48 protein-coding genes (1 of these 48 only partly in view) are annotated in these 52,460 nt (G+C 71.1%); 30 read left to right on the forward strand and 18 right to left on the reverse strand.

All coding sequences use genetic code 11. The annotated features are described in order from the left end of the window. The 3 genes in view from V7Z97_RS07185 to V7Z97_RS07195 are tightly spaced (at most 7 nt apart) and all read right to left on the reverse strand, a layout consistent with a single transcriptional unit that may run on beyond the window. Window positions 1-2,703 carry the 5' portion of an efflux RND transporter permease subunit gene (locus V7Z97_RS07185; RefSeq protein WP_334162411.1) on the reverse strand. Its footprint begins 429 nt before the window's first position, so 2,703 of the gene's 3,132 nt are visible here — the first part of the coding sequence; its start codon is at window positions 2,701-2,703; its stop codon lies beyond the left edge, outside the window. Beyond that, entirely contained in the window at window positions 2,700-3,800 is a 1,101-nt protein-coding gene (locus V7Z97_RS07190) for an efflux RND transporter periplasmic adaptor subunit (protein ID WP_334162413.1), read from the reverse strand. Before V7Z97_RS07190 ends, V7Z97_RS07185 begins: the two co-directional genes overlap by 4 nt. A 7-nt stretch (window positions 3,801-3,807) precedes the next feature. Beyond that, a complete protein-coding gene (locus V7Z97_RS07195; RefSeq protein ID WP_334162414.1) occupies window positions 3,808-5,232 on the reverse strand; it encodes a TolC family protein in 1,425 nt (474 codons plus the stop codon). A 191-nt stretch (window positions 5,233-5,423) separates the two neighbouring features. Here V7Z97_RS07195 and V7Z97_RS07200 point away from each other — a divergent pair, with 191 nt between their 5' ends. The 4 genes from V7Z97_RS07200 to V7Z97_RS07215 all read left to right on the forward strand — a co-directional run bounded on the left by V7Z97_RS07200 (window position 5,424) and on the right by V7Z97_RS07215 (window position 9,885). Next, window positions 5,424-6,194: a TetR/AcrR family transcriptional regulator gene (locus tag V7Z97_RS07200; protein ID WP_334162416.1), complete on the forward strand. Its 771-nt coding sequence runs from the start codon at window positions 5,424-5,426 to the stop codon at window positions 6,192-6,194. Window positions 6,195-6,254: 60 nt separating this feature from the next. Beyond that, complete coding sequence (locus V7Z97_RS07205; RefSeq protein WP_334162417.1) at window positions 6,255-7,907, forward strand: M28 family metallopeptidase; 1,653 nt, start codon at window positions 6,255-6,257, stop codon at window positions 7,905-7,907. A gap of 5 nt (window positions 7,908-7,912) precedes the next feature. Beyond that, window positions 7,913-8,734 (forward strand): DUF72 domain-containing protein, encoded by an 822-nt coding sequence (locus V7Z97_RS07210; protein WP_334162418.1) that lies wholly within the window; start codon window positions 7,913-7,915, stop codon window positions 8,732-8,734. Window positions 8,735-9,051: 317 nt separating this feature from the next. Beyond that, window positions 9,052-9,885 (forward strand): flagellin, encoded by an 834-nt coding sequence (locus V7Z97_RS07215; RefSeq protein WP_334162420.1) that lies wholly within the window; start codon window positions 9,052-9,054, stop codon window positions 9,883-9,885. Window positions 9,886-9,919: 34 nt separating this feature from the next. On the opposite strand, the gene V7Z97_RS07220 is transcribed toward V7Z97_RS07215, so the two are convergent. Continuing rightward, on the reverse strand, window positions 9,920-10,318 hold the full coding sequence (locus V7Z97_RS07220) for a DUF6491 family protein (RefSeq protein WP_334162422.1): 399 nt from the start codon (window positions 10,316-10,318) through the stop codon (window positions 9,920-9,922). Window positions 10,319-10,387: 69 nt separating this feature from the next. Further along, complete coding sequence (locus V7Z97_RS07225) at window positions 10,388-10,642, reverse strand: DUF378 domain-containing protein (RefSeq protein ID WP_334162423.1); 255 nt, start codon at window positions 10,640-10,642, stop codon at window positions 10,388-10,390. A gap of 223 nt (window positions 10,643-10,865) precedes the next feature. Here V7Z97_RS07225 and V7Z97_RS07230 point away from each other — a divergent pair, with 223 nt between their 5' ends. From V7Z97_RS07230 to V7Z97_RS07280, 11 genes are all read left to right on the forward strand, one after another. Further along, window positions 10,866-11,774 carry an SDR family oxidoreductase gene (locus V7Z97_RS07230; protein WP_334162424.1) on the forward strand — a complete coding sequence of 303 codons (909 nt, stop codon included), beginning with the start codon at window positions 10,866-10,868 and terminating at the stop codon, window positions 11,772-11,774. Between the two features lie 79 nt (window positions 11,775-11,853). Further along, window positions 11,854-12,477 carry a TetR/AcrR family transcriptional regulator gene (locus V7Z97_RS07235; RefSeq protein WP_334162425.1) on the forward strand — a complete coding sequence of 208 codons (624 nt, stop codon included), beginning with the start codon at window positions 11,854-11,856 and terminating at the stop codon, window positions 12,475-12,477. Next, complete coding sequence (locus V7Z97_RS07240; RefSeq protein WP_334162427.1) at window positions 12,478-13,524, forward strand: alpha/beta hydrolase; 1,047 nt, start codon at window positions 12,478-12,480, stop codon at window positions 13,522-13,524. Then, window positions 13,524-14,504: an NADPH:quinone oxidoreductase family protein gene (locus tag V7Z97_RS07245; protein ID WP_334162428.1), complete on the forward strand. Its 981-nt coding sequence runs from the start codon at window positions 13,524-13,526 to the stop codon at window positions 14,502-14,504. The genes V7Z97_RS07240 and V7Z97_RS07245 overlap by 1 nt, the downstream gene beginning before the upstream one ends. A gap of 54 nt (window positions 14,505-14,558) precedes the next feature. After that, a complete protein-coding gene (gene map / locus V7Z97_RS07250) occupies window positions 14,559-15,308 on the forward strand; it encodes a type I methionyl aminopeptidase (RefSeq protein WP_334162429.1) in 750 nt (249 codons plus the stop codon). A 10-nt stretch (window positions 15,309-15,318) separates the two neighbouring features. After that, the gene (locus V7Z97_RS07255; RefSeq protein WP_334162430.1) at window positions 15,319-17,055 is read left to right on the forward strand and encodes a hypothetical protein; all 1,737 of its coding nucleotides are present in this window, start codon (window positions 15,319-15,321) and stop codon (window positions 17,053-17,055) included. A 73-nt stretch (window positions 17,056-17,128) separates the two neighbouring features. Then, window positions 17,129-17,263, forward strand: a complete 135-nt coding sequence (rpmH, locus tag V7Z97_RS07260; protein WP_068877158.1) for a 50S ribosomal protein L34 — start codon at window positions 17,129-17,131, stop codon at window positions 17,261-17,263. A gap of 26 nt (window positions 17,264-17,289) precedes the next feature. Further along, window positions 17,290-17,697, forward strand: coding sequence for a ribonuclease P protein component (gene rnpA, locus V7Z97_RS07265; protein WP_334162433.1), 408 nt, complete (start codon window positions 17,290-17,292; stop codon window positions 17,695-17,697). Beyond that, the gene (yidC, locus tag V7Z97_RS07270) at window positions 17,698-19,494 is read left to right on the forward strand and encodes a membrane protein insertase YidC (protein ID WP_334162434.1); all 1,797 of its coding nucleotides are present in this window, start codon (window positions 17,698-17,700) and stop codon (window positions 19,492-19,494) included. 71 nt (window positions 19,495-19,565) lie between these two features. Then, window positions 19,566-20,135 (forward strand): ribosome biogenesis GTP-binding protein YihA/YsxC, encoded by a 570-nt coding sequence (yihA, locus tag V7Z97_RS07275; protein ID WP_334162483.1) that lies wholly within the window; start codon window positions 19,566-19,568, stop codon window positions 20,133-20,135. 50 nt (window positions 20,136-20,185) lie between these two features. Beyond that, the gene (locus tag V7Z97_RS07280) at window positions 20,186-21,328 is read left to right on the forward strand and encodes an acyl-CoA dehydrogenase family protein (protein ID WP_334162436.1); all 1,143 of its coding nucleotides are present in this window, start codon (window positions 20,186-20,188) and stop codon (window positions 21,326-21,328) included. A 1-nt stretch (window position 21,329) separates the two neighbouring features. Here the strand turns inward: V7Z97_RS07280 and V7Z97_RS07285 are convergent, their stop codons facing one another. Beyond that, window positions 21,330-22,607, reverse strand: a complete 1,278-nt coding sequence (locus V7Z97_RS07285) for a Xaa-Pro dipeptidase (RefSeq protein WP_442958020.1) — start codon at window positions 22,605-22,607, stop codon at window positions 21,330-21,332. A 115-nt stretch (window positions 22,608-22,722) separates the two neighbouring features. Here V7Z97_RS07285 and argB point away from each other — a divergent pair, with 115 nt between their 5' ends. The 3 genes from argB to dapD are packed head-to-tail and all read left to right on the forward strand — an operon-like array spanning window position 22,723 to window position 25,144. After that, entirely contained in the window at window positions 22,723-23,637 is a 915-nt protein-coding gene (gene argB, locus V7Z97_RS07290; RefSeq protein ID WP_334162438.1) for an acetylglutamate kinase, read from the forward strand. Beyond that, window positions 23,634-24,311 (forward strand): pyrimidine 5'-nucleotidase, encoded by a 678-nt coding sequence (locus V7Z97_RS07295; RefSeq protein WP_334162440.1) that lies wholly within the window; start codon window positions 23,634-23,636, stop codon window positions 24,309-24,311. The genes argB and V7Z97_RS07295 overlap by 4 nt, the downstream gene beginning before the upstream one ends. A 2-nt stretch (window positions 24,312-24,313) precedes the next feature. After that, the gene (gene dapD / locus V7Z97_RS07300; RefSeq protein ID WP_334162442.1) at window positions 24,314-25,144 is read left to right on the forward strand and encodes a 2,3,4,5-tetrahydropyridine-2,6-dicarboxylate N-succinyltransferase; all 831 of its coding nucleotides are present in this window, start codon (window positions 24,314-24,316) and stop codon (window positions 25,142-25,144) included. 16 nt (window positions 25,145-25,160) lie between these two features. Here the strand turns inward: dapD and V7Z97_RS07305 are convergent, their stop codons facing one another. After that, window positions 25,161-26,240, reverse strand: a complete 1,080-nt coding sequence (locus V7Z97_RS07305; RefSeq protein WP_334162444.1) for a hypothetical protein — start codon at window positions 26,238-26,240, stop codon at window positions 25,161-25,163. Window positions 26,241-26,389: 149 nt separating this feature from the next. Here V7Z97_RS07305 and V7Z97_RS07310 point away from each other — a divergent pair, with 149 nt between their 5' ends. From V7Z97_RS07310 to V7Z97_RS07320, 3 genes are read left to right on the forward strand one after another with little or no spacing between them, the layout of a single operon-like run. Next, window positions 26,390-27,688: a cytochrome P450 gene (locus V7Z97_RS07310; RefSeq protein WP_334162446.1), complete on the forward strand. Its 1,299-nt coding sequence runs from the start codon at window positions 26,390-26,392 to the stop codon at window positions 27,686-27,688. A 2-nt stretch (window positions 27,689-27,690) separates the two neighbouring features. Further along, window positions 27,691-28,713 (forward strand): phosphotransferase family protein, encoded by a 1,023-nt coding sequence (locus tag V7Z97_RS07315; protein ID WP_334162448.1) that lies wholly within the window; start codon window positions 27,691-27,693, stop codon window positions 28,711-28,713. Beyond that, window positions 28,710-29,093 (forward strand): hypothetical protein, encoded by a 384-nt coding sequence (locus V7Z97_RS07320; RefSeq protein ID WP_334162450.1) that lies wholly within the window; start codon window positions 28,710-28,712, stop codon window positions 29,091-29,093. The genes V7Z97_RS07315 and V7Z97_RS07320 overlap by 4 nt, the downstream gene beginning before the upstream one ends. On the opposite strand, the gene V7Z97_RS07325 is transcribed toward V7Z97_RS07320, so the two are convergent. Genes V7Z97_RS07325 through V7Z97_RS07335 form a run of 3 tightly spaced genes read right to left on the reverse strand, consistent with a single transcriptional unit; the run spans window position 29,090 to window position 30,213 of the window. After that, on the reverse strand, window positions 29,090-29,512 hold the full coding sequence (locus tag V7Z97_RS07325) for a DUF1810 domain-containing protein (RefSeq protein WP_334162451.1): 423 nt from the start codon (window positions 29,510-29,512) through the stop codon (window positions 29,090-29,092). The two genes, V7Z97_RS07320 and V7Z97_RS07325, sit on opposite strands and share 4 nt — an antisense overlap. A 9-nt stretch (window positions 29,513-29,521) precedes the next feature. Beyond that, entirely contained in the window at window positions 29,522-29,908 is a 387-nt protein-coding gene (locus V7Z97_RS07330; RefSeq protein WP_334162453.1) for a nuclear transport factor 2 family protein, read from the reverse strand. Continuing rightward, window positions 29,905-30,213, reverse strand: a complete 309-nt coding sequence (locus V7Z97_RS07335) for an NIPSNAP family protein (RefSeq protein ID WP_334162455.1) — start codon at window positions 30,211-30,213, stop codon at window positions 29,905-29,907. Before V7Z97_RS07335 ends, V7Z97_RS07330 begins: the two co-directional genes overlap by 4 nt. Before the next feature lie 103 nt (window positions 30,214-30,316). Between V7Z97_RS07335 and V7Z97_RS07340 the strand changes: the two genes are divergently transcribed. The 5 genes from V7Z97_RS07340 (at window position 30,317) to V7Z97_RS07360 (ending at window position 35,034) form a co-directional block, all read left to right on the forward strand. Continuing rightward, window positions 30,317-30,997, forward strand: a complete 681-nt coding sequence (locus tag V7Z97_RS07340; RefSeq protein WP_334162457.1) for an ArsR/SmtB family transcription factor — start codon at window positions 30,317-30,319, stop codon at window positions 30,995-30,997. Window positions 30,998-31,084: 87 nt separating this feature from the next. Continuing rightward, the gene (locus V7Z97_RS07345; protein ID WP_334162458.1) at window positions 31,085-31,495 is read left to right on the forward strand and encodes a Zn-ribbon domain-containing OB-fold protein; all 411 of its coding nucleotides are present in this window, start codon (window positions 31,085-31,087) and stop codon (window positions 31,493-31,495) included. Window positions 31,496-31,499: 4 nt separating this feature from the next. After that, window positions 31,500-32,642, forward strand: coding sequence for a thiolase C-terminal domain-containing protein (locus tag V7Z97_RS07350; RefSeq protein WP_334162459.1), 1,143 nt, complete (start codon window positions 31,500-31,502; stop codon window positions 32,640-32,642). After that, entirely contained in the window at window positions 32,642-34,099 is a 1,458-nt protein-coding gene (locus V7Z97_RS07355; protein WP_334162460.1) for a CehA/McbA family metallohydrolase, read from the forward strand. The genes V7Z97_RS07350 and V7Z97_RS07355 overlap by 1 nt, the downstream gene beginning before the upstream one ends. Window positions 34,100-34,140: 41 nt before the next feature. Beyond that, window positions 34,141-35,034 carry an NAD(P)/FAD-dependent oxidoreductase gene (locus V7Z97_RS07360; RefSeq protein WP_334162462.1) on the forward strand — a complete coding sequence of 298 codons (894 nt, stop codon included), beginning with the start codon at window positions 34,141-34,143 and terminating at the stop codon, window positions 35,032-35,034. Window positions 35,035-35,038: 4 nt separating this feature from the next. On the opposite strand, the gene V7Z97_RS07365 is transcribed toward V7Z97_RS07360, so the two are convergent. Then, complete coding sequence (locus tag V7Z97_RS07365) at window positions 35,039-35,464, reverse strand: Lrp/AsnC family transcriptional regulator (protein ID WP_334162463.1); 426 nt, start codon at window positions 35,462-35,464, stop codon at window positions 35,039-35,041. 123 nt (window positions 35,465-35,587) lie between these two features. On the opposite strand from V7Z97_RS07365, the gene V7Z97_RS07370 reads away from it, so the two are divergent. After that, the gene (locus V7Z97_RS07370; protein ID WP_334162464.1) at window positions 35,588-36,697 is read left to right on the forward strand and encodes a saccharopine dehydrogenase family protein; all 1,110 of its coding nucleotides are present in this window, start codon (window positions 35,588-35,590) and stop codon (window positions 36,695-36,697) included. Between the two features lie 6 nt (window positions 36,698-36,703). After that, on the forward strand, window positions 36,704-38,236 hold the full coding sequence (gene amaB, locus V7Z97_RS07375) for an L-piperidine-6-carboxylate dehydrogenase (RefSeq protein WP_334162466.1): 1,533 nt from the start codon (window positions 36,704-36,706) through the stop codon (window positions 38,234-38,236). A 19-nt stretch (window positions 38,237-38,255) separates the two neighbouring features. Here the strand turns inward: amaB and V7Z97_RS07380 are convergent, their stop codons facing one another. Next, window positions 38,256-39,908, reverse strand: a complete 1,653-nt coding sequence (locus tag V7Z97_RS07380; RefSeq protein ID WP_334162467.1) for a putative bifunctional diguanylate cyclase/phosphodiesterase — start codon at window positions 39,906-39,908, stop codon at window positions 38,256-38,258. Between the two features lie 175 nt (window positions 39,909-40,083). On the opposite strand from V7Z97_RS07380, the gene V7Z97_RS07385 reads away from it, so the two are divergent. Continuing rightward, a complete protein-coding gene (locus V7Z97_RS07385) occupies window positions 40,084-41,031 on the forward strand; it encodes an AAA family ATPase (RefSeq protein ID WP_334162468.1) in 948 nt (315 codons plus the stop codon). A gap of 144 nt (window positions 41,032-41,175) precedes the next feature. Then, entirely contained in the window at window positions 41,176-42,531 is a 1,356-nt protein-coding gene (locus V7Z97_RS07390) for a vWA domain-containing protein (protein ID WP_334162470.1), read from the forward strand. Here V7Z97_RS07390 and V7Z97_RS07395 read toward each other — a convergent pair. The 6 genes from V7Z97_RS07395 to V7Z97_RS07420 all read right to left on the reverse strand — a co-directional run. Beyond that, complete coding sequence (locus V7Z97_RS07395) at window positions 42,528-44,003, reverse strand: MFS transporter (protein ID WP_334162472.1); 1,476 nt, start codon at window positions 44,001-44,003, stop codon at window positions 42,528-42,530. The genes V7Z97_RS07390 and V7Z97_RS07395 overlap by 4 nt on opposite strands. A 95-nt stretch (window positions 44,004-44,098) precedes the next feature. Continuing rightward, on the reverse strand, window positions 44,099-47,377 hold the full coding sequence (locus V7Z97_RS07400) for a carboxyl transferase domain-containing protein (protein ID WP_334162473.1): 3,279 nt from the start codon (window positions 47,375-47,377) through the stop codon (window positions 44,099-44,101). A gap of 105 nt (window positions 47,378-47,482) precedes the next feature. Beyond that, window positions 47,483-49,660, reverse strand: a complete 2,178-nt coding sequence (locus V7Z97_RS07405; RefSeq protein WP_334162475.1) for a xanthine dehydrogenase family protein molybdopterin-binding subunit — start codon at window positions 49,658-49,660, stop codon at window positions 47,483-47,485. 2 nt (window positions 49,661-49,662) lie between these two features. Beyond that, window positions 49,663-50,124, reverse strand: coding sequence for a (2Fe-2S)-binding protein (locus V7Z97_RS07410; protein WP_334162477.1), 462 nt, complete (start codon window positions 50,122-50,124; stop codon window positions 49,663-49,665). Between the two features lie 63 nt (window positions 50,125-50,187). Next, complete coding sequence (locus tag V7Z97_RS07415) at window positions 50,188-51,567, reverse strand: sensor histidine kinase (RefSeq protein ID WP_334162479.1); 1,380 nt, start codon at window positions 51,565-51,567, stop codon at window positions 50,188-50,190. 95 nt (window positions 51,568-51,662) lie between these two features. Further along, window positions 51,663-52,460, reverse strand: a 798-nt coding sequence (locus tag V7Z97_RS07420; protein ID WP_334162482.1) for a TPM domain-containing protein, incomplete at its 5' end; no start/stop codon positions are given.

The following is a 52,460-nucleotide window of genomic DNA, read 5'->3' on the forward strand; positions in this document are numbered from 1 at the left end:
CAGGCCGATGAAGGCCCCGCCCACCGCCAGCGGCAGGGCCGCCAGGATGACGATCGGCTTGAAGAAGCTCTGGAACAGCAGCACCAGCACCGCGAACATCAGGAAGACGGCGGTGGCGAAGGCCACCACGAAGCCGCCGAACATCTCGGCCATGGCTTCGGCGTCGCCGATGGCGCCCGGCTCCACGCCCTTGGGCAGGTTCTTCATGATCGGCAGGTCGTGGACGGCCTTGGTGGCCTCGCCCAGTTCGACGCCGTCGGCCAGCTCGGCCTGGATGGTCACCTGCCGCTGGCGGTTCAGCCGGTCGATCCGGGCGGGGCCCGCCTGGAAGGCCACGTCGGCCACCGCGCCCAGAGTGGTGGTCCCGCCCATGGCGGTGGGCAGGCGCAGCTGCTTAATCTGCTCGATGTCGGCGCGGGCGCCTTCGGGCAGACGGATGCGGATCGGGATCCGCCGCTCGCCCTCGTTGAGCTTCGGCACATTGGCCTCGATATCGCCGACCGTGGCCACGCGGGCCGCCTGGGCGATGGTCGCCACCGAGACGCCGAGGCGGGCGGCCTCGTCGGGCTTGGGCCGGATCACCACCTCTGGTCCGACCGGCGGGTTTGCGGGACGCGGGTCGACGACCTCGTCCACGCCGCGCATCTGCCGCTCGAGTTCCAGGGCGGCCCTGTCCAGGGCGTCCGGGTCCTGGCCGGTGAGCACCTGCTGGAAGCCGGCGGAGCCCTGGAAGTCGAGGAAGTTCAGCCGCACGTCGGGGATCGCCGCGATCTGGGCGCGCACCCGGTCCTTGAGTTCGTTGCCGCTGACGCTCCGCTTGGGCGTCAGGAGCACGGTGATGGTGCCCGAGCGCAGGTCGCTCGCGCCGGGGCCTCCGCCGGGACCGAAGTTCGCCACGGTGGAGCCGACCTGGGTGAACACCGCGGTGACCTCGGGCTGCGCCCGCATCACCCGGGTGACCGCCTGGGTCGCCGCCTCCATGTCCGCCAATGTCGCGCCCGGCGGGCCCTGGACGTTGACGTAGACGTAGTCGGGGTCGCCCGGCGGCTGGAAGCCCTGGGGCAGCAGGCCGATCAGCATCACCGAGCCGATGAACATGACCAGGCCGGCGATGGCAGCGACGATCCGGTGCGCCAGCGCCCATTCCAGCGCATTGCGGTAGAAGCCCTCGAACGGCTTGCGTTCGTGCGGCTTGGTCGACGGCTTGAGGAAATAGGCGGCCATCAGCGGCGTCACCAGGCGCGCGACCAGCAGCGAGAACAGCACCGCCACCGAGACGGTGAGGCCGAACTCCTTGAAGAACTGGCCGGGGATGCCCGGCATGAAGCTCACCGGCGTGAACACCACCACGATGGCCATGGTGGTCGCCACCACGGCCAGGCCGATGGCGTCGGCGCCCTGCAGGGCGGCCTGGAACGGCCGGATGCCGCGGGCGACCCGCTTCTCGATGTTCTCGATCTCGACGATGGCGTCGTCGACCAGGATGCCGATGACCAGGGTGAGCGCCAGCAGGGTCACGAGGTTCAGCGAGAACCCGGCCAGCTTCATCACGAAGAAGGTGGGGATCAGCGACACCGGCATGGCCAGCACGGTGATCAGCGTCGCCCGCCAGTCGCGCAGGAAGAACAGCACCACCAGCGCGGCCAGGAACATGCCCTCGAGCAGCACGTGCTGGGTCGCCCGGAAGTTGGCCCGGGTCTCGTCCACCGAGGCGTAGATCTTGGTGAAGGTCACGCCCGGATAGGTCTTCTCCATCTGGGCGAGCTTGGCGTTGACCGCGTCCTCGGTCTGGACGTCCGAGGCCTCCTTGGTCTTGGCCACCTGGAAGCCCACCACCGGCCGCCCGTCGAGGCGCGCGAAGCCGCGTGGCTCGGACGCGCCGTCGCCGATCTCGGCCACGTCGGTCAGGCGGACATAGGTCCCGGTCCCCGTGGGGATGGTCATGTCGCGCAGCTGCTGGACGGTCTCCACGGAACCCAGCACGCGCAGCGTCTGCTCGCGGCCCCCGACCTCGAGCCGGCCGCCCGGCGCGTCCAGCTGGAAGCTCGACAGGGCGTTGTTGACCTGCGCCGCCGTCAGCCCGCGCGCGGCCAGCCGCATGGGATCGATGACGACGTTGATCTCGCGCGCGACGCCCCCGACACGGGTCACCTGGGCCACGCCGCGGGCGGTCTGCAGCTCGCGGCTGATGGTGTCGTCCACGAACCAGGACAGCTCCTCGTCCGACATGGCCGGGGCCGCCACAGCGTAGGTGATGATCGGGAAGGCGCTGTCGATCTCCACCTGGGTGATCGTCGGCTCGTCGATGTCGCGCGGCAGCACCTGGCGCGCCTGGTCGATCTTGGCCCGGACCTCGTCGGTCTTCTTCTGGAGGTCCTCGCCCATCTCGAACTGGATCGAGGTGGTGGAGACGCCCTGGGTGACCACCGACTGGACGTTGTCGACGCCGGTGATGCCGGCGATGGCGTCCTCCACGGGACGGGTGATCTGGGTCTCCATCTCGCCCGGCGCGGCGCCGGACTGGGTGACGGTCACCGCCACCACCGGGAACTGGATGTTCGGGTACTGCTTCACCGGCAGGCCCGAGTAGGCGATCAGCCCGGCGATCACGAGCCCGAGGAACAGCAGGGCGACCGGGACCGGGTTCTTGATCGCCCAGGCCGAGATCGGGAAATTGGACGGGTTGCCGTGGCGCTCGCTCATCGCTTGGCCCCTGCGGCAGGCGCCGCGCCGGCGGTGCGGGCGGGAGCCGCGGCGGCGCCGGCGGGGGCTTCCGTCGGACGCACGAGGTCGCCGTCGAGCAGGAAGGAGGCGGCGTTCTGCACCACGCGGGCGCCCTGCGGCGGACCGCGGACGATCTCCACCAGGCCGCCGCCGCGCTGGCCGGTCTGCACCGCCACGCGCCGCACCCGGTTGTCGTCGCCGACCACCATCACGCTGGCGCCGTTGGCGTCGTAGCGGATCGCCGCTTCCGGCACGGCCGGCACGGCCAGGCCGACCTGGTCGAACACGGCGCGGGCGAAGCCCCCGGCGCGGATGTCGCTGCGCACCGGCAGGGTGACGCGGACCACGCCGAGCTTGGTCTGCGGATCGATCTGCGGGCTGACGATGCGCACCGTGCCGGGCGCGGTGGCGCCGTTCGGCAGGGTCACCATGGCGCGCTGGCCGGGACGGATCCGGGCGAGGTCGTCCTGCGACACCTGGGCGGCGAGCTCCACCTGCCCCTCGCGGGCCAGGCGGAACCACGGCGTGGCGCCGCCGGCCGAGAGGTCGCCGGGACGCACGGTCCGCTCGAGCACCAGGCCGGAGACCGGCGCGGTGACGCTCATCTTGCGCATTCGGGTCTGGAGGTCCCGCAGGTTGGCGCGCGCCACCTGAGCCTGCAGCCGGCGCTGCACGATCTGCTCCTGCGAGAGCACGCCCTGGTCCTCGAGCCCCTGCACCCGGCGGGCCTGGTCCTCGGCCTGGGCCGCCTGGGCCTCGGCCTGGGCGAGCTGCGCCTGCAGCAGGGCCGGGTCGAGCTGGACGAGGGTCTGGCCCGCGCGGACGTAGTCGCCCACGTCGGCCAGCACCCGGGCGACGCGGAAGCCGGTAACCTCGGGCATGACCGCGGCCTCCTCGCGGGGCTGCAGGTCGCCGGACGCGGTGAGCGCGCCGGTCATGGCTCGCGGCTCCAGTCGCACAACGGTGACCGCGCGAGCCGCCTGCGAGGGGGCTGCCTTGGCCGGCTCCGGCTTGTGGCATCCCGCAAGCGCCACGGCGGCGGCCAGCGGGATGAAGGCGAGAAGGGATCGTCTCATGCGGGGCTCAGCGGGCTTTGGCGAGGGGAGAAGGACGGTCGGGGTTCCAGCCGCCGCCGAGGGCCCGGTAGGCCTGGACGGTGCGGCGGAGCGCCTGCACCTGGGCGGAGGTGAACTGGGTGCGGGTGGCGCGCCAGGCCTGTTCGGCGGAGAGCGCGGTCTGCAGGTCGGTGAGTCCGCGGGAATAGCCCAGGCGGGCCGCCTCGTAGGCGCGGGCGGCGCGCACCTCGCCGTCGCGGAGCAGGGCCACCCGGCGGCGGTCGGCGTCCAGGCGGACCAGGGCGCCCTCGGCCTCGCCGAAGGCGGTCTGCACGGTGCGCTCGTAGTTGATCACCGCCTGCTCGGCGCGCGCGTTCTCCGCCTTCAGGTCGGCGAGCAGGCGCGGGATCGACAGGATCGGCTGGGTCACCGTCCCGCCGATCGACCAGTTCCAGCTCTCGCTCTCGAAGCCTGGCTGCTCCTGACGGCTCCAGCCGATGCCGGGGGTCAGGTCGAAGGTGGGCAGGAAGGCGCGCTCGGCGATGTCCTGACGGCCGGCGGCCGAGCGCACGCGCGCCTGGGCCTCGCGGATGTCGGGGCGGCGGGCGAGGAGTTCGCTGGGAATGGTCGACGGCACGGGCGGCAGCGTCCCGACGCTCGCCCGGGCGTCGATGTTGGCGGTCGGCTCGGCCGCGCGGCCGGTGAGGATAAGCAGAGCGCGGCGCTGGGCCTGCAGCTCGGCTTCCATGGCCGCCACCTGGGCGTCGGCCTGGGCGAGGTCGCCGGCGATGCGGTCCGGTTCGGAGGAGGCCGAGAGGCCGGCCGCCGCCCGCTTCCCGGCGAGGTCGTAGAGCTCCCGCTGGATGCGCGCGGTCTCGCGGGCGTCGGCGAGCTGGATGGCCAGCCCGCGGGCCTGGAACCAGGAGTCGGCCACCTGGGCGGCGATCGCCGCGCGCGTGCCTTCGTAGGCGAAGCGCTGGGCCGCCACGTCGGCGTTGGCCGCGCGGGCGGCGGCGAAGGTGCGACCGAAGAGGTCGAGTTCCCAGCTCACGTTGAAGTTCGCCTGGTAGGCCTCCGACGTGCCGCTGGTGGAGAAGCCGGGGATGCTCACCTGGGCCCCGGAGAGCTGCTCGGTTTCGGTCCGCCGGGCCGAGCCGGCGGCGTCGCCCTGCGGAAGCAGGCTGAGGATGGCGCTGCTGCGCTGTGCGCGCACCTCCTGCAGCCGGGCCGCGGCGGTGCGCACGTCGGTGTTGGCGGCGAGCGCCTGCTCCACGAGCCCGCTCAGTTCGGGCTCCGCGAAGGCGGTCCACCACCGGTCGAGATCGACCGCCTGCCCGGCGCCCCCGGGCTGGGCCTCGAAGGCGCCGGGCAGGCTGAGGTCGGGCGTGCGCGGGCTGGCGCAGGCGGCCAGGGCGAGCGCGGCGGCGACGGCCAGGGTGGAAGGATGACGCATCGGCGGACTTCGCTAGGAGGAGCCTTGAGGGCGCGTTTGTTGAACACAGATAGGCGACGGCGCAATGTCCGCGCCGCAACACTCCCACCCGATCGCTTCGCTCCTGCCGGCGCCTCTGACGGGCCCTGGCCAGCGCGGCTGTGCCCCAAACTCCGTATCATGTAAAGTGTTTTTGGTGTAATGTTCGGGTCATGTCCGCCGAACCTCCCCACCGTAGCGATCCCCGGCGCAGCATCGAGCTCCTCTGGGGCCGGCAGGAGCCCGGCCGGCGCGGACCCAAGCCCCGCCGTCGCCTGGACGAGGTGGTGGGCGCGGCCATCGCGCTCGCCGATAAGGAAGGCCTGAAGTCGCTGTCCATGCGCCGCGTGGCCGAGGCCGTGGGGCTCTCGCCCATGGCGCTCTACACCTACGCCCCGTCGAAGGCCGAGCTCGTCGACCTGATGATCGACACCGTGCTGGGCGAGGCGGCCGGACCGGACGGCGCCCAGCGCGACTGGCGCTCGGGCCTGGAGTTCATGGCCCGGCAGTACTGGGCGCTCGGCCACCGCCATCCCTGGATGCTGCAGATCGCCAGCCAGCGGCCGCCGCTGGGGCCCAACTTCCTGCACCGCCTGGAAGCCGCCTTCCGCGCCCTCGACGGCATCGGCCTGGACGAGGTGGAGATGGAGCTCGCCGAGGGGCTGGTCAGCGACTACGTCCTGGGCGCCGTGCGCTCGGCGCTCGAGGCCCGCGAGCTGGAGCGCCAGACGGGCCTTACCGACGAGCAGTGGCTGGCCATCGCCGAGCCGGCCCTGCAGGAGATCCTCGAGGACGGCGACTTCCCGGTGCTCCGCCGGGTGGGCGAGGCCTGCCGCGCGGCGTACGGCGGCGTCTGGGACCGCAGCCGCGGCTTCGAATTCGGGCTGCAGCGGGTGCTGGACGGCATCGAGGTGTTCATCGCCCGCAAGCGCGCTGCGGCCTAGCCGGACGCCTCGGGAGGCAATAGGGTCGCCGCACTTTCCGACCCCTCACCGAGTGAATTGATGAAAAAGCTTCTCCTCGGCGCGGCCGCGCTCAGCGTGCTGGCCGCCCTTCCCGCCTACGCCGCCGATCCGGTGGACGCCCGGCGGATGGCCCAGGACATCAAGATCCTGTCCTCCGACGCGTTCGAGGGCCGCGGCCCCGCCACGGAGGGCGAGAAGAAGACCGTCGCCTACATCGCCGAGCAGATGAAGGCCGCCGGACTGCAGCCCGGGGGCGATCTGCAGGGCGGGACCCGGGCCTGGACCCAGGACGTGCCGCTCGCCCGCTTCACCACCAAGGGACCCGTGAACGTCAGCGTGAGGGCCGGCGGCGAGACCCAGGCCTGGACCCAGGGCGAAGAGGTCGCCATCCGCGCCGCCCAGACGGGCATCGACCGGCTGACGGTCAGGGACGCGCCGGTGGTCTTCGTGGGCTACGGCGTCACCGCGCCGGAGAAGCAGTGGGACGACTTCAAGGGCTACGACCTGAAGGGCAAGGTGGCCCTGGTCCTGGTCAACGACCCCGACTTCGAGACCGGCGAAGGCGACTTCGGCGGCAAGGCCATGACCTACTACGGCCGCTGGACCTACAAGTACGAGGAAGCCGCCCGCCAGGGGGCGGTGGGCTTCCTGGTGATCCACGAGCGCGAGCCGGCCAGCTACGGCTGGGCCACGGTGAAGAACTCCAACACCAACGAGATCTTCGACGTCATCCGCAAGAACCCGTCCGAGGCGCACGCGCCCCTGGAGGGCTGGGTCCAGCGCGACAACGCCGTCGACCTGTTCCGCAAGGCCGGCCTCGACTTCGAGGCCCTGAAGAAGCAGGCCCAGACCCGCGACTTCCGTCCCGTGGAGCTGCGCGGCGTCACCTTCTCCACCGACTACGCCGTCGACGCTCAGAAGGTGGTGTCCAAGAACGTGGTCGGCGTCCTGCCCGGCAAGACCCGGCCGGAGGAACGCGTCTTCTACACCGCCCACTGGGACCACCTGGGCGTGGGCCTGCCCGATGCGAAGGGCGACAGGATCTACAACGGCGCGGTGGACAACGCCTCGGGCACCGCAGCCCTCATCGAACTCGGCCGCGCCTTCGCCAAGGGCCCGCGTCCCGACCGCTCCATCGTCTTCCTGGCGGTGACCGCCGAGGAGAAGGGCCTGCTGGGCACCGAGTACTACGCCGACAACCCGCTCTATCCGCTGGGGACCACGGTCGCAGACCTCAACATGGACGGCATGAACCTGATCGGCCCGGCGAAGGACGTGACCATGTCGGGCGACGCCCCGCTCACCCTGCAGGACGACCTGATCAAGCTCGCCGCCGAGCGCGGCCTGACCTTCAGCCCCGATCCAAACCCGCAGGCGGGCAGCTTCTACCGCTCGGACCACTTCCCGTTCGCCAAGCGCGGCGTGCCGGCGATCTCCTTCGGCGCGGGCGAGAACCTGGCCAAGGGCGGCGCGGAGGCCGGCAAGGCGGCCGCCGAGGCCTACATCAAGGACCGGTACCACCAGCCGGCCGACGAGTACGATCCCAACTGGGACCTCACGGGCCTCAGCCAGGAAGTCGGCCTGTTCTACGAAATGGGCCGCCGGCTCGCGAATTCGAACGTCTGGCCCGAGTGGAAGGAAGGCGCCGAGTTCAAGGCCGAGCGCGACAAGACCAGGTCCATGCGGAGGTAAGCGCGATGGCGGGGCGGATCCGGACGGGCATCGGGGGCTGGACCTTCGAGCCCTGGCGCGGCGTCTTCTATCCGAAGGGACTGAAGCACGCCGACGAACTGCACTTCGCGTCCAGGCGCCTCGCCACCATCGAGATCAACGGCACCTACTATTCCAGCTTCAAGCCCGACAGCTGGGCCAAGTGGCGGGAAGCCACGCCGGAAGGCTTCCGCTTCTCGGTGAAGGCCTCGCGGTTCTGCACGAACCGCAAGGTCCTCTCCGACGGCAAGGGCTCCATGGACATCTTCCTGAACCAGGGGCTCGTGGAGCTGGGCGACCGGCTGGGCCCGATCCTCTGGCAGTTCATGCCGACCAAGAAGTTCGACTACGACGAGTTCGCGGGCTTCCTGGACCTGCTGCCCGCGAAGCTGGAGGGACTGCCGCTGCGCCATGTGGTGGAGGTGCGCAACGCCACCTTCGCCGATCCGAAGTTCGTTGGCTTGTGCCGCGAGCGGGGCGTGGCGATCTGCAACTCCGAGAACGAGAACTATCCCTACATCCCGGACATCACCGCCGACTTCGTCTACATGCGGCTCCTGTCGGCGAACGACGCCATCGAGACCGGCTACACGCCCGACGAGCTCGACCTGTGGGCCGGCCGCTTCAAGGAGTATGCGCAGGGCCGGGTGCCCGGCGACTTCCGTCCCCTGGACCCCACGGGACCGCCCGAGGCGCCCCGCGACGTCTACGCCTACGTCATCCACGAGGGAAAGGTGCGCGCGCCCCGCGCGGCCATGGAGCTGCAGGCCCGCTGCGGCGGCCTCGAGCCGGCGGCCGAAGCCGTCTGAGCCGGCTGCCCCAACCCGCGCAGAATGGGAAGCGTGACGGGTCGCCGCAAGTCCAGCTTGACTGTTATGATTATCGTGATTAGTATATATCGGCAGCTATTGCCTATAGATGGGCAATTCTTGTCGGCCGATAGGCAATAACTGCCGCTGATACAGAATTGCTCGGCAGCATTGACTGCCTTCCCCTCCTTTGCCGGGGTTGTTTTGCCGGGCCAGCGTCGGTTGGCGCCCCTTTTGCCTTGTGAAGCGCGGGCAAAACGCCCTCGTCCGCCAAAACGGCGGGCGGCCATAACCCTAAAAGAAAGGGCCCGCTCTTCATGCCTATGAACAGCGTCAACACCAACACGGGGGCGATGCTCGCCCTCCAGAACCTCAACGCCACCAATACCGACCTGCAGGTCACCCAAGGCCGGATCAACACCGGCAAGCGGGTGGGCAGCGTGAAGGACAACGGCGCCATCTGGGCCATCGCCCAGAACCAGCGTGCGACGTCCAACTCGCTCAACGCCGTCAGGGAGTCCCTGCAGCGGGGTCAGTCCACCGTGGACGTGGCCATCTCGGCCGGCGAGACCATTTCCGACCTCCTCATCACGATGAAGGAAAAGGCGCTGGCCGCGGCCGACTCGTCCCTCGACGCCAACAGCCGGACGGCGCTGAACGACGACTTCATCTCCCTGCGCGACCAGATCACCAAGGCCGTGGACAACGCCGTGTTCAACGGCGCCAACATGATCAAGTCGGGCGGCACCACCGTGGAGGCCCTGGCCAACGCGGACGCCTCCTCTGTGATCACCGTGGCCGCCCAGGACCTGTCGCTCGGGGGCGCAGCTCTCGGGACCCTCGACAGCACCTCGGAGATCAACTCGCAGGCGACGGCCTCGGCCATGATCGCGACGCTCAACAGCGCGATCACCAACGTCTCGAGCGCGCTCTCCAAGCTGGGGACGGGCTCCACGTCGCTGGCGTCTCACCTGAAGTTCGTCGGCAAGCTCCAGGACACCCTGGACGCCGGGGTGGGCAACCTCGTCGATGCGGACCTGGCCAAGGAAAGCGCCAAGCTCCAGTCGCTGCAGACCAAGCAGCAGCTGGGCATCCAGGCGCTGTCCATCGCCAACCAGGCGTCGTCGACCCTGCTCAGCCTGTTCAGGTAAGACGATCCGTCCCTCCGGGCGTCCGTGGGGCTCTCTAGGGTCTTGCGGCGTCCGGCAGGGCGGCGACTTCCTCAGGCGTCAGCCGTCGGACGGTGCGCACGTGGCATCTCTGGGGACCAATGGACGTCGGTGCGATCAGCACCGCGTCCAGCCCCGTGCAGATGCTGGATCCGCCGCGCGACTGGATGGCGATCCGGCTGGCCCAGTCCACGTCGGGACAGGGGCCGATCAGGTCGAGCCGGTAGACTTCCCTCACGCCGATCCGGAGGTTCACGGCGCGGTCGTCCACCGCCCGGAAACCGGTGACGCTGTTGGCCCAGAAGCATTGCCGCCCCCCGGCGGGGCCGGCCTCCGCGTTCAGCCGCGCACCCGCGGCGCACCCCGCCAGCGCCAGCGAAGCGAGCGCCGCCAGCGGCGCGATCAGGATCCTCACCCCCGGTCCCTCCCGGCTGGAATGCCCTGGCCCCGCGGCGACCGCGGAGCCAGGACCACTCTATAACGCCTAGCGCGTGGTGTGCATGTCGCGATGCGCCGCCTCGGCATGGGTCTCGCCCATGCTCAGCGACTTCACCCACGGCATGATCTGCCAGAGCGCCGACAGGCCCACGAGGCCGTAGACCACCTTGGCCATCGCCGCGTCGTCGCCGCCGAACAGGTTCGCCACCAGATCCATTTCGTGGCCGCCGAGGGCCACGAGGCCCCAGTTCACGCCCCCGACGATCAAGAGGAGAAGGGTTAGGATGTTGAGCCACTTCATGATTGGCCTCCAGTTTTTGCGCCTTGGATACCGCGCTTAATCCGTCCGAACCCTGCACGTTCCCGGATGGGTACTGGCCACGTCATTTGACACACAATATCTACTCACCTGCTGCGAAGTTTTCGCGAGGCGGGAGACTTTCCGAGGTCGGGCCGACCGACGCGCTTGACCGCCCCCACGTCAGGGGCGTGTGCTTCGCGCCAACGACAAGCCGGAGGAGCCGATGACCGAATTCACCATGGACGACCTGATGTTCCGCCCGGGGCTGATGAAGGGCCAGCGGATCCTCATCACCGGCGGCGGCACGGGCCTGGGCAAGGTAATGGCCGAGGCCTGCCTGATGCTGGGCGCCGACGTCTACATCTGGGGCCGCCGGGGCAATGTCATCGAGGACGCCGCCAAGGAGCTGATGGACGCCCACGGCGGCAAGTGCGTGGGCATGGCCTGCGACATTCGCGTGCCCGAGGCGATCCACGACGCCATGGACGAGATCTGGTCCGGCGGAGCCCTGACCGGCCTGGTCAACAACGCCGCGGGCAACTTCATCAGCCGCACCGAGGACCTGTCGCCGCGCGGCTTCGACGCCATCGCAAACATCGTCTTCCGCGGCTCGTTCTTCGTCACCCTCGACGCCGGCAAGCGCTGGCTGGCGGAGGGCAAGCCCGCCTCGGTGGTCTCGATCCTCACCACCTGGGTCTGGCACGGCGGCCCCTTCACCGTTCCCTCGGCCATGTCCAAGGCGGGCCTGAACGTGATGACCCAGTCGCTGGCGGTGGAGTGGGGCAACCGCGGCGTACGCTTCAACGCCATCGCGCCCGGCCCCTTCCCCACCGAAGGCATGAGCGCGCGCCTCAATCCCGGCGGGTCCGGCCGGCCGGAAGGCCCCGCCGACCCGATGATCCCGCTGGGCCGCAACGGCGAGATGCGCGAGCTGGCCAACCTCGCTGTCTACCTGCTGCATCCCCTGTCCGCCTACGTGAACGGCCAGACGATCGCCATCGACGGCGGTTCGCACCTGGCCGGCGGCGGCGGCTTCGCCCGCCTCGCTTCGTGGGGCGACAAGGAGTGGGAGGAGGCCCGCAACGCCATCAGGGCGACCAACGAGAAGGACCGCGCCCAGCGGACGGTATGACCCGCCGCGGTGCGATTGGCTTTCTCCGGAGCGCGGCTCTAGAATGACTCGCGTCATTTTCGAGTCAGCGTCAGGTCGCATGTCCCAGGTCGCCTATCTTCCGCTCGGCAAGCGCGAGCAGACAAAGGTCCAGAATCGCCTAGCGATCCTGGACGCCGCGCGGGAGGTGTTCGGCGAGCTGGGCTACGACACGGCCACGGTGCGCGACATCATCCGCCGCACCGGCCTCGCGGCGGGCACCTTCTACAACTACTACCGCTCCAAGGAGGAGGTCTTCGCGGCCCTGGCCGACGACGGGGCCCGGCGGTTCTCGCCGGTGCTGAAGAAGCTGCGCGCCGAGTCCGCCGGCTTCGAGGACTTCGTCCGCTCGGCCATCCGCGCCTACTTCGGCTTCCTGGCGGACGAGCACCAGAACTGGCTGGCCCGTCGTCCGCCGGGCGAGACCCACCCCCACATCCACGGCGAGACCCCGGAGATGGCCGCGGTGTTCGCCGAGGTGCGCGACGCCATGCAGGCGGCCATCGCCCGCCACGAGGGCCCGGCCGCGGACCCCGACTACATGGCGGCCGCCTGCATCGCCGTGGCCCGCGAGGTCGGCGACAAGATGCTCGCCCGCCGGCCCATCGACGTGGCCGGGGCGGCGGACTTCGCCACCGACATGATCCTGCACGGGCTCAAGGGCCTCCGCCGGACGACGGCCTAGATGCCCGCCGTCCGGACCCAGCGGCTGATCCTGCGCAAGCTGCTCTCGCTGCCCGCGCCGGTCCTGCGGCTGATGTCCGGCGGCGGCGTGGTCTATCAGGGCGGCCGCACCCTCGATCCGGCCTTCCAGTTCCTCGCCGCCCAGGTCCGCGGCCAGCCGTCCATGACCACCATGAGCCCGCAGGAGGCGCGCCGCGCCAACCGCGCGGCCCTGGCCGCCCTCACCACCGACCGGGATCCCGGCGTGCGGGTGGAGCCGCTGACCCTCGACGGGCCGGAGGGGCCGATCCCGGCCCGGGCCTACCGCCCCGACAACCAGGACCGCCACGCGCCGCTGATGGTCTTCGCCCACTTCGGCGGCGGCGTGATCGGCGACCTCGACACCTGCGAGGCCTTCTGCTCGATCCTGGCCAGGATCGCCCGCTGCCCGGTGCTGTCGGTGGACTACCGCCTGGCCCCCGAGCACCGCTTCCCGGCGGGCCTGGACGACGTGCTCTTCGCCTACCGCTGGGGCCGCGACAACGCGCGCCGCTTCGGCGCGCCGGAGGGGATCGCGGCAGTCGGCGGCGATTCCATGGGCGGCAACTTCGCCGCCGTGGTCTGCCAGGAGCTGAAGGCCGCGGGCGAGCCGCAGCCCTCCCTGCAGCTCCTCGTCTACCCGTGCGTCGACGTGGCCTGCCAGAGTGCGTCCATGACCACCTACGCCGAGGCCTTCCCGCTTAGCCGGGCGACGATGGACTGGTTCATGGGCCACTATCTGGGTCCCAGCGACAGCCCGGACGACCCTCGGCTCTCGCCGCTGCGCGCCAGGGACCTGCGGGGCCTCGCGCCGGCGGTGGTGGTCACCGCCGGCTTCGACCCCCTGCTCGACCAGGGGGAGGCCTATGCGCGGTGCCTCCGCGAGGCCGGGGTCCCGGTGGCCTACCGCTGCTACGACAGCCTGGCCCACGGCTTCACCGCCTTCACGGGCGCGGTGCGATGCGCCGACGTCGCCTGCCGGGAGATCGCCGGCCTGGTCCGCGAGGGCCTGGAAGGACGCATCGCCTGATGCGCGCCCTCGTCGTCGAGCGCCTGGCGCCGGAGTACGCCGGCTGCGGGGTGAGGGAGATCCCCACGCCCGAAGCCGGCCCCGGCGAGGTCCGGATCCGGGTGCGGGCCGCCGCCGTGAACTTCCCGGACCTGATGCAGACCCGGGGCGAGCACCAGCACAAGCCCGCCCTCCCCTTCGTCCCCGGCATGGAGCTGGCGGGGGAAGTGGAGGCGGTGGGCGAGGGCGTGACCGCCTGGCGGCCCGGCGACGCCGTCGCCGGCGGCGGCCGTGGTGGCATGGCGGAGTACGCGGTCATGCCCGCCGCCGGCCTGCACCGCGTGCCGGCGGGCATGAGCTTCAGCCAGGCCGCCGGCTATCCTGTCGCCTACCTGACGGCCTACGTTGCGCTGGAGCGCTGCGCCCGGCTGCAGCCCGGCGAATGGCTGCTGGTGCATGGCGCCGCGGGCGGGGTCGGTCTGGCCGCGGTCGACCTGGGCCAGGTGATGGGCGCCAAGGTGATCGCCGCCTCGGCCTCCGACGACAAGCTGGCCGTGATCGCCCGCGAGTACGCCCCCGAGGCCACCGTCAACGTCACCGGCGGTTTCCGCGAGCGGGTGAAGGAACTGACCGGCGGCCGCGGCGCCGACGTGATCTACGACCCCGTGGGCGGCGACGTCTTCGACGAGTCGATCCGCTGCGTCGCCTTCGGCGGCCGCATCCTGTCCATCGGCTTCACGTCCGGCCGCCTGCCGGTGCTTCCGGTGAACATCGCCCTCATCAAGGGCTTCTCGGTGATCGGCGTGCGCGCCGGCGAGTACGGCCGGCAGTTCCCCGAGAAGGGCCGCGAGAACATCGCGGCCATCTGGAAGCTGGCGGAGGAAGGCAAGGTGAAGCCCCGGGTCGACAGGGAGTACGCCCTGGCCGACTGGCGCGCGGCCTTCGACTCGCTCGCCGACCGGAAGGTGATCGGCAAGACCATCGTCCGGCCGGACCTCTAGGGCTGGCCCCGGCGCGGGAAGCGCGCCAACATTGGCTGCGAAGGAGCCTGCACCATGACCATCGGCAGCGAGGAAGAGCTGGAGAAGCTGAAGATCGCCGGACGGGTCGTCGCCCGCACCCTCGCGGCCATGGGCAAGGCGCTCGAGCCCGGCATCACCACGCGGGAGTTGGACCAGCTCGGCCGCCGGATGCTCGAGGAGGCGGGCGCCCGTTCGGCGCCGGAGCTGACCTACGACTTCCCCGGCGCCACCTGCATCTCCATCGGCCCCGACGTCGCCCACGGCATCCCCGACGACCGCAAAGTGGCCGCCGGCGACCTGATCAACATCGACGTCTCCGCCGAGGTGGACGGCTTCTTCGCCGACACCGGGGCGAGCTTCGCGGTGCCCCCCGCGAAGCCGAAGGTGGAGCGCCTCTGCCGCGACGGGCGCCGCGCCCTGTGGAGCGGCATCCGCGCCGTCCGCGCCGGCGGCGAGCTCGCCGCCGTCGGCCGCTCCATCCAGCAGTTCGCCGACCGCAACGGCTACACCCTGGTCCGCAACCTCGCGAGTCACGGCGTGGGCGGGGCCCTGCACGAGGAGCCCACCGAGATCGCCACCTGGCACGACAAGTCGGAGCGGCGGCGCATCCACGACGGCCTGGTGTTCACCATCGAGCCCTTCCTGTCCCTGGGCGCCGACTGGGTGGAGGAGACCGGCGACGGCTGGACCCTGCGCCCCACCGGCGGCCAGCCCACCGTGCAGTACGAGCACACCCTGGTGGCCACGCCGCGTGGCCCCGTCGTGGTCACGCTCGCCGACTGACCCCCCGCCGATGATCGAGCTCGCGCCGCTGGAGCGCGCCGCGGCCGGACGCACGCCGGAGCGCGCGGCGCTCGCCTTCGCCGCCCTGCGGGCCCTGGAGCGCGGGGAGCTGTTCGCCGCGGGCGTCCAGCCGCAGGACGGCTTCGCCCGGCTGGCCCGGGCGGTGGTCGAGGTGTTCGGCGATCCCGGCCTCACTCTATCCGACGGCGAGCGCTGGACGCTGGCCTTCTACGGATCCCTGCTCAACAGCCTGTTCGCCGCCGCCGGCCTCTGGCCGGAGGCCCCGGCGCTCTTCACCCTGGACTCGCCGCACGGCGGTCCCGCCGCTCCGGACCTCGCCCGGGCGCTGGGCCTGATCGCCACCTCCCCGGTGCTGACCGCGCGCGGCGCGGAGCGGCGCGAGCGGCTGCTGGCCGGCGCCGGCGCCCTGGAGGACCAGGCCCTGCCGGGCAGCCTGGCGGCCATCACCCTGGCCTCCGCCGCCTGGATGAGCTGCAGCTATGCGGCCGGCCCGGCGAAACACGCCCTCAAGCCCGTCCTGAACCGCGCCTTCCGCCGCCTGCTGGACGAGCTCGGCCTGCACGACCGGCCGCCGCCCGAGACGCGCGCCCTGCCCGACCGCCCGACCCTGCTCGTGATGGCCGAGGTGATCCAAGAGGCCCACGTCCAGTACCGCTACTTCGGCCAATACCTGCGTCAGCTCCGCACGCGCTTCCGACTGGTGCTGGTCGCGCCCAGGAAGGAGCTGGGGCCAGCCGTCGCCGCCCTCTTCGACGAGGTCTTCACCTTCGAGCCGGCGGCCGCGGACTTCGCCCCGGAGATCCTGGGGTTCGTCGCCCGCCTGGCCCCCGACCTCGTCTTCTGGCCCAGCGTCGGCATGGCCCGCTGGGGTCCGCTGCTGGCGAACCTGCGCCTGGCGCCCCTCCAGATGACGGCGCTCGGCCATTCGGCGTCCACCTTCATCCCGGCCATCGACTACTACCTGACCGAGGAGGGCTATGTGGCGGACGCCACCCTGTTCTCCGAGCGCCTGCTGCTGCTGCCGGACGCCAGCCTGCGGTTCGAGCGCCCGCCGGGCTACGTCCCCGTCGCCCCGCAGGTTCGCGAAACGGCCGACCCGGTTCGTGTCGCCGTCCCGAGCAACGTCCTGAAGCTCAATCCCGCCTTCCTGGAGATGCTCGGCCGGGTCCGGCGCGAGGCCGCCCGGCCGGTCCAGCTGCATCTCTTCCCCAACGCCTCCCTGCTCACCGTCTCGGCGCTGCGCGCGGCCGCCGGGCCGCTGCTGGAGGGCGCCGTCGTCTATCCCAGGCTCGCGCCCCGGGCCTATCTGGAGGCGCTGAACGCCTGCGACATGGTGCTGAGCCCCTGGCCGTTCGGCGGCCTGCACAGCGTCGTGGACGCGCTCCGCCAGGGCCTGCCCGTGGTCGCCATGGAGCGCCCGGAGCCGCACGGCCGCACCGACGCCATGATCCTGCGCCGGCTGGGCATGCCGGACTGGCTGGTGGCCCGGACGGAGGACGCCTACCTCGCCGCCGCCCTGCGCCTGATCGGCGACGACGCGGTCCGGCTGGAGACGAGCCGCGCGGCGCTCGCCTGCGACGTGGATCGGGTGATGTTCGGCGACGCCGCCACGCCCCCGGGCTCCGACGTCGTCGACCTCGTATGGGCCGCATTCCGCCGCCATGAGGCGATCCAGGCCGATCCTCGCCGCGTCTGGCGCCTGGCGGACCTCGCGGCGCTGGGCTGACGCCGGCGCCGTTGACATCCCCCGGCGGTTCCACTATCCACCGCCGCTCGATTTTGGACCCGGAGCTTTTCTCGTGAAGCGCACCTTCCAGCCCTCCCGCCTCGTGCGTGCGCGTCGTCACGGCTTCCGTCTGCGCATGTCCACGAAGAACGGCCAGAAGATTCTCGCCCGCCGTCGCGCCAAGGGCCGCAAGCGCCTGAGCGCCTAAGCCGCGCGCTGGGCTATGGTGTCCGCGTGCCGGACGCCGCCTTTCCGATCGAACGTCTGAAGAAGCGCAGCGAGTTCCTCGCCTGCGCCAAGGCCCCCTCGTGCGCGAAGGGGGCCGTTCTCGTTCAGGCCCTGTCCCGCGGGGACGACCGCCCCCTCGTCCGCGCCGGCTTCACGGCCACCAAGCGCATTGGCGGCGCCGTCGAGCGGAACCGCGCCAAGCGCCGGATGCGCGAGGCCGCCAGGCTGCTGCTGCCCGACTTCGCCCGCCCCGGCGTCGACTATGTCTTCATCGCCCGCGGCGGCGTGACCACCCGCGAGTGGCCGCGTTTGCTTGACGATGTGAAAAGCGCGCTGATAAGGCTCGCCGCCGACCGCGAGCGCCCCGACGTGAAGGGCCCGCGCCCTGCTGCCCCGACGGACCGCACCCCCTAAATGCAAAGCGACGACAACAGCCGCAACACGATCATCTTCATCGTCGCCGCGGTCATCCTCTTCATCGCCTACCAGTTCTTCGTGCTGGAGCCCGCCCAGAAGCGGCGGCAGGCGGAGCTCGCGCGCCAGGCGCCGGCCGCAGTCCAGACCCAGCCGGGGGTTTCGACGGCCGCGGTCCCGCAGGTTCCGCAGGCCATGACCCGCCAGGCGGCCGTGGCCGCCACGCCGCGCGTCCCGATCGCCACGCCCTCGGTGCGCGGCTCCCTGTCGCTGCGCGGCGCGCGCATCGACGACCTCTTCCTCACCGAGTACCGCGAGACGGTGAAGAGGAACTCGCCGCCGGTGGAGCTGCTGCGGCCGGAGGGGACCCAGTTCGCCTGGTTCGCCGACATCGGCTGGACCGGCGCCAACGTGCCCGGCCTGCCGACCGCCGACACCGTCTGGACGCTGGTCCAGGGCTCGACCCTGGCGCCCGGCCAGCCTCTGGTTCTGCAGACCACCAACGGCGCGGGCCTGACCTTCACCCGCAGGATCGAGGTGGACGACAAGTTCCTGTTCACCGTCACCGACACGGTCGCCAATACGACCGGCCAGGCGATCACCATCGCCCCTTACGCCTCCGTGCAGCGCCAGGGCGTTCCGAAGGACCTCGGCACCAACCAGATCGTCCACGAGGGCGCGGTGGGCTGGCTCGACGGCAAGCTCCGGCAGGTGAAGTACAAGAAGTGGCAGAAGGACGGCGGCGGCCCCGCCTACACCTCCACCGGCGGCTGGGTCGGCATCACCGACAAGTACTGGCTGACGGCCCTGATCCCGGGCGGCAATGAGCGCGTCACCGGCCAGTTCCGGGAGACCGACGCCGCGGGCCTGGCGATCTTCGACGCCAACTTCGTGGGCGAACCCCGGACCATCCCGGCCGGGCGCCAGATCACCGAGACCACCCACTTCATCGCCGGCGCCAAGCGCGTGCCGCTGCTCCGCCAGTACCAGCAGCAGCTGGGCGTCGAGCGCCTGGACTGGGCCGTCGACTGGGGGAACTTCTGGTTCCTGACCCGGCCGATCTTCTCCTTCCTGGCCTTCATCTCGGGCCATGTGCTGAACTTCGGCGTGGCGATCCTGCTGCTGACCGTCGTGGTGCGGCTGATCTTCTTCCCGCTCGCCAACAAGCAGTACGAGTCCCTGACCAAGATGAAGAAGGTGCAGCCCCAGATGGAGGAGCTGCGCAAGAAATATAAGGACGACCCGGCCAAGCAGCAGCAGGAGCTGCTCGCCCTCTACCAGCGCGAAAAGGTCAATCCGCTCGCCGGCTGCCTGCCGCTGCTTCTGCAGATTCCGGTGTTCTACGCCCTCTACAAGGTGCTGACCGTCACCATCGAGATGCGCCACGCGCCGTTCGTGGGCTGGATCCAGGACCTCTCGGCGCGCGATCCCACCACCATCTGGACCCTCTTCGGCCTGATCCCCTGGGATCCGGCCTCGGCGCCGCTGATCGGCGGCTTCCTGGACGGGGCCCTGCACCTGGGCGTGCTGCCGCTGCTCTACGGCGTGACCATGTGGCTCACCACCTCCATGAGCCCGCCCGCGCCCGATCCCATCCAGCAGCGGATCTTCCAGCTGATGCCGATCATGTTCACCTTCATCATGGCGCCGTTCGCCGCCGGCCTGCTGCTCTACTGGACCTGGTCGAACGTGCTCACGATCCTGCAGCAGTACGTGATCATGCGCCGGTTCAAGGTCGACAACCCGATCGACAAGCTGATCCGCAAGCTCACCGGCAAGCCGGATCCCGTCACATGACCGACGCCGCCTTCGACGCCGAGGCGCTGGAGGCGGCGCGTGTCCTGTTCGCGGGCGAGGCGAACTTCCTGATGGGCGCCGTCGCCATGGACGGCCTGCCCGACACGGACCTGCCGGAGGTGGCCTTCGCCGGCCGTTCCAACGTCGGCAAGAGCTCGCTGATCAACGCGGTCACCGGCCGCCTGCGCCTGGCCCGGTTCTCCAACGAGCCCGGCCGCACGCGCGAGGTGAACTTCTTTGTCATCGGCGACAACCAGCTCAGGCTGGTCGACCTTCCCGGCTACGGCTTCGCCCGGGCCTCCAAGGGCGTGGTGAAGAAGTTCCAGAACCTGGGCCGCGACTACCTGCGCGGCCGGCCCAACCTCAAGCGCGCCTTCCTGCTGATCGACTCCCGCCACGGCCTGAAGGAGGTGGACGAGGAGGCCATGGCCGCCTTCGACACCGCCGCCGTCAGCTACCAGATCATCCTGACCAAGGCCGACAAGCTGAAGCCGTCCGAGGTCGCCGACGTGGTCGCCCGGACCCAGGCGAAGATCGCCAAGCGCCCCGCCGCCTTCCCGCGCGTCCTGGCCACGTCCTCGGAGAAGGGGACCGGCATCCCCGAGCTCCGGGCCGAGATCGTCCAGGCCTGCGCCGTCTAGGCGGACCCTGCGTCAGCGGGCTAAGTCGCGGGTGACCGGGAGGATATCCGATGCTCACCACCGACGGCCGCGCCACCTGCGACGAAGACATGAACCTGTTCCGCGACCAGGTGCGGAAGTTCTTCGACCGCGCGCTGATCCCCAACCTCGACCGCTGGGAGGAGGAGGGCGTCGTCGACCGCGGCTTCTGGCGCGCCTGCGGCGAGGCCGGCCTGCTCTGCCCCACCGTGCCGCCGGAGTACGGCGGCCTGGGCCTCGACTTCCGCTACAACGCGGTGATCGACGAGGAGCTGGCCTATGCGGGCTCTTCGGCCGGCATCACCCTGCAGTCCGACATCGTCGCCGACTACATCGTCAACTACGGCTCGGAAGAGCAGAAGCAGAAGTGGCTGCCGAAGATGGTCTCGGGCGAGGCCATCACCGCCATCGCCATGACCGAGCCGGGCACGGGCTCCGACCTGCAGGGCGTGCGCACCACCGCCCGCAAGGACGGCAACCACTACGTGGTCTCGGGCTCCAAGACCTACATCACCAACGGCCAGAACGCCGACCTGATCATCGTCGTGGCCAAGACCGACCCCAACGCCGGGTCGAAGGGCATCTCCCTGATCCTGGTCGAGGCCGAGCGCGAGGGCTTCAAGCGCGGCCGCAACCTCGACAAGGTCGGCCAGAACTCCGCCGACACCTCGGAGCTGTTCTTCGAGGACGTGCGCGTGCCGATCACCAACTGCCTGGGCGAGGAGGGCCGCGGCTTCGCCTATCTGATGAGCCAGCTGCCGCAGGAGCGGCTGGGCATCGCCGTCTCCGCCCAGGCTGGCGCCCAGCGCGCCTTCGACGAGGCGGTGAAGTTCACCAAGGAGCGCAAGGCCTTCGGCCAGTCGATCTTCGACTTCCAGAACACCCGTTTCACCCTGGGCGCGCTGAAGGCCAAGCTGCAGGCCGGCTGGGCCCACCTGGACTGGGCGATCCAGCGCCATCTCGAGGGCAAGCTCACGGCGGCGGAAGGCTCCGCCGCCAAGCTCTTCCACACCGAGCTGCAGTGGGAGGCCTGCGACACCGCCCTGCAGCTGCACGGCGGCGCCGGCTACATGAACGAGTACCCGATCGCCCGCCTCTGGCGCGACGCCCGCGTCCAGCGGATCTACGGCGGCACCAGCGAGATCATGAAGGAGGTCGTGGCGCGGTCGATCTGACCTATTCGGACCGCACCACCTCGCCGCCCTTCATCACGAACACCGGCGTTTCCAGCACGGTGACGTCGGCCAGCGGGTCGCCCTTGACGCCCACGAGGTCGCCGTAGCGGCCGGTCGCCACCTGGCCCACATCCTTCTCCCAGCCCAGCGCCTGGGCGGCGTTGAGCGTCGCCATCCGGATCGCCTGCAGCGGGGTCGCCCCGTAGCGCACCACGACCGCGAACTGCTTGGCGTTCTCCCCGTGCGGATAGATGCCTGCGTCGGTGGCGAAGACCTGCTTCACCCCGCCCTTCAGGCTCTTGCGGAAGTTCTCCCGCTGCAGCTCGCCGATCTCGCGGTCCTTGCGCAGGTTGTCCTCGAGCACGCCGTTCTTCTTGCCTTCGGCCTGGGTGTAGTCGGTGTTGTAGATGTCCATGCCGAACCACGTGCCCTTCTGGGCCGCCAGCCGGACGCCCTCGTCGTCCACCAGGCTGACGTGTTCGATGGTGTCGACGCCGGCGCGGATGGCGTCCTTGATCCCCGCCGGCCCGTGGGCGTGGGCGGCGACCTTCAGGCCGGCCATGTGGGCCTCCTCGACGATGGCGGTCATCTCGGCGAGGCTGAGCTGCTGGGCGCCGACCGAGGGTCCGCGCGAGAACACACCGCCCGTGGCGCAGATCTTGATCACCTGGGCGCCGTACTTCTTGGCGAGCCGCACCTTGGCCCGGCCCTCCTCCGGGCTGTCCACGGTGTAGGGACTCTTCTCCGCCATGGACGGGGGGAAGAAGGTCGAGTCGCAATGGCCGCCCGTGGCGCCCAGCGCATAGGTGGCCGTGACGATCCGCGGGCCGGGGATGTAGCCGCCATCGATCGCCTCGCGCAGGCCCACGTCGGCGTAGAACTCCGAGCCCACGTTGCGCACCGTGGTGAAGCCGGCCTCCAGGGTGTCCTTCGCGTGCCGGGTGGCCACCGCCGTCCAGAAGGCGTCGGAGTACTCCAGGTAGTTGTAGCCGCCGATCTTGGCCACGCTGGTCAGGTGGACGTGCATGTCGATCAGGCCGGGCAGCAGGGTCACGCCCGGCAGGTCCACGCGGGTCGCGCCCGCGGGGACGGCGTCACCCTGGCGTCCGACAGTCGTGATCCGCCCGTCGGTGATCACCACCAGCGGCCGCTCCACATAGCGGCCGGCGCCGACGTCCAGCAGCCGGTCGGCGCTCACCGCCACCGTCTCCGCCTGCGCCGCGCCCGCCAGCAGCGCCGCCGCCGCGGCCAGGGCCGCCGTCCCGAGATCCTTACGCACCGTCACATTCCCCCGAATTGCTGGTCCGTTTCCCGCTTAGCACGCCGGGGGCCGCGTGACAGGGGAGGCGGCGTCCGCTATCGGACCCGCGACCGAAGGCGACGGAGCAGGACGGGTGAGCGAGACGAGCGAAGGCCAGGGCTGGGCGACGGCCAAGACGCTCGCGGAGGCCCTGCCCTACATCCAGATCTACGACCGCGAGACCGTGGTCATCAAATACGGCGGCCACGCCATGGGCGAGGAGCAGGTGGCCAAGCTGTTCGCCGCCGACGCCGTGCTCCTGAAGATGCTGGGCGTCCATCCCGTGGTGGTCCACGGCGGCGGGCCGCAGATCTCCGCCTGGCTCGCCAAGGCCGGCGTGAAGTCCACCTTCGTGGACGGCCTGCGCGTCACCGACGAGGCGACCATGGAGGTGGCCGAGATGGTCCTCTCCGGGGCGATCAACAAGGAGATCGCCAACTGGATCACCCAGGCCGGGGCCGAGGCCGACGTGCGCGGCGTGGGCCTGTCGGGCAAGGACGCCCGCATGCTGACCGTCGAGAAGGTCACCCGCACCAAGAAGGACCCCGACAGCGAGGTCGAGCGGATGGTCGACCTCGGGTTCGTGGGCGAGCCCAAGCGGGTCGACCCGAAGATCATCGAGGCCCTGCTCTACGCCGAGGAGGACTACGTGCCCGTCGTGGCGCCGATCGGCGTCTCGGAGAGCGGCGAGACCTACAACATCAACGCCGACACCGTGGCCGGCGCCCTGGCCGGCGCGCTGAACGCCAAGCGCATGCTGCTGCTCACCGACGTGGCCGGCGTGCTGGGCAAGGACGGCGAGCTGATCCGCCAGATGACGGTCGCGGAAGCCCGCAAGGCGATCGCCGACGGCGTCGCCACCGGCGGCATGATCCCCAAGCTGGAGACCGCCATCGCCGCGGTGGAGGCCGGGGTCGAGGCCGTGGTCATCCTCGACGGCCGCCGGCCCCACGCCATGCTGGTCGAGCTGTTCACCGAGCACGGCGCAGGCACCCTGATCCGAGAATGAGCGCCGATCTCGCCCCCGCGGACCTCAGGCACGTCGACACCTGGCTGTTCGACCTCGACAACACCCTCTACCCGGCCGAGTGCGGCTTCATGGGCGAGATCGAGCGGCGGATGACGGCCTATGTCATGCGGGTGACGGGGCTGGACCGCGACGAAGCCTACCGGCTCCAGAAGCAGTACCTGGCCGACCACGGCCTGACGCTCATCGGCATGATGCGCCACCACGGCGTGGACCCGCTGGAGTTCCACGCCCTGTTCCACGACCTCTCGCTGGAGGCCCTGGCGCACGACCCGGAGATGATCGCCGCCATCGCCCGCCTGCCCGGCCGGCGGCTGATCTTCACCAACGCCGACGACGTCCACGCCGAGCGCGTGCTGGCCCGGCTCGGCCTCTCCGACCTGTTCGAGGACGTCTTCCACATCGGCAGCTCCGGCTACACGCCGAAGCCCGATCCGGGCGCCTTCGCGGCCATGAACGCCGCCCACGGGATCGCCCCCGGCCTGGCGGCCTTCTTCGAGGATTCCGAGCGCAACCTGGCGCCCGCCGCCGAGCTCGGCATGACCACCGTGCTGGTGGGCCCGCACGCGCCCGCCTGCACCGCCCCCTTCGTCCACCACCGCACCGCGCGCCTCGCCGACTTCCTGGCCGGCGCCCAGGTCAGGGAAGCCGCCTGAGAATGATCGAAGAGCTGAAGCGCGTCATCGAAGCCGCCTGGGAAGCCCGCGACGGGATCAACACCTCCACCCAGGGCGAGGTCCGCGACGCCGTGCGCGAGACCATCGAACTCCTGGACACCGGCGCCCTGCGCGTCGCCGAACGCCAGGCGGACGGGACCTGGGTCACCCACCAGTGGGCCAAGCAGGCGATCCTGCTGCTGTTCCGCCTGACGCCCAATGCGGTGATCGAGGCGGACGCGCCCGGCCCCTACTGGGACAAGGTCCCGCTGAAGTTCTCCGGCTGGGACGCCGCCCGCTTCGAGCAGGCCGGCTTCCGCGCCGTGCCGGGCGCCATCGTCCGCAAGGGCGCCTTCATCGGCAGGGGCGTGGTCATGACGCCCTCCTTCGTGAACATCGGCGCCTATGTCGACGAGGGGACCATGGTCGACACCTGGGCGACCGTAGGATCCTGCGCCCAGATCGGCAGGAACGTGCACCTCTCCGGCGGCGCGGGCATCGGCGGCGTGCTGGAGCCCCTGCAGGCCAATCCGACGATCATCGAGGACAACTGCTTCATCGGCGCCCGCTCGGAAGTGGCGGAGGGCGTCATCGTCCGCGAGGGCTCGGTGCTCTCCATGGGGGTCTACCTGACCTCCACCACCCCGATCGTGAACCGTCGCACCGGCGAGGTGACCACCGGCGAGGTGCCGCCCTACTCCGTGGTGATGTCGGGCTCGCGGCCCAACCCGCACGACCCCAACCTGCCGTCCACCTACTGCGCGGTGATCATGAAGACGGTGGACGAGCGCACGCGCTCCAAGACCAGCATCAACGAGCTGCTCCGGGACTGACCCGGGGCGGCCGCGCTCAGCCCACGGCGTACGGCCGGTAGGGCCCGAGGATCAGCTGCTCGAAGACGCCGACGCCTTCCTGCCGCGCCTCGCCCGGCGCCTCGAAGGTCGCGCGGCTGACCGCCTGGATGTGGAAGTTCTCCATGGCGCCCATGTCGACGCTGGCGAGGTCGATGTCCTCGCGGGCCACCGCCAGCTCGCCCTTCAGCGCCCCGTGCCGCCAGTCGCCGCCATAGCCGATGCCGCGCATCAGAAAGGTGGTGACCGGCTCCAGCTTCACCGTCGCCTCGCCCTGGGCGAGCGGGATCTTCAGCGTTCCGGCGCGCGCATGGCGGGTCCCCGGGATCAGGTCCACCTCCTCCATCCGCGGCGCCTCGGCGTGCCAGCCGCCGCCCTCGCCCGCGCCGTCCGGCAGGATCACCGCGCGGGTGTTCCAGGCCTGGCCGTCCGGGTCGGCGTTGATGTGGAAGAAGACGCTGCGGTCCTGGAAATTGACCGGCGTCCACTGCCAGAAGAAGCCCGTCAGCCCCGCGCCGGGCGTCGGCTGCGGATCGGGGGCGCCCACCGGACGGATGCCCCAGGAGCGGTCGCGCGACCCGGTCCAGCCCGCGACCTCCCGGCGCTCGCCGTCCACCTCCAGCCAGCCGGAGACGCGGACGTTCTGGGTCAGTCGGGTGTAGTCCATGAACAGGCGCGGACCGATCCGCTTGACGAACCTGGGCTCCTCGATCGGGAAGGACCGACCCTCGAAGGTCAGGTCCGCGGCCATACCCTCGGCGCCCTCCACGGCCACGCGCAGCTTCCGCAGCGGCTCGAGGATCTCGATGCGGATCGGTCCGACCGTGAGGTCCATCCGCTCCATGCCGAGGACCCGCGAGGCGTGCAGGCAGTACTGCTTGCCGTCGCGGATCACCGACAGGTGCGCGTCCGCCACGTTCAGCGCCGGATAGACCCCGAAGGCCACCGCGAAGAAGTCGCGTCCGTCGGGCGAGTAGCCGTTGAAGAAGTAGCGGTCGTAGAAATTCCGGTCCGAGCCCGCATAGGCGATCGGCTCCGGCGTCTGGTGGATCGGGTAGTCGTCGCCCTTGGTCAGCATTGGTCCCCTCCCGTGGAGCGCTTCCGCCCCTGAGCTCTGGCCGACCTTACGTCCGGTCAGTCTTGCGGCTTTTCGGTGTGGCGTATCATGGTTGGGCGACAACAAGGCAAGGGAGGCGCGCTCCCGGCTCCGGGAGGCGCGAGGGCGACATGAGCGTGATGAGCGCCGCGGACCACCGCATTCCCCAGGACGTGGCCCAGCAGCTGGTGGATCCGGTGGCCTACGCCGACGGCCGCATCCACGAGGCCTACCGGTGGCTGCGGAAGAACGAGCCCTTCGGCGTCGCCGAGGTGCAGGGTGTCGACCCGTTCTGGGTGGCCGTGCGGCACGCCGACATCCTGGAGATCAGCCGCCAGAACGACCTGTTCCTGAACGGCGCGCGCAATCCGGTCATCACCTCCCAGGTCGCCGACCGCAAGGTGCGCGAGATGATGGGCGGCAGTCCGCACCTGCTGCGCACCCTCATCCACATGGATGAGCCCGACCACATGAAGTACCGGGTGCTGACCCAGGCCTGGTTCCTGCCGCAGAACCTGCGGGCCATGGAGGACCGCATCCGCACGATCGCCCGCGCGGCCGTGGACCGGATGCTGGCCACCGGCGGGCGCTGCGACTTCGTCCGCGACGTCGCCCTGCACTACCCGCTGCACGTGATCATGAGCATCATGGGCGTTCCGGAGGAGGACGAGCCCCGGATGCTGAAGCTCACCCAGGAGATCTTCGGCGCCGCCGACCCGGAGCTCGGCCGCTCCGCCCAGAAGGAGAAGGACGTCCCCCTGGAGGAGCGCCAGCTCGACATCGGGGTGATCACCGACTTCTTCGACTACTACCGGCGGTTCTCCGAGGAGAAGCGCAAGAACCCGTCGGACGACCTCGGCAGCCTGATCGCCAACAGCACCATCGACGGCCAGCCGCTCTCCGACCTGGAGGCGATGAGCTACTACATCATCGTCGCCACCGCGGGGCACGACACCACCTCCTCGTCCACCGGCGGCGCCCTGTGGGCCCTGGCCCAGAACCCGGGCGAGTTCGCAAAGGTGAAGGCCGATCCCTCGCTGATCCCCTCGCTGGTGGACGAGAGCATCCGCTGGACCACGCCGGTGAAGACCTTCATGCGCACCGCCGCGCGCGACACCGAGGTCGCCGGCCGGGCGGTGAAGGCCGACGACTGGATCATGCTCTGCTACGCCTCGGGCAACCGGGACGAGGCGGTGTTCGAGGACCCCTTCCTGTTCCGCGTCGACCGCAGGCCGAACAAGCACCTGGCGTTCGGCTACGGCGCCCACGTCTGCCTCGGCCAGCACCTGGCCAAGATGGAGATGCGGATCCTCTGGGAGGAGCTGCTGCCGAAGCTGAAGTCCGTCGAGCTGGACGGTGAGCCGGCGATGAGCGAGGCGGTCTTCGTCAACGGTCCCAAGCGCCTGCCCATCCGCTTCGAGCTCGCCTGAGCGTGTCGCATCCTCTGGCGCCGCGGGTCGCGGCCTATATCTCCGGCAAGCTCGGCTGCGACGTGGCCGTGGAGGCGATGGAGCGCATCTCCGGCGGCGCGAGCCGCGAGACCTACCGCTTCGTCGCCCACTGGACCGAGGCCGGCGCGCCGCGGGAGCGGAAGATGATCCTCAGGCGCGACCCGCCCGCCAGCCTGATCGACACCGAGCGCCGGATCGAGTTCGCCGCCTACCGCGCCTTCCACGGCTCGGCGGTGCCGGTGCCGGAGATGCTGTGGCTGGAGGAGGAGAAGGGGCCCCTCGACCATCCCTTCTTCATCGCCGAGGAACTGGCCGGCTACCAGGCCGCGCCGCAGATGCTGCTCTCCGGGGTGTACGACGCCGTCCTGCCAAAGGTCGCGCAGCGCAAGTGGACGATCCTCGGCGAGATCGCCCGCGCCGACCCGCAGGCGCTGGGCCTCACCGAGGTCATGGAAGCGCCCGCCGCGGACGCCTGCTGGCGCCGCGAGCTGGCCTACTGGGAGGCGGCGCTCGACCGCGACGAGGCGGAGCCCCTGCCGATCACCCGGGCCGCCATCCGCTGGCTGAAGGCCAATCCGCCGCCGCCCGCCCAGAAGGTCTCCGTCGTCCACGGCGACTACCGGACCGGCAACTTCCTGTTCGACGAGGCCGGCGAGATCCACGGCGTCCTGGACTGGGAGATGTGCCACCTGGGCGATCCGCTGGAGGACCTCGCCTGGGGCTTCAACCCGGTGTGGGGCTTCGGCCAGCCGGACAAGGCCGGCGGGCTCCTGCCGCAGGCCGAGGCCATCGCCATCTGGGAGAAGGCCAGCGGGCTGAAGGCCGATCCCGCGGCGCTCCACTGGTGGGTGCTGTTCAACTGCGTGAAGGGCCAGGCCATCTGGGTGGGCTCGGCGCGCGCCTTCCTCGACGGCGGCAACCGGGAGCCGATCATGATCTATCCCGCCTGGTGGCTGATCAACGCCCAGGACCGGGCGATCCTGAAGGTGATGGGCCGGCTATGAACCCTCCCGTCCCCGCGGTCCTCGCCGAGCTCGCCAACCTGGCGCTCCGCTACACCATGCCCGACGCACCTCCGGCCGAGCGGGCCAGCAACCTCGGACTCTCGGCCATGCTGCTCACCCTCGCCGCCGAGGTCTGGGACGGCGCCGCCGCCAACCTGGTCGAGGAGAACCGCGCCGTCCGCGCCCTGCTGGGCGAGGCGGGCGAGGACGCCGACCTGCGCCTGTCGGCGCTCAAGGCCGAGAACGACCGCCTGCGCGCCGCCCTCATCGAAGCCCACGCCGCCGCCGAGCAGGCGGGCGACACGGCCCGGGTCGAGGCGATCTGGGTGGAGCTCAGGGCCTCCACCGAGCGGCGCAAGCTCTCTATCTCGCTGGTCTAGGCGAGCCGCGCCAGGGTCCGCTCGTCCGCAGCGCCGCCGCAGTACCGCTCCAGCGCCCGGCCGAAGCAGGGCTCCTCCGGCGCGGCCGCCCGGAAGAGGGTCATGGACGAGCGGAACTTCATGTCGTCGGGGCTGCCGAAGATCTGGTGCGCCGTGCGCCCCTCCACCGCCAGCACCGCGTCGGTGCAGGCCAGGAGCCGCGGCCCCAGCACCGGATGGGCCAGGTAGGCCCGCGCCTCGCCCAGGCCCGAGATCGCATAGCGCTGGGCCATGGCGCTGGAGCCCAGCCCGGCCAGCTGCGGAAAGACGAACCACATCCAGTGGCTGCGCTTGTCGCCAGCCCGCAGCTCCGCCAGCGCCCGGTCGTAGGTCTGCGCCTGGGCGTCCACGAAGCGCTGCAGGTCGAAGGGGTCGCTCATGGGCGGAGGCTAGACCTCTCCCACCAGCCCGTCGATCAGCGCCTGATCGGCGTCCAGCACCCAGCACTCGGCCAGCAGGCCGTCCTCGACCCGGTAGACGAGCACCCTCAGGGCCTCCGTCCTGCCGAACGCCTCGCGGACGACGATCGCCCCGCGCTCGGCGCCCGCCAGCACGTCGATGATCTCCACCAGCCGCCGGCCGGTGCGGGCGGAGAACGCCGCCAGGGTCCGCAGCGCCTGCGCCTTCCCCACGTGATCGCCGGAGAGCGCGTGGCGTCCGCCGTAATGTAGGGTGAAGCCGTCCGCGTAGCAGGCGGCGAAGGCGGCCAGGTCGCCGGACCGCCAGGCCTCGGCGTAGCGCTCCACCGCGGCCCGGATTTCCGGCCCGCGGTTCATGGCGCCACCGGCTCCAGGAAGGTCCGCGCCTCGGAGAGGATGAACCGCTGTTCCTGCGCCATCCGGAAGTTGGCCGCGCCGGCCGGGTCGGTCTTCAGCCGCGCGCGGTAGGCCTCGTAGGCCGCCAGGCTGTCGAAGGAGATCAGCGCGAGCGCGACGTCGTTGGTCCCCTCGTGCGGCAGCCAGTAGCCCAAGAGGTCGCCCCCGCAGGCCGGGATGATGGTCAGCCAGTTGCGCGCATAGGCCTCGAAGGCGTCGCGCTGGAACGGGTCGATGACGTAGCGGATGCAGCAGGTGACGGTCATGGAGTCCTCCGGTTGCGGTGGGCGGAGGCTTAGCCGCCCGCACACGCGCCACGTTTCGTTCCGGACCGAAGCATGGCCGCCCTTTCCCGGCTAAGGTGCGTCCATGAGGCTCGGGCCCGACATCACGCGCATCGCCGCCCTGCTGGGCGAGCCGGCCCGCGCGAACATGCTCTCGGCGCTGATGGGCGGCCAGGCGCTGACCGCCGGCGAGCTCGCCCGCGAGGCCGGGATCACGCCCCAGACCGCCAGCGCCCACCTGGCCCGGCTGGAGGCGGGCGGCCTGCTCACCCGCCGCCGCCAGGGCCGCCACAGCTACTTCACGCTCGCGGGCCCCGACGTGGCCGAGGCCATGGAGCAGCTGATCGTGCTGGCCGGACGCGCCGGCCACCTGCGCACCCGCCCCGGCCCCCGCGACCCGGCGCTGCGCCGGGCGCGGGTCTGCTACGACCACCTGGCGGGCGACGCCGGCGTGGCCATGCTCGACGCCCTGGTCGCCCAGGGCCGCATCGCGGACCACGACGGCGCGCTGGCCCTCACCGAGAAGGGCCGCGTCTTCGCCAGCGACTTCGACCTCGATCTGGACGCTCCCGGACGGCGGCCGCTCTGCAGGGCCTGCCTCGACTGGAGCGTGCGCCGCAGCCACCTGGCCGGGGTCATGGGCGCGGCCCTGCTGTCGCGCATCTACGCGCTCGGCTGGGCGCGGCGGATCGAGGGCACGCGGGTGGTCCAGTTCAGCGCCCCTGGCGAGGCGGCTTTCCGGGCGACCTTCAAGGTTCCGCTCTGATCCGCTGAGGCGGACGGGTGACAAGCCGCCCAACCTCGGCTTTGCTGCCGGCCTTTCCAGACCGAACCATTTCATAGGGACGATTTCATGCCACCACGGATGCTGCCCGATCCCACGCCGGAGACCCGGCATTTCTGGGACGGGTGCAGGGAGGGCGAGCTTCGCCTTCAGCGCTGCACCGCCTGCGACGGCCAGGCCTACTTCCCGCCGAGGCCCTTCTGCCCGAACTGCGGCAGCCGGGCGGTGGAGGTCTTCCCCGCCAGCGGCAAGGCGGTCCTCTGGTCCTACGTCATCAACCAGCGCCCGCGCCCGGATATGGGGCCGGACCCCTACGCCATCGCGGTGGTGAAGCTCGAGGAGGGGCCGCAGATGATGACCAACATCGTGGGCTGCCCGCAGACGCCCGAGGCGCTGCAGCTCGACATGCCGCTGAAGGTGACCTTCGAGAAGCAGACCGACGACATCACCCTGCCCTTCTTCACCCCGGCGGAGGGCTGATCCCATGAAGCCGAAATCAGTCGCCGTGGTCGGCGCCGCCGAGACCACCAAGATGGGCAAGATCCCGGACGTCTCCGTGATCGGCCTACACGCCGACGCCGCCCTCAACGCCATGGCCGACGCCGGCCTGAAGCCGTCCGACATCGACGGCGTGGCCACCGCCGGGATCAGCCCGGTGGAGCTGGCCCACTACCTCGGCATCCGGCCGACCTACGCCGACGGCACCAGCGTCGGCGGCTGCTCCTTCATGCTGCACGTCCGCCACGCGGCGGCGGCGATCAACGCGGGGCTGGCCACCACCATCCTGATCACCCACGGCGAGAGCGGCCGCTCGCGCGTCGGCGCCGGCGGCTTCGGCCGTTCGCCCTCGAGCCTGATGGGCCAGTTCGAGATGCCCTACGGACCGGTGGGGCCGCCGACCATGTTCACCGTCCCGGTGCTGCGGTACCTGAAGACCTACGGCCTGACGCCGGAGGACATGGCGCCTGTCGCCGTGATCCAGCGGGAGTGGGCGGCCAAGAACCCGCGCGCCAGCTATCGGGACCCGATCACCGTCGACGACGTGATGAACGCCGACATGATCGCCTGGCCCTTCACCAAGCTGATGTGCTGCCTGGTCACCGACGGCGGCGGCGCCCTGATCCTGACCTCGGCGGAGCGGGCCAAGGACTTTCCGCAGAAGCCGGTCTACGTCCTGGGCACGGGCGAGAGCGTCGAGACCCCGATGGTGTCGCAGATGTACGACTTCACCTCGTCCACCGCCTTCCGGATCTCGGGGAAGAAGGCGTTCGAGACCGCCGGCGTCAGCCACGACGACGTCGACCACCTGATGATCTACGACGCCTTCGCCCACCTGCCCCTCTACGGCCTGGAGGACCTCGGCTTCGTGAAGCCCGGCGAGGCGGCGGCCTTCATCCGTGAGCGGAACACAGCGCCCGGCGGGAAGCTGCCGCTCAACACCAACGGCGGCGGGCTCTCGTACATGCACTCGGGGATGTACGGCATGTACGCCCTGCAGGAGAGCGTGCGGCAGATGCGCGGGATCGCCCCCGCCCAGGTGCCGGGCGCGAAGATCAGCGTCGCCCACGGCGTCGGCGGCATGTTCGCCGCCTCGGGCACGATCATCTTCTCCAACGAGGCGCCCTGATGAGGCGCCGGGCGTGGCTGGCGGCGGCGCTCGCCCTGCTGGCCGCGCCCGCCGCCGCCCAGGACCTCACCCTGACCGGCGTCATGACCGGGGCGGACCACCAGACCTACCGGGAGGTCCCGTTCCGGGTGCCGGCCGGGGTCACGGCGGTGACGGTGGAGTTCGCCTACACCGGGCGCGAGCAGAAGAGCGTCATCGACCTGGGCCTGCGCGATCCCGAACGGTTCCGCGGCTGGAGCGGCGGGAACAAGGCGCGCTTCACGGTCTCGGAGACCTGGGCTACGCCCTCCTACCTGCCGGGGCCGCTTCCAGCCGGGACCTGGCGGCTGATCCTCGGCGTCCCGAACCTGCGCAAGGACGCCCGCGCCGAATACACGGCGAAGGTCACCTTCGAGCGGCACGGCCGCTTCCAGGGCTTCGCCGAGGCGCCGCTGAAGACCGGGCCGGCCTGGTACCGCGGCGACCTGCACCTGCACACCGGCCACTCCGACGGATCCTGCGCCGCCCAGAGCGGCCGGCGCGTCCCCTGCCCCGTCTACCGCACCCTCGAGGCCGCTGCGGCGCGCGGCCTCGATTTCGTGGCGGTGACCGAGCACAACACCTCGTCGCACCACCAGGCGCTGGCCGAGCTGCAGCCGGCCTTCGACCGGCTGCTGCTGATCCCCGGTCGCGAGATCACCACCTTCCAGGGCCACGCCAACGTCTTCGGGACCACCGCCCCGCTCGACTTCCAGCTCGGCGGCCCTCGCGCGCCGACCCTGGACAGGATCCTCGACCAGGCGGAGGCGGCCGGCGCCTTTGTCTCCATCAACCACCCGGGCCTGCCCTCGGGAGAGGCCTGCATGGGCTGCGGCTGGACGGCGCCCGCGGACGACCCGCGGCTCGCCGCGGTCGAGGTCGTCAACGGGCCCTACCCCGCGGGCCTGGCCTTCTGGGAGGCGCGGCTGAACGAGGGCCGGCGCGTCACCGCCGTGGGCGGCTCGGACAACCACGACGCCGGCCTCGACCCGGCCCGGGCGCCGGCGGTGGGGGCGCCCACCACCGTGATCTTCGCGGAGAACCTCTCCCAGGCCGCGATCCTGGCGGGCCTGCGGGCCGGCCACGCCTTCGTCGACGTCACGGGCTCGCGCGACCGGCTGCTGGACGTCACCGCCCTGGCCGGCGGCGCCGTGGCCCGCATGGGCGACGTCCTGCAGGTTCCGCCTGGGGCGCGCGTCAGCCTCGAGGTCCGGCTGGAGGGCGTGGAGACCGGCCGCCTGGCCTACGCCGGCCCCCTGGCCGCGCGCATCCGCGAGGCGGGCGTGGGGCCCCTTTCGGCGAACGAGACCCGCAACCTCACCCTGGCCGGCGATGAGCCGGTCTCCGGGTGGCTCCGCATCGACGTCCGCGGCCCGGACGGGCGGCTCTGGCTGCTCGGCAATCCCGTCTATCTGGAGCCGGCGCCGCCCGCGCCCTGAACGAAGGTCCGCCTTGCGGGTTGAGACCGGGGAGGATGCGGATGCTGGACTGCCTGGTGATCGGCGCGGGCCCCGCGGGCCTCACCGCGGCCATCTACCTGGCCCGTTTCCGTCGGGACTTCCGGGTGATCGAATCCGGCTCCAGCCGCGCGGCCTGGATCCCGCGCAGCCACAACCACCCGGGCTTCCCCGACGGCGTGCGCGGGAGGACCCTGCTGGCGCGGATGCGCCGGCAGGCGGAGACCTACGGCGCGCGCATCGACTCCGGCCGGGTCGAACAGCTCACCCGGATCGAGGACGGCTTCGAGATCGCCACGGGGGCCGAAACCCTGCGGGCCCGCGCCGTGATCCTGGCGACCGGGGTGATCGACAACGCCCCCGACATCCCGGGGCTGGAGGACGGGGTCGCCAAGGGGCTGGTGCGCATCTGCCCGATCTGCGACGGCTACGAGGTGATCGGCCAGAAGGTGGGCGTGATCGGCCGCGACGACCACTGCGCCCGCGAGGCGATCTTCATCCGCGCCACCTATTCCGACGACGTCACCTTCATCCACGTGGGCCTCGAGCCACCCGATCCCGCCCTGCGCCGGGACCTGACGGCGGCCGGCGTGGAGGTCATCGACAGCGCCATCCAGGGCGTGGTCATCGAGAAGCGCAAGATCACCGCCTTCGACTTCGGTGCGGGCGAGCCCCGGAAGTTCGACGTGGTCTATTCCGCGCTCGGCGTGACGCCGCGCGTGCAGCTGGCGGTCGAGGCGGGCGCGAAGCTGGACGACAGCGGCAGGCTGATCGTGAACGACCACCAGGAGACCTCGGTCCCCGGCCTCTATGCGGCGGGCGACGTGGTGCGCGGGCTCAACCAGATCTCCACGGCTCAGGGCGAGGCGGCCACCGCCGCCACCGACATCCACAACCGCCTGCGCGAGCGCCGCTGAGGAGTCAGCGGTCGAACTTCGTCGAGAGCACGATCGAGGAGTTGGTCCGCTCCACGCCGGGCAGCCCGCCGATCTCGTCGATCAGGGCGTCCATCTCCGCGACGCTGGGGGCGTCCACCGTGGCGACCATGTCGAAGGGGCCGCTCACCGACTGCAGGCGCCGCACGCCCGGCATCTTCCTGAGGGCCGCGGTGACCGACGAGGCCTGCTTCGGCTCGACGGTGAGCATGATGAAGGCGTGCACCCGCGCTGCTTCGTGGCGCTCGGAGAGGCGCACCGCGTAGCCGGCGATCACCCCGGACCGCTCCAGCCTGGCCAGCCGGCTCTGCACCGTGGTCCGCGACAGGCCCAGCGCCCGGGCCAGCTCGGCGACCGGCGCGCGGGCGTTCTCACGCAGCCGGGCCAGGAGGTGCTCGTCCAGATCGTCCATCGTCACTCCGCCGCCGGGGTTCGTCGACTCGCCCAGAATACCTAAACAAAGCGCCGAAGCGTCAATTGATACCGGCTGCGCCGTGACGGACCCTGGAGGCTGGATTTCTCCGGGAGGCATGCGATGCGCAAGGTGGCTGTGGTCGGGGCGGGCAAGATCGGCTCGACGGTCGTCGACCTGCTGGTGGGCTCCGGCGCCTACGAGGTGCTGGTGATCGACCAGTCGGCCGAGGCGCTGAAGGCGCTGCAGCCGCGGAGCGGCGTCGAGACCGCCGCCATGGCCATCGACGACGTGGACGCCCTCGCCCAGGCGCTGAAGGGCCGCTTCGCCGTGGTCAACTGCGCGCCGTACCACCTGACCGTGACCGTGGCCCGCGCCGCCGCCGCGGCCGGCGCCCACTATCTGGACCTGACCGAGGACGTGGCCTCGTCCCGCGTCACCCGCGAGCTGGCCCAGACCTCCGGCACCGCCTTCATCCCGCAGTGCGGCCTCGCGCCCGGCTTCATCACCATCGCCGCGTGGGACCTCTGCAAGCACTTCGACGAGCTGCACGACGTCCGTCTGCGGGTCGGCGCCCTGCCGCGCTATCCGTCCAACGCGCTGAACTACAACCTCACCTGGTCCACCGACGGGGTGATCAACGAGTACTGCGAGCCCTGCGAGGCCGTGGTGAACGGCAAGCTGCGCGAAGTGCCGGCCATGGAGGAGTGCGAGGAATTCGCCCTCGACGGCGTCACCTACGAGGCGTTCAACACTTCCGGCGGCCTGGGCACCCTGTGCGCCACCCTCGACGGCCGCGTCCGCAACCTCAACTACAAGACCATCCGCTATCCCGGTCACGCGGCCATCATGAAGGCCCTGCTCAACGACCTGAACCTGCGCAACCGCCGCGACGTGCTCAAGGACATCCTGGAGAACTCCGTCCCGGCCACCCTGCAGGACGTGGTCATCGTCTTCGTCACCGTCTCGGGGATGAAGGACGGCCGACTGATGCAGGAAACCTACGTCAACCGGATCTATGCCCAGATGGTCGGCGGCCACCTGAAGAGCGCCATCCAGATCACCACCGCGGGCGCCATCTGCGCCGTGCTGGACATGCTGGCCGACGGCAAGCTGCCGCAGCAGGGCTTCATCCGGCAGGAGGACATCCCGCTGGACGACTTCCTGGCCAACCGCTTCGGGCGGTTCTATGCCCCCGAAGACCAGATCACCTTTCGCGCCGCCGCCGAGTAAGTCCGCATGACCGTCCAGTCCAAGATCACGTCCGCCGCCGCCGACGCCGCCCAGGTGCTCGAACGCCTCGGCGTCCCCGCCGCGAAGTGGACCGGCGGCGACCGCCCGGTCCGCTCCCCCGTCACCGGCGAGGTCATCGCCCAGGTGCACGACAACACGCCCGCCCAGGTGGACGCCGCCGTCGAGGCCGCCCACCAGGCCTTCCTCGCCTGGCGCGTGGTCCCGGCCCCGCGCCGCGGCGAGCTCGTCCGCCTGCTCGGCGAGGAGCTGCGCGCCGCCAAGGCCGACCTCGCCCGCCTCGTCACCCTGGAAGCCGGCAAGGTCGTCTCCGAGGCGAACGGCGAGGTGCAGGAGATGATCGACATCTGCGACTACGCCGTCGGCCTCTCCCGCCAGCTGTTCGGCCTGGCCATCGCCACCGAGCGTCCGGACCACCGGATGATGGAAACCTGGCATCCGCTGGGCGTGGTGGGGATCATCTCGGCCTTCAACTTCCCCGTGGCCGTGTGGTCGTGGAACTCGGCGCTGGCGCTGGTCTGCGGCGACGCCTGCGTCTGGAAGCCGTCCGAGAAGACCCCGCTCACCGCGCTCGCCGTGCAGGCCCTGTTCGAGCGCGCCGTGGCGAAGTTCGGCGACGCGCCGGCCAACCTGTCGGCCGTGGTGATCGGCGGCCGGGACGTGGGCGAGCGGCTGGTGGACCACCGCAAGGTCCCGCTGGTCTCCGCCACGGGCTCCACCGCCATGGGCCGCGCCGTCGGCCCGCGCCTCGCCCACCGCTTCGCCCGCGCCCTACTCGAGCTCGGAGGCAACAATGCCGCCATCGTGGCCCCGAGCGCCGATCTGGACCTGGCGCTGCGCGGCATCGCCTTCGCCGCCATGGGCACCGCCGGCCAGCGCTGCACCACCCTGCGGCGCCTGTTCATCCACGAGAGCCACTACGACGCCTTCCTGCCGCGGCTGAAGGCGGCCTACGCCTCCGTGCCGGTGGGCGACCCCCGAGACGAGGGGACCCTGGTGGGCCCGCTGATCGACCAGGGCTCGCGCTCGCAGATGGTGCAGGCGATCAACGACGCCATCGCCGCCGGCGGTCGGGTCCATGGCGGCGAGGCCGTCGAGGTCCCGGGCTGCCCGGACGCGGCCTACGTGCGCCCCGCGCTCGTGGAGATGCCCGAGCAGGCCGACGTGGTCCGCCGCGAGACCTTCGCGCCGATCCTCTACGTCATGAAGTACAGGGACCTGGCGGAGGCTATTCGCCTGCAGAACGACGTGCCCCAGGGCCTGTCGTCCTCGATCTTCACCAACGACATGCGCGAGGCCGAGCTGTTCATCTCCGCGGCCGGCTCGGACTGCGGTATCGCCAACGTCAACATCGGCCCCTCGGGCGCCGAGATCGGCGGGGCGTTCGGCGGCGAGAAGGAGACCGGCGGCGGCCGCGAGGCGGGCTCCGATTCCTGGAAGGCCTACATGCGCCGGGCCACCAACACGCTGAACTACGGCCGCACCCTGCCGCTGGCCCAGGGCGTGAAGTTCGACGTCTGACCGGAGGGCGCCGCGCGCGTCAGGCGCGGCGCCTGTCCTCGCCGAGCGGCGCCTCGAGGAAGGTCAGCAGATCGCCGAGCGGCATGGGTCGGCCGAGCAGGTTGCCCTGCGCCTGGTCGCAGCCCATGGCCGACAACCGGGCGAAGCAGGCTTCGGTCTCCACGCCCTGAGCGGTCACCTTCATGCCCAGGCCATGCGCCAGGTCGATGGCGGAACGCACGATCAGGGCGTCGCGCTGCCGCTCGGCAAGGCCGCGCACGACCGACCTGTCGATCTTCAGCTCGTGGGCCCGGATCGCCTTCAGGTGGCCGAGCGACGACAGGCCCGCGCCGAAGTCGTCGAGCGCGAGGCCGAGGCCGGCTGCGGTGAAGCGGTCGAACGCGGCCAGCGCCAGGTCGGGGTTCTCGATGACCGCCGCCTCGGTCACCTCGAAGGTCAGCCGCCCCCGCGCCGCACTGGCCTCGGCCAGCGCGAAGTCGGCGAAGTCCCGTTCCGCCAGGGTGCGGGCGGAGATGTTGAGCGCCATCTCCACCGGGTGGCCGGCGGCGGCCAGGGTCCTCTGGTCTGCGATCGCCCGGCGCAGCGCCCAGGCGGTGAGGCTGCGGATATGGCCGGTCTCCTCGGCCATGGGCACGAAGCGGTCGGCGTGGAGCAGCCCGCGCACCGGATGGCGCCAGCGCGCCAGCGCCTCCACCCCTGTCACCCGCCGCTGCCGCAGGTCGAACTTGGGCTGGTAGTGCAGCTCCACGCCGCCGTCCTCCAGCGCCTTCGCCAGCGCCGACATCAGCGACAGGTTGGCCGCCGGGTCGCCGTAGGCCTCGGCGTCGAAGAACGCCACCGCGCGGCGGAGCCCGCGGGCCTGATCCAGTGCGATGCCGGCCTGCGCGATGTTGGCGTCGGCGTCCACGGTGGGATCCAGGGGCGCCAGCCCCAGGTGCAACGGCAGCTCCACGGCGTCGCGCCCGCCGAGGCCCAGCGGCTGCTCCAGCTCCGTCAGCAGCCGGCGTGCGTCGTCCAGCGCCGCGTCAGGACCTTGCGCCACCAGGGTGAAGCCCAGGACGTCGGGAGCGAGCCGGGAGACGCCCGAGGCCGATGTCAGCCCCGCCAGCCGCCGTCCCAGCGCCCGCACCGCGCGCGCGGCCTGGCCGTAGCCGATCGCGCCCCGCAGCTGGTCGAACCGATGGACGCCCAAGGCCGCCACATAGACCTGCCCGTGCGGCCGGTCGGCGAGACCGTGCACCACCCGCTCCAGCGCCAGCCGGTTGGGCAGGCCGCTCTCGTCGTCGTGCAGGGCCAGGTGCGTGATCCGCCGCTCGCGCTCCGCCACTGCCGCGGCCATGGCGTTGAAGCTGTCCACCAGGCCGTCCAGGGCGTCGTGGCGGACGGGCGCCAGCGAGGCGAGTTCGCCGCGCTCCAGCCGCCGCACGGCCTCTTCCAGGTCGGCAGCACGTCGGGCGACCCCGCCCAGGGTCGCCCAGCAACCGAAGCCGACCGCGGCGGCGCCCGCCAGTCCCAGGAGCGCTCCCGCCACCACCAGCGGCGCGCCGCCGACCGCCTCCGGGACCATGGTCAGGTGAACGGAAAACAGGCCCAGGGCGGCGAGAAAAAGGCCCGCGCCGAACAGGACGGCGTAGAGCGCCGCCAGCCGCCGGCTCAGCCGCTGCAGGATCATCGCCAGTCGAGGCTCACAGCCACAGGGTCCACAATGCGCCGAGCTTGACCGTAGGTTGTGAACCGGCCGTAAACCCTGTTCTTCCGAGGTGTTTGCCCTGCGGCCGGCGGACGGGCACAATCGGGCCTTTCCGACTGCCCCTTTTCGAAAGCCCGTAACTTTGACGATTTCCCCATTGGCGACCCCGGCGGCTGCGAAGCCGGCGACCGATCCCCTCGCCTCCGTCGACTCGCTCGTCGAGGGCCTGGCCTCGGTCGGCTACATCGCCTCCCGACGTATCGCGACCGCCCTGTTCATGGCCGTGAACCTGCAGAAGCCGATTCTGGTGGAAGGCTCGGCCGGCGTCGGCAAGACGGAGCTGGCGCTCTCCACCGCCGCCCTGCTCGGCCACCCGCTGATCCGCATGCAGTGCTACGAGGGCCTCGACGAGTCCAAGGCGCTCTACGAGTGGAAGTACGGCAAGCAGTTGCTCTACACCCAGATCCTGAAGGACCGCATGGGCGAGAGCCTGGCCGACGCGCCCACCATGGACGCGGCCATGGACCGGCTGCACGGCATGGGCGACCTGTTCTTCTCCGAGCCGTTCCTGGAGCCCCGGCCGCTGATGCAGGCCCTGAAGCAGGACGGCGGCTGCGTCCTGCTCATCGACGAGATCGACAAGTCCGACGAGGCCTTCGAGGCCTTCCTGCTGGAGGTGCTCTCGGCCTACCAGGTCTCGGTGCCCGAACTGGGCGTGATCAAGGCCAGGGTCCCGCCGCTGGTGTTCCTGACGTCCAACAACGTGCGCGACCTGGGCGACGCCCTGAAGCGCCGTTGCCTCCACCTGCACATACCCCTGCCGGAACCGGCGCTGGAGGAGCGGATCGTGCTCAGCCGCGTGCCGGGCATCGAGGGTCGTCTGGCCCACGACCTGGTCGCCTTCGTCCAGTCGCTGCGCACGCTCGACCTTCGCAAGGCGCCGTCGATCTCCGAGACCGTCGACTGGGCCCGCGCGCTGATCCTGCTGCACGCCGACAGCCTCGACCCGGCCATGGTCAAGGACACGCTCAATGTGATCCTGAAGTTCGAGCAGGACATAGCCCAGGTGGAGCCCCAGATCGTCGAGCTGCTGGCTCGGCGGTGAACGCCACCCTCCGCTCATCCCCGCGAAAGCGGGGACCCAGGTGTTTTGTGTTTCCGAGATTCGAATAGCACCGCCCATGCCCATGGTCCGCTCCGCAAAGAAACAAGCCCGGATCCCCGCTTCCGCGGGGATGAGCGGGTCTTGATGCAGCACACCCTCCAGGACTTCCTCCGCGCCCTGCGGGCCGCCGATGTCCGGGTTTCCCCGGCCGAGGCGATCGACGCGGCGCGCACGGTGGAGACCGTGGGGTACGCCGACCGGGAGCTGTTCAAGGACGCGCTGTGCGCCACCCTCGCGAAGTCGGAGGCCGAGGTCGTCGCCTTCGACCGCACCTTCGAGACCTTCTTCGCCCGCCAGGCCCTGGACCTGCCGCCCCCGCCGCCGGAGGGCGGCCAGGCGGACGGCGAACCGCGGCCGGCGGAGGTCTCCGAGTCACCGCTGGCCCAGGCCCTGCTGGAGGGCGACGCCGCGGCGGTGCAGCAGCAGATGGAGGAGGCCGCCCGCCGGGCCGGCGTCGCCGAGATCCGGCTCTCCACCCAGCGCAGCCGCCTCACCCGCCGCATGCTGGATGAGATGGGCCTGGCCGAGATCGAGAAGATCATCGCAGGCGCCCGCCGGTTCCCGGAGCAGCAGGGCCTCGCCGACCGTCTGGATGCCGGCCGCCGCGCCCTGGTGGCCGAGGCGCAGAAGTACGTGGAGCGCCAGCACGAACTCTACGCCGCCGGCTCCGGCCGCCAGCTGCGCGAGGAGATGCTGGCCCGCAAGGCGCTGAACGCCGAGGGCGGGATCGACCCCGTCGACCTCGCCATCATGCAGCAGCTGGTGCGCAAGATGGCCAAGCGGCTCGCCGACCGCTATTCGCGCCGCCGCCACAAGGCGATGCGCGGCCACCTGGACGTCCGCAAGACCCTGCGCCGCTCCATGGGCTACGGCGGGGTCCCCTTCGACATCGTCTGGAAGAGCCACAAGGTCGACAAGCCGTCGATCGTGGCGATCTGCGACGTCTCCAAGTCGGTGGCCGCGGCCGCCCAGTTCCTGCTGACCTTCCTCTATTCCCTGAACGAAGTGGTCGACCGGCTGGACGCCTTCGCCTTCTCGGGCCGGCTGATCCCGGTGGGCGAAATCCTGGACGACCACGCCGTCGAACAGGCGATCCTCAAGGTCCTGCAGACCATCGGCTTCCAGCAGACGGACTACGGCAAGGCCCTGGAGGACTTCTGCGACCAGCACATCGACCGGCTGGACCGCCACACCACGGTGATCTTCCTGGGCGACGGCCGCTCCAACTTCGCCGATCCGCGGCTCGACCTGATGAATCTGATCCACCAGCGCAGCCGCGCGGTGATCTGGCTGAACCCCGAGCCCGAAAGCTACTGGGGCCAGGGCGACAGCGTCATGGACCGCTACGCCCGCTACTGCCACGTGGCCAAGACCTGCAACACGCTCGAGGGCCTGGAGCGCATCATCGAGGACGTGCTGCGCACCTACATCCCGCACTAGCCGGGCCGGGCGCGGCGGATCCTGAGGTCGTCGATGATCTCCGCGTGGCGGGCGCGGGTGATCGCGTAGGGGATGAAGAGCACGGCGCCGACCAGGCAGAACACGGCTGACAACGGTCCCCAGCCGAGGATCAGGCCGGCCAGCACGTCCTCGGAGACCACCGCATCGACCTGCCGCCCTGCCTCGCGGGGGAAGCGCAGGATGTCGAGGGTCAGGCCGCCGATCAGCGAGCCCATCCCGGCCGCCGCCTTGCCGGCGAAGCCGATGCCCGAGAAGTAGAGCCCCTCGCGCCGGGCCTCGAACCGGTGCTCATGCTCGTCGGCGGCGTCGGCCATCATCGCCGGGAAGGCGATGAAGATGATCCCGGAGCCCAGGCCGACGAGCAGGTTGTTCGGGACCAGCCAGGGCAGGGCGGCCTCGCCCACCGGCGCGACCGCGCCCGAGGCGCGCAGGACCGGCAGCACGGTCCAGCCGGCCATCACCATCACGAAGCCCAGAGCCGCGGCGCTCCGCTTCTCCATGAACCGCAGCAGGAAGGGCGTCAGCGGCACGCCCAGCAGGATTCCGAACAGGTAGGCGTAGGACAGCACCTGCATCACCTCGGGCCGCAGCCGCCACACGAAGACGTTGGCGTGGTTGTTCAGCGCCTGGTGGATGCCGGCCGCGCTGGAGAACAGCAGGAGCGAGAAGAACAGGATCCGGAACGAGGGATTGCGGAAGATCTCCAGGACCTCGCCGACGATTCGGCGTCCCATCGTCTCCGGCCGGCCTTGCGGTTGGGGCAGGGCCACGGCGTAGCGCCAGACCCCCGCGCAGCAGATCAGGGCCCCCGCCAGGACCACCGCCGCGATCGTCCAGCCGAACTGGGGGTATCGCTCGGGCCGCTGCAGCCCGCCCTCGCCGGCGAAGAACACCGAATAGGCGAGCGCGGTGACGGTGACGCTGGTGACGATGCCCGCCAGCAGCCGCCAGGCGACGATCCGCGAACGGTCCACGTAGTCGTCCGACAACTCCGCCCCCAGGGCGAAGTAGGGAATGTTGTACATCGAGGCGAAGGCTCGGACCGCCATCTTGGTCAGGGTCAGCCAGAGGAACAGGGCGAAGACCGACAGGCCCGCGGGCGGACTGAACCACAGCCCCATGGTCACCATGGTGAGCGGCGCGCCGACCAGCATCACCGGCAGCCGCCGGCCGAACCGCGACCGGACGCTGTCCGACCACGAGCCGATCAGCGGGTCGAAGGCGGCGTCGAGGATCATGCTGACCGCGACGGCCAGGCCGACCAGGCTTCCGGAGAGGCCCAGCACCGCCGTGTAGTAGAAGAACACGAAGGTATTGACCGTCAGGTAGCCGCTCTCGACCACCTGCCCGAAGCTGTAGGCCAGCTTCACGCCGGCCCCCGGCTTCGCCAGGACCGGCTGCGCCGCAGCCCCCGCGCCGGTGAGCCCGGCCACGCCATCCGCCACCGCCACGACGTTCCTCCCGAGACCGTCTTGTCGTTGCGAACGACGGTATCGGACCCGGCCCCCGGGGCAATGGTGACCTTAGGTCAGCGGCGCGCGCGGCCTCACCATACGTCGACGAACGGCCGCTTCTTGCCCGGCGGCTTCGGCGGGACGGGACAGGCCTTTAGCCCGCGCACCAGCCAGGCGCGGGTCTCGGCCGGGTCGATGACGGCGTCGATCTCCACCACCGAGGCCACCGACAGCGCCTTGCCGTTCTCGTACATCCTGCCGACCAGCTTCTCGAACAGGGCCTGCCGGGCGGCGGGATCCTCCTCCGCCTCCAGCTCCTTGCGGTAGCCCAGGCGCACCGCGCCCTCCAGGCCCATGGGCCCGAACTCGGCGGTCGGCCAGGCGGCCATCATCGCCGGGGCCGAGAAGTCCCCGCCGGCCATGGCCTGGGCGCCCAGGCCGTAGCCCTTGCGCAGCACCAGGGTGAACAGCGGCACGGAGAGGCTGGTGGCGGTGACGAACAGGCGCGAGCCCCGGCGGATCGCGGCCGTCATCTCGCTATGGGGCCCGACCATGAAGCCCGGGGTGTCGCAGAGCGAAAGCACGGGCACGTCGAAGGCGTCGCAGAGCTGCAGGAAGCGGGCCCCCTTCTCCGCGCCTTCGGAATCGATCGCCCCGCCGAGATGCCGCGGGTCGTTGGCGATCAGCCCGAGCGGCCGGCCCTCGATGCGCAGGAAGCCGGTGATCATGCCGCGGCCGTAGCCGCCCCGCAGCTCCAGCCAGGTCCCCTCGTCGGCGAGCGTGCGGATCACCTCGCGGACGTTGTAGGCCCGCACCCGGTTCTCCGGGATCAGGTGGCGCAGCCGGCGCTGGTCGGCGCAGGTCCAGTCGCGGACCGCCCCCTGGAAGACGCCCAGGATCTGCTTCGCCGCCGCCGTGGCCTCCGCCTCGTCCTCCACCAGGAGGTCGAGGGCGCCGTTGGCGTAGAGCACGTCGGAGGGGCCGATCTCGTCGGGCGTGAAGACCCCCAGTCCCCCGCCCTCGATCATCGCCGGCCCTCCGAGGCCGATGTTCGAATAGCGGGTCGCGATGGTGACGTCGGCGCAGCCGAAGAACACCGCGTTGCCGGCGAAGCAGCGCCCGGAGTTGATGGCGATGCGCGGCGCGAGCCCCGAGAGCCGGGCGAAGGTGGTGAAACTGGTGGTGTCCAGCGACGAGGCCGAGAGCTGGCCGCCGTCCACGTCGCCGGGCCGTCCGCCGCCGCCCTCGGTGAACCAGACGATCGGCGCCTTCCAGTGCTCGGCGAATTCCAGGATGCGGTCGGTCTTCTTGTGGTTGAAGTGGCCCTGCGTGCCGGCCAGCACGGTGAAGTCGTAGGCCAGGCCCACGCAGCGGGCCTTGTCCTCGCCGAACAGTTCGCCGTTCACCTCGCCCACGCCGACCACGATGCCGTCGGCCGGCGTGTTGGCCCGCAGGTCGTCCAGGCTGCGCCGCCGGCGCTGGGCGGCCACGGCCATGGCCCCGACCTCGCTGAAGCTGCCGGGGTCGAACAGGTCGGCGAGGTTCTCCCGCGCCGTCCGTTGGCCGGTGCGCCGCCGTCGCGCGACAGCGTCAGGCCGGGCCTCGTCGAGCGTCAGCCGATGGCGCTCGATCACCTCGGCGAGGTCGGGGCGGATGGCGTCGAGGTCGATGGCGGCCTGCGCCTCCTCACCGGCCGCCTCGCCGCCGGTCTCCTCCAGGAAGACCACCGGATGGCCCTCGAAGACGGTGTCGCCCGCCGCCACCGTGATCTGGCGGACCACGCCCGAGGCCTGGGCCTCGACCACATGCTCCATCTTCATGGCTTCGAGAACCAGCAGGGCCTGGCCCTTGCGGACGCTCTCCCCGACCTCGGCCTGCAGGGCGATGACCGTCCCCTGCAGCGGCGCGCGCAGCGGCGTCGCGCCCACCGGACCCTCCGGCTCCCGGGCGGCAGCGGCCGGGCCGGAGCCGCGCGCGGCGGCGTCGAAATAGAGCTTCGGATGAGCCTCGGGCGGGTGGGCGAGTTCGCCCATGTGCGCCTCGATGAAGCGGGTGTGGACCTCGCCCGCGGCCACGGCCGGCAGCGCCAGCAGGTTCTGCAGGAAGGGGATGTTGGTCTGCGCCCCCTCGACCCGGAACTCGGCCAGCGCCCGGTAGGCCTTGGCCACCGCCCGCGACAGGCCGCCGGCGCCCGAGTGCACGATCAGCTTGGCCAGCAGGCTGTCGAAGCGGGCGCTCGTCGCGTAGCCGGCGTAGCCGAAGCCGTCGACGCGGACGCCCGGCCCCGACGGCGGCTCGTAGACCGCCAGCGTCCCGCCGGCGGGCTTCGCCGAGCCATCTGCGGCCATGGTCTCGAGATTGACCCGCACCTGCACCGCGTGACCCCGCGGCGCCGGGACCTGGCCCTGGGTCAGCTCGAGGTCGGCGAGGGTCCGGCCCGCGGCGATCTGGAGCTGGATCCGCACGAGGTCGAGGCCGGTGACCTCCTCGGTGACGGTGTGCTCCACCTGCAGGCGGCCGTTGCCCTCGATGAAGACCAGGTCGTCGCCGTCGATAAGGAACTCCATGGTGCCGAGTCCGCGGTAGCCGGCGGCCTCCGCCAGCGCCACGGCGTGGCTGAACAGGGCCTCCCGCTGCCAGGCCGGCAGCATGTCGGCCGGCGCGATCTCCACCACCTTCTGTCGCTGACGCTGCAGGCTGCATTCCCGGTCCCACAGGTGCGCCACGCGGGCCCCGTCGCCCACCACCTGCACCTCGATGTGCCGGGCGTGCGGCAGGAAGCGCTCCACGTAGAGGTCGCCGTTCCCGAACGCCGCCTTCGCCTCGGACTGGCAGCGCGCCCACTCGCGCTCGAGCGCCTCCACGGAATCCGCCGGGCGCATGCCGCGTCCGCCGCCGCCGGCCACCGCCTTGACCATCACCGCCCCGTGGGTGGCGAGGTAGGCCTGGGCCGCCTCCAGCGTGGTGGGGCCGTCCGTACCGGGAGAGACGGGCACGCCGCACCGCTGCGCCAGCGCCCGGGCCCGGCCCTTGTCGCCGAACAGCTCCAGCGTCTCCGGCGACGGCCCCACGAAGGTCAGGGCCGCGTCGGCGCAGGCGCGCGCGAAGGCGGCGTTCTCCGAGAGGAAGCCGTAGCCCGGATGGAGGGCGTCGCAGCCGGCGTCCTTCGCCGCCTGCACGACCTGGCCGATGTCGAGGTAGGCGGCGGGGCCCGAGCCTCTCAGCGCCACGGCCTCGTCGGCCTTCTTGACGTGCAGGGAGGCGGCGTCGTCCTCGGAGAAGACCGCCGCAGTCGCGATCCCCATCTCTGCCGCGGTGCGCGCGATGCGGACGGCGATCTCGCCGCGGTTGGCGATCAGCAGCTTCTTCACGGACGCGTCCCCTCAAACACTTGTTGGGACGCATTTGGGCCGAGGCCAGCCGGAACGCCAAGCCATAACCTCCTCCCCCCAGGCTTGGGGGAGGAGTCGTCGTCCTCAGGCCTTCAGCAGGCTCGGGTCGACGGGCAGTTCGCGGACGCGCTTGCCGGTGGCGGCGAAGATGGCGTTGGTCAGGGCCGGGATGGCCGGCGGCAGGGCCGGCTCGCCGAGGCCCGTCGGCGGATAGTCGGTGATCACCCAGTGGACCTCCACCGGGAAGGACTCGTTCATCCGCATCAGCGGGTAGGAGTCGAAGTTCCCCTCCACGGTGCGGCCGTTCTCGATGGTGATCTTCTGGTGCAGCGCCTCGGAGACGCCGTCCAGCACCGAGCCCTGCACCTGATTCACCGCGCCGTGCGGGTTGATGATCTGGCGGCCCACGTCCCCGGCCACCCAGGCCTTCTGGACCTTGGGCGTGCCGTCCGCGGCCACCTGCACCTGGATCACCTCGGCGAAGTAGCCCAGGTGGCTGTAGTGGAAGGCGATTCCCTTGCCGGTGCGGGCGGGCAGCTTCTCGCCCCACTTGGAGACCTCGGCCACCTTCTGGACCACGCCGCGCATCCGCTCGGCGTTGTATCCGGACGGGCCGTCACCGACCATCTTCTGGTCGCCCAGCAGCTTCAGGCGGAAGGCGACCGGATCCTGGCCGGCGGCATGCGCCAGCTCGTCGATGAACGACTGCATGACGAACGACAGGGCGTTCGAGCCCGGCGCCCGCAGTGGCCCGGTGGGCACGCCCAGCGGCATGGTCGAGACGTCGATCCGGCAGTTCGGCACGAACCTCGCCGGGAATTCGGTGGGCGCCATGCCGGCCGACGGCGCGAACTGCTCCCCGCCCGGTCCGAAGCTCACGAAATGGTCCTGCCAGGCGACCACATTACCCTGGGCGTCGACGCCGCCCTTCAGGAAGTGGAACCCGGCCGGGCGGTAGAAGTCGTGCCGCATGTCGTCTTCGCGGGTCCAGAGGAGCTTCACCGGAGCCCCGGTCTCCTGCGCGATCCAGGCGGCCTCGACCATGTAGTCGTTCGAGAGCCGGCGTCCGAAGCCGCCGCCGCAGCGAATCATGTGGATGGTGATGTCCTCGGGCTTGATACCGAGGGTGGTGGCCACGAGCTGCCGGCCGGGCTCGGGGTTCTGGGTCGGGGCCCAGATCTCCACCTTGCCGTCCTTCACCGCCGCCGTGCAGTTCTGCGGCTCGAGCGTCGCGTGGCTGAGGAACGGATAGGCGTAGGCGGCCTCCACCGTCTTGGCCGCGCCCTTCAACGCCGCGGCCACGTCGCCGTCGTTGCGGGCGGTGCGCTGCGGCGCGCCGGCGGCCAGTTCCGCGGCGCGCTTGGCGAAGCCCGTGCTGCCCTGCTGGGCGGTCGGGTGATCGGCCCATTGGGTCTTGAGCTGGTCGCGGCCCTTCTTCGCCGCCCACCAGGTGTCGGCCACGACGGCCACGCCCGGCAGCAGGCCCGAGAGGCTCGCGCCGCCGTCGACCACGAAGGCCTTCTTCACGCCCTTCACGCCCTGCGCCGCAGCGAGGTCCGCGGAGGCCACCTTGGCCCCGAACACCGGCGCCTTCTCGTAGGTGGCGTACAGCATCCCCGGGACCTGGACGTCGATGCCGAACAGCGGCTGGCCCGTGACGATCTTGGCCGTGTCGTACTGCGGCGTCGCGCGGCCGATGATCTTGTAGTCCTTGGGATCCTTCAGCGTCAGGCTCTTCGGATCCGGCGGCGTGAGGCCCGCGCACTGGCCGGCCAGCGAACCGTAGGTCGCCTTGCGGTTCGAGGCCTTGTGCAGGACGACGCCCGCCTGGGTGCTGCACTCCCCGGCCGGGCAGTTCCACGCCAGGGCGGCCGCCTGGATCAGCATGGCGCGCGCCACCGCGCCCACGCGGCGCTGGTCCTCCCAGTGCAGCGGGGTGGCCATGGAGCCGCCGGCGAACTGGCGGCCGTAGGTCTGCGGGTCGTTGTCCGCCTGCTCGATGCGGACCTTCTCCCAGGGGATGTCGAGCTCCTCGGCGATCAGCATGGGCAGCATGGTCTTGATGCCCTGGCCGCACTCCGGGTTCTTGTTGGTGATGGTCACCATCCCGTCGGGGGCGACCTTCACGTAGGCGTTGATCGGCTGCAGGGCCGCCCCTTGCGCCTGGGCCTTGGTGGCCACGGTGAAGGAGATGACCAGGCCGCTGGCGCTGGCCGCGGTGAGGAACTCGCGCCGTGAGGCGCCGGTGAGCTCGACGGTCATGCTCAGGCTTCCTTCTGGCCGGAGGCGCGCTTGATGGCCGCCCGGATGCGCGTGTAGGTGGCGCAGCGGCAGATGTTGCCGCTCATCGCCGCGTCGATGTCGGCGTCGCTCGGCTTCGGGTTGCGGACGAGCAGGGCCGTCGCCGACATGATCTGCCCCGGCTGGCAGTAGCCGCACTGGGCCACGTCCAGCTCGCTCCAGGCGGCCTGCACCTTCTTGCCCACGGCCGAGGACCCGACGCCTTCGATGGTGGTGACCTTGCCCTGCACAGCCGACACCGGCGTCACGCAGGAGCGGACCGGCTGGCCGTCGATGTGCACCGTGCACGCGCCGCACTGGGCGACCCCGCAGCCGTATTTGGGCCCCAGGATCCCCAGCGTGTCGCGCAGGGTCCACAGGAGCGGGGTGTCAGGGTCCACGTCAGCCGTGTGGACCTTGCCGTTTACGTTGAGCTTGAAGGCCATCCGCGCTCCTCCCTTTGGACGCGATGGTACGGCCCGCAGGGGGGCGGCGGCAAGCGGCAGAGCCTAGCCGGCGCGGGGGAACTCCACGCGGGCCTCGAAGCCGTGCTCGCGGAACGCCGTCACCACCTTGCCGCCGAACGGCGTCAGCGCCGTCTCCAGCACGCGCGAGCCGAAGCCGGGCTTCGGAGGCGGGACCACGGGTGGCCCTCCGGTCTCGCACCAGTGCAGCACGACCCGGCCCGGCGGGGCGTCGCTGCTGACGATCCGCACCCGGCCCTCGCGGACGGAAAGCCCGCCGTACTTCACGGCGTTGGTGGCCATCTCGTGCAGCAGCAGGCCGAGCGCCGCCGCCATCTGGCCGGCGATGGTCACGCCGGCGAACCCCGGCGCGATCTCGAAACGGGCCAGGCCGAAGGGCGTCAGCGCCACCTCCAGCATGTCGGCGAGCTGTACCGGCCCGCCGCCGGTGGCGGTCACCAGGTCCTGCGACTTGGCCATGGCGTCCAGCCGGGCCGTCAGCACGCCGGCGAAGTCCTCCACCGACCGGGCCGAGCGGGCGGTCTGGCCGACGATGGCCATCATCACCGTCAGCCCGTTCTTGGCCCGGTGCGCGAGCTCGCCCATCAGCAGCGCGCGGCGCTCCTCCATCATCCGGCGCTCGGTGACGTCGACCGACGTGCCCACCACCAGCCGGGTCTCGCCGTTTTCCTTCAGCACGCGTCCATGCGTCAGGATCCACCGGACGCCGCTCTCGGGGCCCGCCGTGCGGTGCTCCACCGAGAAATCGCCGCCGTCCTCCATGGTCTCCGTGGCCAGGTAGACCGCCTCCACCTTCGGGAGGTCCTCCGGGTGCACCAGCTCCATGTAGCGGCAGATGTCGAGCGGACCCGCGTCGGCGGGCAGACCGAACAGCGCCTTGTTCCGTTCCGACCAGATCACCCGGTCGCCGGCGGGATCCCATTCCCAGAAGCCCAGACCCGTCGCCTCCACCGCCATCTGCAGCCGCCGGCGCTGGTCGCGCAGTTCCTCGGCCAGCCGCCGGGTCTCCGTGATGTCGGCCTGCAATCCGTCCCAGAGGGCGACTCCGTCCGGCAGCACTCGGGGATAGGAGGCGACACGGTGCCACCGGACCTCGCCGTCGGCGCGGCGCATCTGGATCTCGATCGAGAACGGGCGCCGGGTGGCCATCGCCTCGGCCTCGGCCCGCGCGAAGGTCTCCCGGTGCTCCGGAAGGATCATGTCGTACAGGACGGACCCGTTGGCCAGCACGGCCTCGGCGGGCACGCCGTTCAGGGCGAGGCAGCTCTCCCCCACATGGATGAAGCGCCGCGTGACGCCGTCCGCCTCCACGCGGATGCGGTAGGGCATGCCGAGCGCGAGGGCTTCCGCCACCACGTCGAACGGCTGCGCCACGTCCTCGGGCCTGTGCGGCGCCTCGGCCAAGCTGGTCTCCCCCTACGGAGCCCGCAATCTGGGCGGTGCGGCGCGGGGGGACAACACCAATTGTTGTGGTTGCTTCGCCGCAGACGACGAAAACCTCAGTCCGCCGACAGCACGACCACCGCGTCAGGCAGCTCGTTGGGATTGTCGCCGAGCCTGGCGGGGAAGCGTTCGGCCAGGATGTCCGCACACAGACCGATGGCCGCCGCGAAGCCGGCCGCGGGTTCGCCCCGCTTCAGCCCTGCCGTCAGCGCCGCCATGGCGCGGTCCCAGACCTCCGGCTCCACCTGGCTGGCGATGCCCTCGTCGGCGATCAGCTCGGCCATGTGCTCGGCCATGGAGACGTAGATCAGCACGCCGGTCCGCTCGCGGGTGGCGTGCAGGCTCTTGGCCAGGAACTGCGCCTGGGCCTCGCGCCGCACGCGCTCGCGTTTCAGCCCGCGGGGCGTCAGTCGACGACGGATCGGGCCGAGGCTGACCAGCACGGCGGTGACCACGAAGAGCGCCGCCTGCAGGAGCAGGGCGCCCACGAGCGTGTTGCGGGCGACCACGTCGGCGGCCTCCGCCACCTGCGCCGCGGTCCAGTCGCCGCCGAGGTCCGGCACGCTGACGTGCACGCCGCCCAGCAGCAGCAGCGCCGGCCCGAGCAGGGCGACGCCCGCCGCCCAGGCGAGCGGGGTCTCGAAATAGTCGGAGCTGTCCTCCGCCACGACGCAGTAGATCTCGCCCGTGGTGCGGGTCTCGGCCTCGCGCACGGCCGCCTCGATGGCCGCCCGGTCGGACGGAGAGAGCAAGGGGTCCTTCGCCATCACCAGCTCCCCGAGGATCCGCCGCCGCCGAACGAGCCGCCGCCGCCGGAGAAGCCGCCGCCACCCCAGCCGCCGCCACCGTGGCGG

The organism is Phenylobacterium sp. (assembly GCF_036821595.1).
In the GTDB taxonomy this organism is placed as follows: Bacteria; Pseudomonadota; Alphaproteobacteria; order Caulobacterales; family Caulobacteraceae; genus Phenylobacterium.

Bases quoted from the DNA above. Each gene is read 5' to 3' on its own strand.
- V7Z97_RS07215 (WP_334162420.1), top strand. From the start codon at position 9,052: ATGCCTATGAACAGCGTCAACACCAACACGGGGGCGATGCTCGCCCTC.
- V7Z97_RS07345 (WP_334162458.1), top strand. From the start codon at position 31,085: ATGCCACCACGGATGCTGCCCGATCCCACGCCGGAGACCCGGCATTTC.
- V7Z97_RS07380 (WP_334162467.1), bottom strand. From the start codon at position 39,908: ATGATCCTGCAGCGGCTGAGCCGGCGGCTGGCGGCGCTCTACGCCGTC.
- V7Z97_RS07340 (WP_334162457.1), top strand. From the start codon at position 30,317: ATGAGGCTCGGGCCCGACATCACGCGCATCGCCGCCCTGCTGGGCGAG.
- V7Z97_RS07355 (WP_334162460.1), top strand. From the start codon at position 32,642: ATGAGGCGCCGGGCGTGGCTGGCGGCGGCGCTCGCCCTGCTGGCCGCG.
- V7Z97_RS07235 (WP_334162425.1), top strand. From the start codon at position 11,854: ATGTCCCAGGTCGCCTATCTTCCGCTCGGCAAGCGCGAGCAGACAAAG.
- V7Z97_RS07200 (WP_334162416.1), top strand. From the start codon at position 5,424: ATGTCCGCCGAACCTCCCCACCGTAGCGATCCCCGGCGCAGCATCGAG.
- V7Z97_RS07280 (WP_334162436.1), top strand. From the start codon at position 20,186: ATGCTCACCACCGACGGCCGCGCCACCTGCGACGAAGACATGAACCTG.
- V7Z97_RS07405 (WP_334162475.1), bottom strand. From the start codon at position 49,660: ATGACCGTCGAGCTCACCGGCGCCTCACGGCGCGAGTTCCTCACCGCG.
- V7Z97_RS07360 (WP_334162462.1), top strand. From the start codon at position 34,141: ATGCTGGACTGCCTGGTGATCGGCGCGGGCCCCGCGGGCCTCACCGCG.
- V7Z97_RS07205 (WP_334162417.1), top strand. From the start codon at position 6,255: ATGAAAAAGCTTCTCCTCGGCGCGGCCGCGCTCAGCGTGCTGGCCGCC.
- V7Z97_RS07230 (WP_334162424.1), top strand. From the start codon at position 10,866: ATGACCGAATTCACCATGGACGACCTGATGTTCCGCCCGGGGCTGATG.
- V7Z97_RS07210 (WP_334162418.1), top strand. From the start codon at position 7,913: ATGGCGGGGCGGATCCGGACGGGCATCGGGGGCTGGACCTTCGAGCCC.
- V7Z97_RS07350 (WP_334162459.1), top strand. From the start codon at position 31,500: ATGAAGCCGAAATCAGTCGCCGTGGTCGGCGCCGCCGAGACCACCAAG.
- V7Z97_RS07410 (WP_334162477.1), bottom strand. From the start codon at position 50,124: ATGGCCTTCAAGCTCAACGTAAACGGCAAGGTCCACACGGCTGACGTG.
- V7Z97_RS07190 (WP_334162413.1), bottom strand. From the start codon at position 3,800: ATGAGACGATCCCTTCTCGCCTTCATCCCGCTGGCCGCCGCCGTGGCG.
- V7Z97_RS07195 (WP_334162414.1), bottom strand. From the start codon at position 5,232: ATGCGTCATCCTTCCACCCTGGCCGTCGCCGCCGCGCTCGCCCTGGCC.
- V7Z97_RS07325 (WP_334162451.1), bottom strand. From the start codon at position 29,512: ATGAGCGACCCCTTCGACCTGCAGCGCTTCGTGGACGCCCAGGCGCAG.
- V7Z97_RS07370 (WP_334162464.1), top strand. From the start codon at position 35,588: ATGCGCAAGGTGGCTGTGGTCGGGGCGGGCAAGATCGGCTCGACGGTC.
- V7Z97_RS07240 (WP_334162427.1), top strand. From the start codon at position 12,478: ATGCCCGCCGTCCGGACCCAGCGGCTGATCCTGCGCAAGCTGCTCTCG.
- V7Z97_RS07335 (WP_334162455.1), bottom strand. From the start codon at position 30,213: ATGACCGTCACCTGCTGCATCCGCTACGTCATCGACCCGTTCCAGCGC.
- V7Z97_RS07305 (WP_334162444.1), bottom strand. From the start codon at position 26,240: ATGCTGACCAAGGGCGACGACTACCCGATCCACCAGACGCCGGAGCCG.
- V7Z97_RS07295 (WP_334162440.1), top strand. From the start codon at position 23,634: ATGAGCGCCGATCTCGCCCCCGCGGACCTCAGGCACGTCGACACCTGG.
- V7Z97_RS07310 (WP_334162446.1), top strand. From the start codon at position 26,390: ATGAGCGTGATGAGCGCCGCGGACCACCGCATTCCCCAGGACGTGGCC.
- yidC (WP_334162434.1), top strand. From the start codon at position 17,698: ATGCAAAGCGACGACAACAGCCGCAACACGATCATCTTCATCGTCGCC.
- yihA (WP_334162483.1), top strand. From the start codon at position 19,566: ATGGGCGCCGTCGCCATGGACGGCCTGCCCGACACGGACCTGCCGGAG.
- map (WP_334162429.1), top strand. From the start codon at position 14,559: ATGACCATCGGCAGCGAGGAAGAGCTGGAGAAGCTGAAGATCGCCGGA.
- V7Z97_RS07245 (WP_334162428.1), top strand. From the start codon at position 13,524: ATGCGCGCCCTCGTCGTCGAGCGCCTGGCGCCGGAGTACGCCGGCTGC.
- V7Z97_RS07320 (WP_334162450.1), top strand. From the start codon at position 28,710: ATGAACCCTCCCGTCCCCGCGGTCCTCGCCGAGCTCGCCAACCTGGCG.
- V7Z97_RS07255 (WP_334162430.1), top strand. From the start codon at position 15,319: ATGATCGAGCTCGCGCCGCTGGAGCGCGCCGCGGCCGGACGCACGCCG.
- amaB (WP_334162466.1), top strand. From the start codon at position 36,704: ATGACCGTCCAGTCCAAGATCACGTCCGCCGCCGCCGACGCCGCCCAG.
- dapD (WP_334162442.1), top strand. From the start codon at position 24,314: ATGATCGAAGAGCTGAAGCGCGTCATCGAAGCCGCCTGGGAAGCCCGC.
- V7Z97_RS07225 (WP_334162423.1), bottom strand. From the start codon at position 10,642: ATGAAGTGGCTCAACATCCTAACCCTTCTCCTCTTGATCGTCGGGGGC.
- V7Z97_RS07365 (WP_334162463.1), bottom strand. From the start codon at position 35,464: ATGGACGATCTGGACGAGCACCTCCTGGCCCGGCTGCGTGAGAACGCC.
- V7Z97_RS07390 (WP_334162470.1), top strand. From the start codon at position 41,176: ATGCAGCACACCCTCCAGGACTTCCTCCGCGCCCTGCGGGCCGCCGAT.
- V7Z97_RS07330 (WP_334162453.1), bottom strand. From the start codon at position 29,908: ATGAACCGCGGGCCGGAAATCCGGGCCGCGGTGGAGCGCTACGCCGAG.